General features: G+C 53.7%; 51 protein-coding genes (1 of these 51 running past the window's edge). 14 read left to right on the top strand and 37 right to left on the bottom strand.

Annotation, left to right across the window (positions count from 1 at the left end):
• The 11 genes from EDM57_RS10525 to EDM57_RS10475 form a co-directional block, all read right to left on the bottom strand.
• Positions 1–1,313 carry the 5' portion of a GntP family permease gene (locus EDM57_RS10525; protein WP_122904721.1) on the bottom strand. The gene continues 70 nt to the left of window position 1, outside the view, so 1,313 of the gene's 1,383 nt are visible here — the first part of the coding sequence; it begins with the start codon at positions 1,311–1,313; its stop codon lies off the left edge, out of view.
• Positions 1,314–1,720: 407 nt separating this feature from the next.
• Positions 1,721–3,103, bottom strand: a complete 1,383-nt coding sequence (locus EDM57_RS10520; RefSeq protein WP_122904720.1) for a sigma-54 interaction domain-containing protein — start codon at positions 3,101–3,103, stop codon at positions 1,721–1,723.
• A 128-nt stretch (positions 3,104–3,231) separates the two neighbouring features.
• A complete protein-coding gene (locus EDM57_RS10515; RefSeq protein WP_122904719.1) occupies positions 3,232–3,624 on the bottom strand; it encodes an MmcQ/YjbR family DNA-binding protein in 393 nt (130 codons plus the stop codon).
• Positions 3,625–3,716: 92 nt separating this feature from the next.
• Positions 3,717–4,946 carry an MFS transporter gene (locus tag EDM57_RS10510; RefSeq protein WP_122904718.1) on the bottom strand — a complete coding sequence of 410 codons (1,230 nt, stop codon included), beginning with the start codon at positions 4,944–4,946 and terminating at the stop codon, positions 3,717–3,719.
• Positions 4,947–5,238: 292 nt separating this feature from the next.
• Complete coding sequence (locus EDM57_RS10505; RefSeq protein WP_122904717.1) at positions 5,239–6,261, bottom strand: FecCD family ABC transporter permease; 1,023 nt, start codon at positions 6,259–6,261, stop codon at positions 5,239–5,241.
• A complete protein-coding gene (locus EDM57_RS10500; RefSeq protein ID WP_122904716.1) occupies positions 6,254–7,261 on the bottom strand; it encodes a FecCD family ABC transporter permease in 1,008 nt (335 codons plus the stop codon). The genes EDM57_RS10505 and EDM57_RS10500 overlap by 8 nt, the downstream gene beginning before the upstream one ends.
• A 20-nt stretch (positions 7,262–7,281) precedes the next feature.
• Positions 7,282–8,283 carry an iron-hydroxamate ABC transporter substrate-binding protein gene (locus EDM57_RS10495; RefSeq protein WP_122904715.1) on the bottom strand — a complete coding sequence of 334 codons (1,002 nt, stop codon included), beginning with the start codon at positions 8,281–8,283 and terminating at the stop codon, positions 7,282–7,284.
• 109 nt (positions 8,284–8,392) lie between these two features.
• Complete coding sequence (locus EDM57_RS10490; protein ID WP_122904714.1) at positions 8,393–10,042, bottom strand: AraC family transcriptional regulator; 1,650 nt, start codon at positions 10,040–10,042, stop codon at positions 8,393–8,395.
• Positions 10,043–10,264: 222 nt separating this feature from the next.
• Positions 10,265–11,887: a DUF3880 domain-containing protein gene (locus tag EDM57_RS10485; RefSeq protein ID WP_122904713.1), complete on the bottom strand. Its 1,623-nt coding sequence runs from the start codon at positions 11,885–11,887 to the stop codon at positions 10,265–10,267.
• 28 nt (positions 11,888–11,915) lie between these two features.
• On the bottom strand, positions 11,916–13,112 hold the full coding sequence (locus tag EDM57_RS10480; protein WP_122904712.1) for a DUF3880 domain-containing protein: 1,197 nt from the start codon (positions 13,110–13,112) through the stop codon (positions 11,916–11,918).
• A gap of 38 nt (positions 13,113–13,150) precedes the next feature.
• The gene (locus EDM57_RS10475; RefSeq protein WP_122904711.1) at positions 13,151–14,050 is read right to left on the bottom strand and encodes a phosphotransferase family protein; all 900 of its coding nucleotides are present in this window, start codon (positions 14,048–14,050) and stop codon (positions 13,151–13,153) included.
• Between the two features lie 288 nt (positions 14,051–14,338).
• Here EDM57_RS10475 and EDM57_RS23900 point away from each other — a divergent pair, with 288 nt between their 5' ends.
• On the top strand, positions 14,339–16,342 hold the full coding sequence (locus tag EDM57_RS23900) for an ABC transporter ATP-binding protein (protein ID WP_122904710.1): 2,004 nt from the start codon (positions 14,339–14,341) through the stop codon (positions 16,340–16,342).
• Between the two features lie 72 nt (positions 16,343–16,414).
• Here the strand turns inward: EDM57_RS23900 and EDM57_RS10465 are convergent, their stop codons facing one another.
• Positions 16,415–18,646 (bottom strand): heavy metal translocating P-type ATPase, encoded by a 2,232-nt coding sequence (locus tag EDM57_RS10465; protein ID WP_122904709.1) that lies wholly within the window; start codon positions 18,644–18,646, stop codon positions 16,415–16,417.
• 391 nt (positions 18,647–19,037) lie between these two features.
• Between EDM57_RS10465 and EDM57_RS23715 the strand changes: the two genes are divergently transcribed.
• The 3 genes from EDM57_RS23715 to EDM57_RS10455 all read left to right on the top strand — a co-directional run bounded on the left by EDM57_RS23715 (position 19,038) and on the right by EDM57_RS10455 (position 20,353).
• Complete coding sequence (locus EDM57_RS23715; RefSeq protein ID WP_246005789.1) at positions 19,038–19,448, top strand: hypothetical protein; 411 nt, start codon at positions 19,038–19,040, stop codon at positions 19,446–19,448.
• A 38-nt stretch (positions 19,449–19,486) separates the two neighbouring features.
• A complete protein-coding gene (locus EDM57_RS23710; RefSeq protein WP_246005788.1) occupies positions 19,487–19,738 on the top strand; it encodes a hypothetical protein in 252 nt (83 codons plus the stop codon).
• 69 nt (positions 19,739–19,807) lie between these two features.
• Positions 19,808–20,353 (top strand): hypothetical protein, encoded by a 546-nt coding sequence (locus EDM57_RS10455; RefSeq protein ID WP_122904708.1) that lies wholly within the window; start codon positions 19,808–19,810, stop codon positions 20,351–20,353.
• Positions 20,354–20,474: 121 nt separating this feature from the next.
• Here EDM57_RS10455 and EDM57_RS10450 read toward each other — a convergent pair whose 3' ends face one another.
• The 3 genes from EDM57_RS10450 to EDM57_RS10440 form a co-directional block, all read right to left on the bottom strand.
• Positions 20,475–20,771 carry a hypothetical protein gene (locus EDM57_RS10450; protein WP_122904707.1) on the bottom strand — a complete coding sequence of 99 codons (297 nt, stop codon included), beginning with the start codon at positions 20,769–20,771 and terminating at the stop codon, positions 20,475–20,477.
• A gap of 108 nt (positions 20,772–20,879) precedes the next feature.
• Positions 20,880–22,319 carry an MBL fold metallo-hydrolase gene (locus tag EDM57_RS10445; RefSeq protein ID WP_122904706.1) on the bottom strand — a complete coding sequence of 480 codons (1,440 nt, stop codon included), beginning with the start codon at positions 22,317–22,319 and terminating at the stop codon, positions 20,880–20,882.
• A gap of 41 nt (positions 22,320–22,360) precedes the next feature.
• Positions 22,361–23,572 carry an NAD(P)/FAD-dependent oxidoreductase gene (locus EDM57_RS10440; RefSeq protein ID WP_170163427.1) on the bottom strand — a complete coding sequence of 404 codons (1,212 nt, stop codon included), beginning with the start codon at positions 23,570–23,572 and terminating at the stop codon, positions 22,361–22,363.
• Positions 23,573–23,766: 194 nt separating this feature from the next.
• On the opposite strand from EDM57_RS10440, the gene EDM57_RS10435 reads away from it, so the two are divergent.
• Positions 23,767–24,180 (top strand): ArsR/SmtB family transcription factor, encoded by a 414-nt coding sequence (locus tag EDM57_RS10435; protein WP_170163426.1) that lies wholly within the window; start codon positions 23,767–23,769, stop codon positions 24,178–24,180.
• Between the two features lie 13 nt (positions 24,181–24,193).
• Here the strand turns inward: EDM57_RS10435 and EDM57_RS10430 are convergent, their stop codons facing one another.
• Positions 24,194–26,380, bottom strand: a complete 2,187-nt coding sequence (locus EDM57_RS10430) for a heavy metal translocating P-type ATPase (protein ID WP_122904704.1) — start codon at positions 26,378–26,380, stop codon at positions 24,194–24,196.
• A gap of 138 nt (positions 26,381–26,518) precedes the next feature.
• Between EDM57_RS10430 and EDM57_RS10425 the strand changes: the two genes are divergently transcribed.
• A complete protein-coding gene (locus EDM57_RS10425) occupies positions 26,519–26,962 on the top strand; it encodes a FixH family protein (protein WP_122904703.1) in 444 nt (147 codons plus the stop codon).
• Between the two features lie 14 nt (positions 26,963–26,976).
• Here the strand turns inward: EDM57_RS10425 and EDM57_RS10420 are convergent, their stop codons facing one another.
• The 4 genes from EDM57_RS10420 to EDM57_RS10400 all read right to left on the bottom strand — a co-directional run bounded on the left by EDM57_RS10420 (position 26,977) and on the right by EDM57_RS10400 (position 30,585).
• Positions 26,977–27,663, bottom strand: a complete 687-nt coding sequence (locus EDM57_RS10420) for a sulfite exporter TauE/SafE family protein (protein ID WP_122904702.1) — start codon at positions 27,661–27,663, stop codon at positions 26,977–26,979.
• 206 nt (positions 27,664–27,869) lie between these two features.
• Complete coding sequence (locus EDM57_RS10415) at positions 27,870–28,529, bottom strand: nitroreductase family protein (protein ID WP_122904701.1); 660 nt, start codon at positions 28,527–28,529, stop codon at positions 27,870–27,872.
• A 242-nt stretch (positions 28,530–28,771) separates the two neighbouring features.
• The gene (locus EDM57_RS10405; protein WP_122904699.1) at positions 28,772–29,857 is read right to left on the bottom strand and encodes a saccharopine dehydrogenase family protein; all 1,086 of its coding nucleotides are present in this window, start codon (positions 29,855–29,857) and stop codon (positions 28,772–28,774) included.
• Between the two features lie 17 nt (positions 29,858–29,874).
• Positions 29,875–30,585 (bottom strand): class I SAM-dependent methyltransferase, encoded by a 711-nt coding sequence (locus tag EDM57_RS10400; RefSeq protein ID WP_122904698.1) that lies wholly within the window; start codon positions 30,583–30,585, stop codon positions 29,875–29,877.
• 214 nt (positions 30,586–30,799) lie between these two features.
• Here EDM57_RS10400 and EDM57_RS10395 point away from each other — a divergent pair, with 214 nt between their 5' ends.
• Positions 30,800–31,894: a helix-turn-helix transcriptional regulator gene (locus EDM57_RS10395; RefSeq protein WP_122904697.1), complete on the top strand. Its 1,095-nt coding sequence runs from the start codon at positions 30,800–30,802 to the stop codon at positions 31,892–31,894.
• A 63-nt stretch (positions 31,895–31,957) separates the two neighbouring features.
• Here the strand turns inward: EDM57_RS10395 and EDM57_RS10390 are convergent, their stop codons facing one another.
• The 3 genes from EDM57_RS10390 to EDM57_RS10380 all read right to left on the bottom strand — a co-directional run bounded on the left by EDM57_RS10390 (position 31,958) and on the right by EDM57_RS10380 (position 34,169).
• The gene (locus EDM57_RS10390; RefSeq protein ID WP_122904696.1) at positions 31,958–32,896 is read right to left on the bottom strand and encodes a coiled-coil domain-containing protein; all 939 of its coding nucleotides are present in this window, start codon (positions 32,894–32,896) and stop codon (positions 31,958–31,960) included.
• A 106-nt stretch (positions 32,897–33,002) separates the two neighbouring features.
• Positions 33,003–33,389, bottom strand: coding sequence for a VOC family protein (locus tag EDM57_RS10385; RefSeq protein ID WP_122904695.1), 387 nt, complete (start codon positions 33,387–33,389; stop codon positions 33,003–33,005).
• Between the two features lie 222 nt (positions 33,390–33,611).
• Positions 33,612–34,169 carry a bifunctional transcriptional activator/DNA repair enzyme AdaA gene (locus EDM57_RS10380; protein ID WP_122904694.1) on the bottom strand — a complete coding sequence of 186 codons (558 nt, stop codon included), beginning with the start codon at positions 34,167–34,169 and terminating at the stop codon, positions 33,612–33,614.
• 334 nt (positions 34,170–34,503) lie between these two features.
• On the opposite strand from EDM57_RS10380, the gene EDM57_RS23290 reads away from it, so the two are divergent.
• Both EDM57_RS23290 and EDM57_RS10375 read left to right on the top strand, forming a co-directional pair.
• Positions 34,504–34,647: a hypothetical protein gene (locus tag EDM57_RS23290; RefSeq protein ID WP_170163425.1), complete on the top strand. Its 144-nt coding sequence runs from the start codon at positions 34,504–34,506 to the stop codon at positions 34,645–34,647.
• 37 nt (positions 34,648–34,684) lie between these two features.
• Positions 34,685–35,803, top strand: coding sequence for a deoxyribonuclease IV (locus EDM57_RS10375; protein ID WP_122904693.1), 1,119 nt, complete (start codon positions 34,685–34,687; stop codon positions 35,801–35,803).
• A gap of 113 nt (positions 35,804–35,916) precedes the next feature.
• Here the strand turns inward: EDM57_RS10375 and EDM57_RS10370 are convergent, their stop codons facing one another.
• Complete coding sequence (locus tag EDM57_RS10370; RefSeq protein WP_246005787.1) at positions 35,917–36,315, bottom strand: hypothetical protein; 399 nt, start codon at positions 36,313–36,315, stop codon at positions 35,917–35,919.
• Positions 36,316–37,139: 824 nt separating this feature from the next.
• Entirely contained in the window at positions 37,140–37,982 is an 843-nt protein-coding gene (locus tag EDM57_RS10360; RefSeq protein ID WP_122904690.1) for an aldo/keto reductase, read from the bottom strand.
• Positions 37,983–38,255: 273 nt separating this feature from the next.
• Here EDM57_RS10360 and EDM57_RS10355 point away from each other — a divergent pair, with 273 nt between their 5' ends.
• The 4 genes from EDM57_RS10355 to EDM57_RS10340 all read left to right on the top strand — a co-directional run bounded on the left by EDM57_RS10355 (position 38,256) and on the right by EDM57_RS10340 (position 41,719).
• On the top strand, positions 38,256–38,639 hold the full coding sequence (locus tag EDM57_RS10355; protein WP_035988256.1) for a winged helix-turn-helix transcriptional regulator: 384 nt from the start codon (positions 38,256–38,258) through the stop codon (positions 38,637–38,639).
• 164 nt (positions 38,640–38,803) lie between these two features.
• Entirely contained in the window at positions 38,804–39,466 is a 663-nt protein-coding gene (locus tag EDM57_RS10350) for a type 1 glutamine amidotransferase domain-containing protein (RefSeq protein WP_122904689.1), read from the top strand.
• Positions 39,467–39,553: 87 nt separating this feature from the next.
• Positions 39,554–40,768, top strand: coding sequence for an MFS transporter (locus EDM57_RS10345; protein WP_025848669.1), 1,215 nt, complete (start codon positions 39,554–39,556; stop codon positions 40,766–40,768).
• Between the two features lie 78 nt (positions 40,769–40,846).
• On the top strand, positions 40,847–41,719 hold the full coding sequence (locus EDM57_RS10340; protein ID WP_005832054.1) for a LysR family transcriptional regulator: 873 nt from the start codon (positions 40,847–40,849) through the stop codon (positions 41,717–41,719).
• Between the two features lie 168 nt (positions 41,720–41,887).
• On the opposite strand, the gene EDM57_RS10335 is transcribed toward EDM57_RS10340, so the two are convergent.
• The 11 genes from EDM57_RS10335 to EDM57_RS10290 all read right to left on the bottom strand — a co-directional run bounded on the left by EDM57_RS10335 (position 41,888) and on the right by EDM57_RS10290 (position 55,406).
• Positions 41,888–43,099, bottom strand: coding sequence for an MFS transporter (locus EDM57_RS10335; RefSeq protein WP_122904688.1), 1,212 nt, complete (start codon positions 43,097–43,099; stop codon positions 41,888–41,890).
• Positions 43,100–43,467: 368 nt separating this feature from the next.
• On the bottom strand, positions 43,468–43,914 hold the full coding sequence (locus tag EDM57_RS10330) for a GNAT family N-acetyltransferase (protein ID WP_246005786.1): 447 nt from the start codon (positions 43,912–43,914) through the stop codon (positions 43,468–43,470).
• Positions 43,915–43,928: 14 nt separating this feature from the next.
• Positions 43,929–45,146, bottom strand: coding sequence for a clostripain-related cysteine peptidase (locus EDM57_RS10325; protein ID WP_170163424.1), 1,218 nt, complete (start codon positions 45,144–45,146; stop codon positions 43,929–43,931).
• A complete protein-coding gene (locus EDM57_RS10320; RefSeq protein WP_122904686.1) occupies positions 45,139–46,923 on the bottom strand; it encodes an ABC transporter ATP-binding protein in 1,785 nt (594 codons plus the stop codon). Before EDM57_RS10320 ends, EDM57_RS10325 begins: the two co-directional genes overlap by 8 nt.
• Positions 46,898–48,907 carry an ABC transporter ATP-binding protein gene (locus tag EDM57_RS10315; RefSeq protein ID WP_246005785.1) on the bottom strand — a complete coding sequence of 670 codons (2,010 nt, stop codon included), beginning with the start codon at positions 48,905–48,907 and terminating at the stop codon, positions 46,898–46,900. Before EDM57_RS10315 ends, EDM57_RS10320 begins: the two co-directional genes overlap by 26 nt.
• A gap of 17 nt (positions 48,908–48,924) precedes the next feature.
• On the bottom strand, positions 48,925–50,931 hold the full coding sequence (locus tag EDM57_RS10310) for an asparagine synthase-related protein (protein WP_122904685.1): 2,007 nt from the start codon (positions 50,929–50,931) through the stop codon (positions 48,925–48,927).
• Positions 50,928–51,401 carry a lasso peptide biosynthesis B2 protein gene (locus tag EDM57_RS10305; protein ID WP_122904684.1) on the bottom strand — a complete coding sequence of 158 codons (474 nt, stop codon included), beginning with the start codon at positions 51,399–51,401 and terminating at the stop codon, positions 50,928–50,930. The genes EDM57_RS10310 and EDM57_RS10305 overlap by 4 nt, the downstream gene beginning before the upstream one ends.
• Positions 51,391–51,666 (bottom strand): PqqD family protein, encoded by a 276-nt coding sequence (locus EDM57_RS10300; RefSeq protein WP_122904683.1) that lies wholly within the window; start codon positions 51,664–51,666, stop codon positions 51,391–51,393. Before EDM57_RS10300 ends, EDM57_RS10305 begins: the two co-directional genes overlap by 11 nt.
• Before the next feature lie 64 nt (positions 51,667–51,730).
• Entirely contained in the window at positions 51,731–51,844 is a 114-nt protein-coding gene (locus tag EDM57_RS24045) for a lariocidin family lasso peptide (RefSeq protein WP_425455799.1), read from the bottom strand.
• Between the two features lie 152 nt (positions 51,845–51,996).
• Positions 51,997–52,677, bottom strand: a complete 681-nt coding sequence (locus EDM57_RS10295) for a response regulator (RefSeq protein ID WP_122904682.1) — start codon at positions 52,675–52,677, stop codon at positions 51,997–51,999.
• Positions 52,674–55,406: an ATP-binding protein gene (locus tag EDM57_RS10290; protein WP_122904681.1), complete on the bottom strand. Its 2,733-nt coding sequence runs from the start codon at positions 55,404–55,406 to the stop codon at positions 52,674–52,676. Before EDM57_RS10290 ends, EDM57_RS10295 begins: the two co-directional genes overlap by 4 nt.
• Positions 55,407–55,676: 270 nt before the next feature.
• Between EDM57_RS10290 and glpT the strand changes: the two genes are divergently transcribed.
• Positions 55,677–57,041 carry a glycerol-3-phosphate transporter gene (gene glpT / locus EDM57_RS10285; protein WP_122904680.1) on the top strand — a complete coding sequence of 455 codons (1,365 nt, stop codon included), beginning with the start codon at positions 55,677–55,679 and terminating at the stop codon, positions 57,039–57,041.
• A gap of 73 nt (positions 57,042–57,114) precedes the next feature.
• Here the strand turns inward: glpT and EDM57_RS10280 are convergent, their stop codons facing one another.
• The gene (locus EDM57_RS10280; protein WP_122904679.1) at positions 57,115–57,552 is read right to left on the bottom strand and encodes a hypothetical protein; all 438 of its coding nucleotides are present in this window, start codon (positions 57,550–57,552) and stop codon (positions 57,115–57,117) included.
• Positions 57,553–57,671 lie beyond the last annotated feature (119 nt).

Genomic DNA, 57,671 nt, shown 5'->3' with positions numbered 1-57,671 from the left:
TCCTTGTACGACTGGCGATGCGTCAAGCCGGTGATGGCGAGCAGCGTGATGACCGCTCCGTTGTGCGGCAGCGTATCCATCCCGCCCGAAGCCATGGAAGCAATCCGGTGCAACAGCTCTGGACTGATTCCCGCGGCGTTGGCCATCTCCAGGTATTGCTTGCCCATGACCTCCAAGGCAATCGACATCCCGCCAGAGGCCGATCCGGTCACACCTGCCAGCACGTTTACGGCGACCGCTTCCGAGACAAGCGGATGGTTGCTCGCGCCCAAAATCCAGTCTTGAATCAGCTTGAAGCCAGGCAATGTTTTCACGACGTTTCCAAAGCCAACTTCGGACGCTGTATTGAAGATCGCCAGCAAAGCACCCATGGCTGCTGCGGTCAAACCGCTTGCCAGCTTTGTTTTGACCTGCTTTACGTTGATGAGCAGTGCTGCGATGATTCCCAAGCTAAGGGAAATAATCAGTGCCCAGGACGACACGACGTTTTTCACATTTTCAATTTTGAACGAGTCTTTGAGCATCGCAGCATCATACCAGCTTTCCACTGTCCAGATGCCACGGCTGAACAGGTAGTTGCCGACGAGCACGAGCGCCAGCGGAAGAATCGCTACCCAGATGTTCATGTACGTTTCGTTTTTGGACAATTCCGGCTCGTTCGAATGTCCTTCGCCATAGCCTTCTCCGGCAGCAGCCGCCTGCTTGCGTCTGCGCTCCAGCCACGTCATCCCGCCGACGAAAACGATGATCGCCCCGATCATCCCCACAACTGGAGCCGCGTAGGCGTCGGTACCGAAATACGTCGTCGGAATGATGTTTTGAATTTGCGGCGTTCCCGGTAAAGCATCCATCGTGTAGGTGAATGCCCCGAGCGCTATCGTTCCCGGAATGAGCCGTTTCGGGATGTTTGCTTCACGGAAAATCGCGGCAGCAAACGGGTAAACAGCAAAAGCGACGACGAACAGCGACACCCCGCCGTACGTCAAAATCGAACATGCCAGAACGACCGCCAAGATCGCGCGGTTCGAGCCAAGCGCTTTCACGATCGCATGCGCAATCGACGAAGCGGCACCGCTCAGCTCCATCACTTTTCCAAAAATCGCACCAAGCAGGAAGATAGGAAAAAATGATTTCACATAGTTGGCTGCGTTGGTCATGAATGTTTCCGTGTAGCTGGGCAAAAGCGCAATTCCCGACATCACGACTGCCAGCAGCGTAAAAATCGGGGCAAAGACGATCACAGGGTAGCCCCGGTACGCAAAAAACATCAACAGACCAAGCGCGATCACGATGGACAACACTTCAATAATCATACAATTCTCCTTTCAAATGGCCCTCCGCCTGGAGAGCATAGTGTGTGTACCCACCAAAAGAAATCGCTTACATTTCTTTTTGAGTTGCATGGATCGTGCCAATTTGAGCCAAACTCCGACAAATCGCAATCAGACGCGCTTTTGGCCAAACGGGCCGCAACAGCAAAATGATAGCGCTTGCAAAAACTTCCGGATTTCCGGAAAAACGCGTCCGCATTTATGGAATCTGGCAAAAATCACCGCAAAATTCATCTGATCGAAAAGTCAAAACCTTCTGCTACTACCCGTCTGCTCTCTTTTCGCTTTCCAGAAACGCGGAATCAAGCTAAATGCGCCAGCGCTCTCTCGATCAAAAAAGCCGGGACCACGGCTCGTCCACCGTGTCCCAGCTTCGAAAAGCACTGCCGCTATTTTTTCTGTTGATACTTCTCCCACTTTTCATAAAAGCTGGACTTGCTGATCTGCAAAAGCTTTGCCGCTTCCAGCTTGTTTCCCCCGGTCTGCTGCATCGCAAGCATAAGCGCTTCCCGCTCCGTCTCTTCCAGCAGCTGCCTGAGCGGCCGCAGCTCCCTGCCAGACGGTGAAGCAGCAGCAACTGGCACCACTTCATCAGAAGCCGGCAGCCAAATGTGCTCCTTTCTCAGCACATCGTCTTCCACCAGATGCAGCGCCCGCTCCAGCACATTTCGCAACTCCCGCACATTTCCCGGCCAGGAGTAGCCGCGCAGCACAGGCCACACGTCCTCGTCGATCACCTTGACCGTGACACCTGTAGACTCGCTGAGCTGTTTGAGCAGGTTGGAAACAAGCTCCGGCAAATCTTCCAGCCGCTCTCGCAACGGAGGAATCGACAGAGTGACTACGTTCAGGCGGTAGTACAGGTCGGCGCGAAACTTTCCTTCCTTGATGCGCTGCAGCAAATCCAGGTTGGTAGAGGCGATAACCCGCACGTCAATCGGCGTCGTCCGCACAGCCCCGACCCGCTCCACCTCTTTTTCCTGCAACACCCGCAGCAGCTTGGCTTGCAGCGGCAGCGGCATGTCTCCGATCTCGTCCAGAAGGATCGTCCCGTGATTGGCCAGCTCAAACTTGCCTTTTTTCCCGCGGCGCACCGCTCCGGTAAACGCGCCTTCTTCATAGCCGAACAGCTCGGACTCCAGCAAAGAATCAGGGATAGCCGCACAGTTGACGCGGATGAACGGCCCCATTTTCCGCTTGCTCTGCGCATGAATCGCATGGGCAAACAGTTCCTTGCCTGTGCCGCTCTCTCCGGTAATCAGCACCGTCGAATCGCTTTTCGCTACCTTTTGCGCGAATTTTTTCAGCTCCTGCAGCTTTTGGTTGTAACCGACGATCTGGTCAAAATGATAGGTCGCGCCCATCCTGCGTCGCAGTTCTTTTTTATAGTAAGTCAGCTCGTCCTTCAACTGATCGACCATCGCAGCCAGGGCAGTCAGCTCCTGCACATCCTGAAACAGCACCGTCCCGAGCACGGCAATGACCTTGCCCTCGTCCATGATCGGGATGCGGTGGGCGATCATTTTCTGCCCTTTGATTTGCTGAATATCGGCAATTTCCGCTACGCCCGCCTGGCCGACGATATGCATGCGCGTATTTTCGATGACCTCCGTCACTGGCTTGCCGATGACGTCCTGCACATTCAAAAATTCCCGATAGCTCCGGTTCATCAAAAGGATTTTGCCGTCCCTGTCCGTCACAATCATCGGCTCATGGGCATTCTCGAAGACGACCTCAAGCAGCTTGCTGATTTGCTGGAGATTCCAATCCAACACGGCTCCCCCTTTGCCTGGAATTTCGCTGCGCCGAACGTTCGTTCACAGCTCGTTACTTATGAATTATAGCAGGAGACATCAGGGGAAGCGTGCTTTTTCCATAAAAAAGCACAAACAGAGCCGCTTTACTGCGCCTGCGTTTTCGCCTGCATCTGCTTGACAAGACGCTTGGGCGCTGCGCACAGGTAGCCTTCCAGCAAGTAGTCCGCGAGCATGCTGTAGTCCGCGATATTTTTGGCGTGAATCGACACCCAGCCGTGGTGGCCGATGTAAGGTGTTTTGTAAAAGTGCTTCTGCGCAAGCAAAATTTCCTGTGTCGTCTTGAGCACCTTGAAGGACAAGACTGGTCCGTCAGCACCGCCCTCGCCCATCATGACAAACGGCTTGTCGTTTACCCGAAAAGACGTATGCCCAAAACTGTCCACCTTTTCCGTTACCTCTGGCAGACGGATGGCCAGCTCTCTTACAGCCGCTTCCATCGCCAGACCTTCCCTGGATGAAATTCGCACATGCACCACCTGACAGCACCCCCGCTCTTTTTGGCAAAAGCTCTGACCCGGCTCACTTTCGCTGAGACCGTGGCCAGATCATCCGCCAACATCACGTTATCTCAATATGATCCAACCTGTTCTGCGTCGGATCCGACCTTTCCTTCTTTCATACGATACAGCGGCAAAATAAAGCTCAACCCGATAATGAACAAGGCAGCCGAGAAGGCATAGATGATGACGAGCGGAAGATGTTGCTTCAGCACTCCGGATATACTCATCATGATGACCATGGCGCCTGTAAACAGCGGGGTCAAAATCCCGTTAACCCGCCCGATGAAGGAGCTTTCGGTATATTTGAGCAGCATCGTATTGATCCCGATGTGGATACAGGGCAAAAGCAGTCCGGAAACCAGCTGGGCCAAAAGCGTCAGCCACAGTTGCGTAGACACCCCGCATATGCCAAGGGCAACCGCGTTCCCGAGCATGCCCATGACGAGCAGCCTTTGCGGGGGAACGTTTTTGGCCAGCGACATCGTCAGCGCCCCGCCTACAATCATGCCCATACCTTGCACCATCAATAGCCATTGCAGGCTTTCTTTCGGCAGATGAAGCTGTTCGGTTACGAGAAAAATCGCCAACGGCTGCACCATCCCAATGCCGAAGCCTGCTGCCAGGAAACAGACGCCAAGCAGCGACAGCACCCGGCTGGAGAGCACGTAGCGGATGCCGCTCGCCATTTCCGCAAGCAGGGCAGAGTCTTTTTTCTCCTCTGTCTCCACACGGTCAGGCGGCAGCAGGTACAGTACGCCAGCAGAAGCCAGAAATGCGACAGCCGTAATGACCATGGATACTTCCATTCCCCATTGCTGGAACACAAATGTACCCAAAATCGGGCCAAGCACCATGAAAACAGCGAAGAGCGTCTGGTAGGCAGACATCCCGGCTTGCAGTTGTTCAGCAGGTACGTGCAGCTTGAACAGCTTCATCCCTGACGGCTGGGAAAACTGGGAGAGCACAGCCGAGATCAGTGTAGCGAAAAAAATCGCCTTCCACGTTCCGAGCATAAACGTGATGAGCACTGCGATTACCGACAAGGCACTGAGCAGATCACACCAGACCATCGTCCGCCTCGGTCGCCAGCGATCCGCAAACGTCCCCGCGATAAACGAGAAGAGGAAAATCGGCGCGTACTCCGCTACCGAAATCATGGACACAGCGAACGGATCGCCTCCGGTATGGTCCATGACGTAAAGCAGGATGGCGAAGTTGCGCACCCAGATCCCGATTTGCAAAAACAGACCCGACAACAAAATAGCTCTGACATAGCGGTTTTGCAGCATTTTAGCCATAAAAAAACCTCCTTATCCATTTTGCGATCTGGACAGGAGGCATTACATATCGACACCAAAAAGACATAGAAACCTTCTTCAAGAAAAGACAAAGGCTCTACCATCTATACGCCAATATGCACATACTACTCCCATCCAAAAACGCATCGTCATGATCCGATTGCTTTTGTGGAAATAGGAGTTAGTAGATCATTGGCTTGATGGTCACCCTTCCTTGTAGAATGACCCAAGAATACCACAAAAAGTTATCACAAGGCAAGAAAAAATTTGCCCATCTTGTCCTGTGCTTTGTTTACATAGGTCTCGCTCTGCTGAGCAGGTAGAAAAAATACGGCACGCCGATGATCGCGATGACGATTCCCACCGGCAACTCGACAGGAATAAACACGGTTTTGGCGATAAAGTCTGCGGCCACCACCATCAACATTCCGATCGTGCCAGACAGCGGCAGGACGTATCTGTGCGCAATCCCCGCCAGGCGCTTGGCGATGTGTGGCGCCATCAAGCCGACAAACCCGATGCTGCCGGACACAGAGACGCACGCGCTGACGATCCCGATGCTGGACAGCAGCAAGTAGTTGCGCTCTTTTTCTACCGACACCCCAAGGCTTTTGACGGAATCCTCGCCAAGCTGCATCAAATCGAGCACCTGGGCTTTGCGCAGCAGGACAGGCGATAGCAGGATGAGCCACGGGAGCATTCCCGCAATGTGCGTCCAGTTCGCATTCCAGATGCTTCCCGTCAGCCAGACCGTTGCCATTTCAAAGTCGTTCGCGTCCATTTTCAGCGACAAAAACAGCGACACAGCCCCCAGACCTGAGCCGATGGCGATTCCGACCAGAATCAGCCGTTGCGGGTCAAGCGTTCCTTTGCGCCAGGCGAACAGGTAGATCAGCGCTGCTGCGAGCAAGCCTCCGGTCAAACCGAAAAGCGGCATCGCCATGATCGAAAACCAGCTTGTGCCCGTAAATTTTCCCTGGAAGAAAAACATGAATGCGACAATCGCCGCCCCTGCCCCGGCGTTGATCCCCAAAATTCCAGGGTCCGCCAGGCCGTTGCGCGTAATGCCTTGAATGACTGCTCCGGCAATGCCCAGGCCAAAGCCGACCAAAGCGGCAATGACGATGCGCGGCAAGCGGAAATCGAAAATGACGAGATCGTGATCGGCAGATGGCTCGATCCGCAGCAAGGTGCGTACCACATCCGTCACCGATATGTCGAACACACCATTTGTCAGGCTGATGTATACAGCCGCAACAATCAGCAAAATATTTACGGTCAGCAGCAGGCGAAACCTGCTTTTTTTCTCAGGCATGCTTGCCTCCCCCTCTCTTGTAAATCAGATAGAGGAAGAACGGTACGCCGATAAACGCAGTCACTACTCCGATGGGCGTCTCGAACGGGCTGTTCAAAAAGCGGCTGAGCACATCCGCCAGCCCAAGGAATACGGCACCCAAGACGCCTGCACAGGGAACGATCCAGCGATAGTCAAGCCCGACCAAAAAGCGGGTAATGTGCGGGATAATCAAGCCGACAAAGCCGATCTTTCCAGCCAGTGCGACCGAAATACCTGTGAGAATGACGACGGTTGCCGTAGCCAGCACTTTGACCAGCATCGTCTTTTGTCCCAGACTGAGCGAGATTTCCTCGCCCAGCGACAAGATCGTGATCGACTTGGACAAAAGCAAGGCCATGACAATGCCGACGATTGCAAACGGAATCGAAAGCGAGATCAACGTCGGATCCAATTGGTGAAGCCGGGCGTTGTACCAGAAGCTGACGTTTTGCGAGACTTGAAAATACGAAGCGATTGCCGCCGAGACACTGCTCAAAAATGTTCCCGTGATCGTCCCGATCACAGCCAGGGCAACAGGCGAAAAACCGTTTGGCAGCAACCTGGACAACGCGAGTACCACCATGACCGCTGCTGCCGATCCGGCGAGCGACATAAAGATCATCGTCGTGTTCGAGGCAGCAGGCAACAGCACCATGCAAAGCGTAATGGCAAAAGCCGATCCATCGGATACGCCCATAATAGAGGGGGACGCGAGGTAATTCCTCGTCATCCCCTGCATGAGTGCCCCCGATATAGCCAAAAACGCTCCGATCAAAAGTGCTCCCAACACTCGCGGCAGGCGGGAGTGCATGATGATCTGGTGGTCCACATTCCCCTCGTCAAACCGGAAGAGAGCCTGATAGATCGTGTACGCATCGATCTGCTTGGCCCCGTACAAAATGGACAGCACGATCACTAGCACAATCGCTATGGGCGAAACCGCAAGTAGGAGGATAGGTACTGCTTTTTTCGATTGCATGCGATTCCCCTCGCCTACTCCTACTTGGCAGACAATTTTTCAACAGCGGCCTTCAGGAAGTTTACTTTACTCCAGGCTGTTCCGCCTTGTGCGAGCGGATCTACCACGTTTACGAATACGTTGCCGTTTTTCACAGCGTTGATGCTCTTCCAGATCGGATTGTTTTGCAAGTCTTCCAAAGCTTTCGGGTTGTCTTTGTTCTCGTCCGTAGAGAATTGAACGAAAATGTAATCCGGGTTGATTTCGCTGAATTTTTCCAGGGATACGACTTCTTGCGCCTTCGCTGCTTTTACTTCCGCCGGAGCTGTCAGGCCCAGGTCAGCATACAGGGACGGGTTGAAGAATACTTTTTCCGGATAAATGTTGATGTTGCCGCTGCGCAGGCGAATCACGACGACTTTTTTGTCTTTCAGGCTGTCGCCCAGCTTTGCTTTGGCTGCTTCTACGTCTTTTTTGTAGTCGTCGATCACTTTTTGCGCTTCTGCCTGTTTGCCCGTCAGCTCACCCATCAAGAGCAGGTTGGCTTCCCAGTTGGTCGAAATGTGCGATACCGGGAAAGTCGTTTTGATTTTGTCCAACTTCTCCAACGTTTCTGGCGGGAATTTGCTGCTGCCCAAAATGACGTCCGGCTTCAAGGACAGGATCGTTTCCAGGTTTGGCTGGGTTTTCTCCCCGATGGATTGCGCTTCCCCGGTGATTGGCGCAAACATGTCCGGGAACTTGCCGCCGACGGAGATCGCCCCTACCGGTTTTACACCGAGCACGAGCGCATCTTCCATGGACTCCATGCTGCCTGTGATGACGATGCGCTCCGTTTTGCCTGGAACGGTGTATTCTTTATCGAGATAGTTGAGCGTGCGAGTTTCCTGCTGGGTTGCCTCTGCCGCAGGTTTTTCTGTTGTAGTTGCAGCAGGTGCTGTGTTGTTGTTTGCCGCGTTGGAGTCCGCTGCCTGCTGTCCGCCGCACGCAGTCAGTGCGATGGCCAGCATCGCGATGCTAAAGCCAAGGTATATCTTTTTCATCCTTTGAAAAGCCCCTCTCACCTATTTGTGTAACATTTGTTATTGATAACGATTATCATTCGTGATTATAGAGCATCTGCCTCGCCGGGACCATAGACGATATCCAGATTCAACATGGACGATCTCCTGAAAGCAGCTTCACGCATTGCTGGATAATCCGTTCATGGGCCATCGCCGAATATTCTCGCCACGGGTCTGCCGTAATCAGATGTGTCCGGTTGTTGCGGACGGCCTTCAAGTCTTGCCAATGCACCGATTGCTTGAGCAGCCGGAAACGCTCCAACGTCTCTGTTTCCTGGCAGACGAGCAGCAAAATCCTGTCCGGGTCGAGCGCCGCTACCTCCTGCAGCGTCACGGACTGGTCGTACACCTCCGCCTGCGTGACGTAGGCGGGATTCATTTGCAGGCCGTTGTAAAAAACGTCGTGCATGCTGCGGTTGCAGTGGAGGGCCAGCTCGTGCTTGAACACGCGCAAGATGAGGAGCTTTTCGTCGCCCAGCTTTTGCCGCAGCCCTTCCCGCGCTCGGCCCAGCTTTTCCTCGTACGCGGCAAGCCAATGCTCTGCTTCTGCCGACTCGCCCAAAAAATCGCCAATCATCCGCAACTGCTCTTGCCATCCCAGCTCTTCAAAAGGCACGAACAGCGTCGGCGCGATCCTGCCGAGCTGTTCCCTCTCCTGCTCATTGGCCTTGTCCAAAGACAGGATAACGTCCGGCCTGACTTCCTGCAGCATCTCGATGTTCGCCTTCCAGTTTTCATTTTGCCGAAACGCGCTCAAGTGGACGGGAATGTCGTGGCGGTAGTGTTGGTGGTAGTAGGCCGTCCATTTCGGGTGGAGTGGAGCCGCATACGGAATCATCTTCAACGCGAGCATCTGCCCGATGAGCGGCGCCCTGTAGGCAGCGATTTTGCGGTGGCGGCTTTTCATATAAACCGTAGGAGAAACGCCCACTTCTTTTTTGAATTTGCGGCTGAAGTAAAACTCGTCGTTGTAGCCTACCTGGTGCGCGATTTCCCGCAGCTTGGCGTGGGACTGGGCCATCAGTTGCTTCGCCCGGCTGATGCGCAACTGTGTGACATAGTCCATCGCCGATACGCCGTACGTCTTTTTATACAAGTCCACAAAATACTTCGGACTTACTTCCGCAATGCGCGCCAGCTGCTCGATTGTGATGTTTTGCGAGTAATGCTCTTCCATGTAGGCGCGCGCCCGCTCCAGCGCCGTAGCAGAGTCTTGGGCGGAAAAATCGACAGCCTTCACGATGTGGTGCCACAGCTCCTGAAACAAAATCTGGCTGCGAAAACGGGCGACTCCCCCCTCCTGCTGCCATTGCTCCGCGATTGAATCACACTGCATGACAAGCTGCCCGCCGGAGTTGACGGAAACTTCGCCCACCAGGGGAAATTCATGCTCCTCGCGCAATACGCGCAATTGTCTTTTCCGCTTTTGCGACTCCCTAAAAACATCGAAACGCAGCACGTACATTCGCAGGTCGTCTGCGGAGTCCATGTCGATTCCGAAGGTGCTCATCGGCGGGCAGACGTAGATCGCATCCTGGCGCAGCTGATGCTCCACGCTTTCCAGGCGCAGCCGGCCGCGTCCTCCGGTTACTACCAGCAAGATGTGCGCGTTCGTAAACTGCTGGCGGAGGCGTTCATGCTCATCTCCTTTCACCCAGGCAATATCGCGAAGCTTGAAAATGACATCCGCCATCACATGCTCAGTAAACTCCCGAAACAAGGCTTGTCTATCGCTCATCATTCGTCACACCTTTTGCCTTCCTGAATATTTCACACGGAACTGTTCTATGTACCTGGATGTTTATTTTGAAAATAATTCTCATTATCATGATAAAAGTATACCAAAACAGGCTCTCGCTTCCTATCTCCTGTCAGCAGTACGGAAAAAATGAAAAAGCTCCGCCTCAAAAAAGCCGAGCTTTCTGTCGCTTGTCGCGGTATCTGTTTTCTTGCAAGCGGCTCAAATTCTCCCCGCCTCGCTCATGTACTTCATGATCTTGATGACGTAGTGTTGGGTTTCCTCCGGCGCGAGCGTCAGCCACTGCTTGCCCCCCTGGCGAACAGCCTGCCAGACGTGGTTCAGCCCCCAGTTGTACGCTGCCAACGCCATCGGCAGGTCGCCGTCAAATTCATACAGCATCTCTTTAATGTACATGGCGCCGCCTAAAATGTTTTGCCACGGATCGGTTCGATCCACACCCAATCCTTTTGCTGTCTTTTCCTTGAGCTGCATGATGCCAAACGCGCCTGCCGTGCTCATGCCCGCATTTTGGCCAAAATCCGACTCGGCATAGGCGATCCCGTAAAGCAGCAGCGGATCGAGCTGAAACAGACGCGCCGCCTGATCCAGCCACTTTTTGATTTGGGGGAACTGCTCCCCGTCCTCTGCTGTTTTTGGCGGAATGCGTAAAAGCTGCCCGACATGGAGCAGGTCGGAAACGAGCCGGTTTGCCTGCTGGAGCTTTCCGCTAGTCGTGCCGTACGCTTGGGCAATTTGCCACAGACTTTCTCCCGGCTGGACGGTGTGCAAGCTGTCTGTGATGCACACCGGCTGCGGCGGACAGCCAGGTTCCTTTTTGCCATGCAAGCAATCTGCCGCATCCGCAGCCAGAATCCCTTCTTCTATTAGCGTGCGAAGCATAAATCGGGTGCGTTGCCCGTAAGTATGAGAACGAACGGTCCGAAGCCCGTTCGCTTGCAGCGTCCTTCGCTCTTCCGGCCTTTCCAGATAGTGCCGGAGCAAATTGGCCGTCTGTATCGGCGAGGATGACGCCAGCATATCATAGCCTGGGGTAAAAATACGCCGCAGCCCGGGAGTGTCGCGTGTGAGCAGCAGACCGCCGCTTCCCGCTGCTGCCAGCATCCGCTCCGAGATTGACTTTTCTGCCGACTGCACCTCGATGACGAGATCGGCGTGCTGATAGACCTGTCGCGCCTCCATCTGGCCTGTCTGCTCCACAATCCAGTCATGCGGAATGTTCAAGCCAAAAAACGGCTTCATTTGCGCCCATTCCTTGCCGTAAAAACGGGCGGGAACGCCAAGCGAAAGCAGCGGCCAGATGAGCGTATGCAGTGCACCCGCGAGATCGTGCTCAAGCTGATGCCGGTACATATACGGGCTGGCAGGAGAGACAACGGCCACGGGGATGCGTGGCCCGTTTGCACGCTCGTCTGGCCGATACAGTTCTTCGTCGTAGCCAACATCCATGTGCGCCGCGCGGATTCCAGCCTCCCTGTAGACAAAAACTGTTTCCGGGGAGACGGTAAAAACAAAATCAGCCTGCATGCGCAAAGCGACAGGCAGTGACCAGATGTGCACAAAAGCAGGGTCTTCCTCCGCCCAGTAAACCAAAGGCACCTTGGCCTGTTTGATTTGCTTGCAAATGTACGCTTGCTGTGTCAACGTCAGCTCCGGCCCCCAGCCTGTCATGACGATGAGGGATGGCTGAAACGATTGAAGCAAAGCAGGTAGATGCAGCCCGGTCAACAGCCCGGAAATCAGCACGTGATGACCGGCATCGTGGAACCCGTACGTTAATCCGTGAAGGAGCGCCTGGCTTTTTTCCAAAAACAAAATTCGCATGTGCTCCCTCCGACACTTCAAAATTGCTTTATGGCTGTCGCTCCCTGATTTTCAAATACTGATCCACATAAATATCGTAGGAAGTCAGCCCGTTCTCCTTCATGATGTGCTCGATGGTCACACCGTACGTCTGGGCAATTTTCCACAGTGTATCGCCGGGGCGTACATCGTGCACCTCGTACCGCTCGCGAATCCGATCCATGTAGGAAATCCACTGGCCTTGCCCTGCCGCCGTCGCGATTGATTGGGGCAACAGCCCTTGCGCTTGCAGCACCTCGACCATGTACTCGGCGCGATGCTGGTAGCTGGCATGGCGAACAGCCAGTCTTCCCTGCTCCCGTATTTCTTTTCGCTCCTTGGGATGCTGCAGGTAATGCTCGATGATTTGCAGCGTATCTGTAGCCGAAGCAGCCGCGACCAGGTCTTTTCCCGACGTAAACATGCTGCGGACGGCCTCTGTATCCTGAGTAACGAGAAATCCTCCCGACCCCAATATCTCATACGTCCGCTGTGTCAGCTGTGTCTCGTAGTTTTGCAGGCCGATCATGATCTCTGCCGAGCTGTAGACCTTGTGGGCATCCGGGTAGGACAAATACCCGTGAATCCACTCCTTGGGAATATCCAGCCCCAAATACGGCTTCATTTTATCCCAGTCCCGCCCGTAAAAATCAATGCGTATCCCCTCGTGAAGCAGGGGGCGAATCAGTGTGAACAGCGACACCAGCCGATAGTGCCCGGTGTACTGCTCGAATACATGCGGATAAGCGTTGGCGACAACGGCGATAGAGGTTCTATACCTCTCCTCGATTGGAACGGGACAATGGATACTGGAGTGGAATCCGAAATCCATGTGCGCCGCCTTGATCCCTCGCTGCGCGTAATAGTCCAGGCGCTGTGAACAGATGGTAAAGACGAAATCGGGCTGTACCCTCTGAATCAGCGGCATTGTAAAGCTCTCGGTAAACGTAGGGTCTTCTGTCGCCCAGTACACGAGCGGCACATCTGTTTGATGGACATGCCGATGAATCCAGTCCAGCTTGACAGGGGTTTGCTCCGGCCCCCAGCCGATCATGACAATCAAGTCCGGCTGAAACTCTTGCAGCATTTCCGGAATGTTTTGTTCCGTCAGCGGTCCCGAGATCATCACATCGTGTCCTGAGTCGCGAAACCCGTTTGGCAGTCCGTGAATCCACATCGGATGACTTTCCAAAAACAATACGCGCATTTCCTCACCTCGCCGTCCTTCCTACTGTTTCCGCTCGATTACGTCCCTCTTGGCTGGGCAAACCTCTCCAGCTTTCCAAGCGCATACTGGATGAGCTTTGGATTCTCGCTGTCAATCCCGTAAAAGAGCGTCCAGAAGCTGATCGTCTTGACGTAAAACGTTGTGATCCGGTCCAAAAACGTGGCGTCGATCTCCCGGTTGTAATAGCTCAATACTTTATGGGCAAATGCCGCGCCATACGCCCGGTATATCCCGACAAAATCATAGGCAGGGTCGCCTGCCCCCATCGCTCCAAAATCAATAATTCCGTTCAGTCGTCTGTTTTCAAAGTCGTAGAGCAGATGCTCCGGCTTCAAGTCGTTGTGCAGCAGTGCCGGCTTGAACCGGAAGTAATCCGGGTTCGCCAAAAACGACTGGAAGGTTTGCCGGGTCCACTGCTGCAGCTTGACAGGCATGTAGGAAAAAGCCTTCCGCTCAATCCGGGCGAGCAAGTTTTCATAAAAAACGCGGGTCAATCCCGGATCAATCGCCTTGTCGAACGACTTTTCCAACGGGTAGGCATGCAAGCCGCTCAAAAATCCGCCAATCGCCTCCGCCACCTTCTCCTGCTCCTGCTCAGACAGCCCGCTCATCTCTTCCCGATAAAGCGGCTTGCCGACAATCATCGGATAGCCGACGTACTTGATGTCGTCGGTCGGCGCAGAAGAATAGACAAACTGCGGAATCGCCACAGGCACCATCGATCTGAGCTGTGGCAAGATTTGCATCTCCCGGCTGATAATCGCCTTGGCTTCTTCGGTCTTGGGGAAGCGAAAAATCATTTTCTCTCCCACGATGACGACAAAATTGCTCCAGCCTGTATCGTCCACCCGGAATGATTCGTTACGTAGCTCTGGATAACGCTCTTGCAGCAGCTTGCGCAAAGGGTCAAGTTGCACACGAAATACGCCCCTTTCCAGACCGCGTTCTTACTCAGTTGTTGTATTGTATGACTTGGCTTACGAAAGGCAACGATAAAAAAGCCCCTAATGTGGCCTTTCCGGCAACATTTGGGGCTTTGCCGCTATAGATGTGCTAATGGAAAAAATTTTTTTACCAATGCTCAGCAAATATAGTATAATTGATGATAATGATTTTCATTTTCGCAAAAATTCATATTAGAGAGATTGTTGCACATAAATGGCGGGTTGTTTACTCACAGAATCAGCTGAGGAAGGAACGATTCTATGGAAAAAGTTTTGGAAGTAAAGGACTTGCATGTGTCCTTTGACACGTATGCAGGTGAGGTAAAAGCGGTGCGCGGAGTGTCCTTCGATTTGTACAAGGGAGAGACTTTGGCCATCGTGGGGGAATCCGGCTCCGGGAAATCCGTTACCTCGCAATCACTCATGCGGCTCATCCCTTCTCCGCCGGGACGTATTCCGAAAGGACAAGTCCTGTTTGAAGGAAGAGACCTGGTCACCCTGTCGGAAAAAGAGATGCAGGAGATTCGCGGCCGCGATATTTCGATGATTTTCCAGGACCCGATGACCTCGCTCAACCCGACCATGACGATTGGGAACCAGATTATGGAGAGCTTTATCAAGCACCAAAAGCTGGGACGCTCCGAAGCGCGCGCTCGCGCCATTGAACTGCTGGAGCTGGTTGGGATTCCGTTTGCAAAAGAACGCGTCGATCAATACCCGCACCAGTTCTCCGGCGGGATGCGCCAGCGGATTGTCATCGCGATCGCACTCGCCTGCAATCCGAAAGTCATCATTGCCGACGAGCCGACGACCGCGCTCGACGTGTCCATACAGGCGCAAATTTTGGAGTTGCTCAAGGACATCCAGAAAAAGATGGGCACGTCCATCATTTTCATTACGCACGACCTTGGCGTCGTAGCCAACATGGCTGACCGTGTGGCTGTCATGTACGCGGGAAAAATTGTCGAAATCGGCAAAGTCGATGAGATTTTCTACGATCCGAAGCATCCGTACACATGGGGCCTGCTCGGCTCGATGCCTAGCCTCGATACAGACGACGAAGAGCTGATGTCGATTCCCGGCTCGCCTCCGGACATGTTCAAGCCGCCTGTCGGTGATGCGTTTGCGGCCCGCAACCCGTATGCGCTGAAAGTCGATCTGGAGTACGAGCCACCGATGTTCAAAATCTCCGACACGCACTACGCGGCAACCTGGCTGCTGCATGAAATGGCTCCACGGATCGACCCGCCCGCTTCTGCTGTGCGCCGCAGAACTGCTTCTGCGGAGAAGAAAGCCGAGAGTCCGCGCCCGCAAAAAGCGCTCTCGTACGACCAGCGCGAGAAGCTCATCGAAGTCAAAAACCTGAAGCAGCATTTCGACCTTGGCGGCGGACAAGTCCTGAAGGCGGTCGACGGCATTACTTTTGACATCTACAAAGGCGAGATTTTCGGACTCGTAGGCGAATCCGGGTGCGGAAAATCCACTACCGGCCGGACGATTCTGCGCCTGTATGACGCTACAGACGGCGAAGTGCTGTTCAAAGGCAAAAGCGTCCACGGCAAAAAATCGAGCGAAGAGAAAAAATGGCTAAACCGCAAAATCCAGATGATTTTTCAGGACCCGTATTCGTCCCTGAATCCTCGTCTGACTGTATCCGATATTATTGCGGAAGGCTTGGATATTCACAAGCTGGCTACCAAAGAGCAGCGCATGGCGAAAGTGCACGAGCTTTTGGAAACAGTCGGTCTCAACCGCGAGCACGCCAACCGTTACCCGCATGAATTTAGCGGCGGGCAGCGCCAGCGCATCGGGATTGCCCGCGCTCTTGCAGTCGATCCTGAGTTTATCATTGCCGACGAGCCGATCTCCGCGCTGGACGTGTCGATCCAGGCGCAGGTCATCAACCTGCTCAAACGTCTGCAAAAAGAAAAAGGGCTGACCTATCTGTTCATTGCCCATGACCTGTCGATGGTCAAATACATCAGCGACCGCATCGGCGTCATGTACCGCGGCCGCATCGTCGAGCTGGCGGAAAGCAACCGCCTGTACGAAAATCCGATTCACCCGTACACCAAGTCCCTGCTCTCTGCCATTCCGCTGCCAGACCCGGACTACGAGCGCAACCGCAAGCGGATCGTGTTCGACGATCAGGCGTATCTGCAAAACCAGGACGAGGAAAGAGTGCTGCGGGAAATCGAGCCAGGCCACTATGTCGCCTGCACCAGAAAAGAATTTGAACGCTACGGCGGCGGTGTGCTGGTGTGACACCTTTACACGCATGACAAATATAAAAAGGGAGAAAGCCTCGGCTCTTCTCCCTTCTTTTTATCTTATCTGTCAAGACTTCACCCTGAGCAGGCGCATGCTGTTCAGGATAACCAGCAAGGCAGCACCTGTGTCGCTCAAAACGGCCAGCCACAGGGTCAGCCAGCCCGGAAAAATCAGCACGAGTGCGGCCAGCTTTACCACGATGGAAAACCAGATATTTTGCTTGATAATCACCAGTGCTTTGCGGCTGATCCTGACCGTGTGCGGCAGCTTTTCCAGATTGTCGGCCATCAGGACGATATCGGCTGTTTCCATCGCGGTATCTGTCCCTGCTCCGCCCATCGCAATACCCAGGTCGGCAGTTGCCAGCGCAGGCGCGTCGTTGATGCCGTCCCCGACCATGGCAACGACTTTGCCCTCCTGTTGCAGCTTTTTCACCGCATCTACCTTGTCCTGCGGCAACAACTCGGCAAAATAACGGTCTACGCCGGTCTGGGCCGCTACCTTTTGCGCCGTTCCCGCATTGTCGCCTGTCAGCATGATGATCTCGCTGATTCCCGCCGCCTTCAGTTTACTGATCGCGCCGACGGTAATCTCGCGGATCGTATCGGCTACTGCGATCATGCCAAGCAGCTTTTTGCGAGTACCAATCACGATCAGTGTATTGCCTTCCGCTTGCAAGGCCGCGATCTGCTCCTGCCAGGCGCTCATGTCTGCGCCCAGCTCGGCAAACAGCGCAGGCTTTCCGGCGTAGTACACTTCGCCATGGATCGTCGCCTGCACGCCTTTTCCCACCAGCGTCTGGAAGTCCTCACCCGCGAGCGCCGCCACCTGCTTTTCCCTGGCGTATGCGACAATCGCCTGGGCAATCGGATGGCTGGAACGCTCCTCCATCGTCCTGGCAATCGCCAGAATGGCTTCCTCCGTCTCGCCTGCGGCCACTACCTGCGTGACACGCGGCTTGCCTTCTGTCAGCGTGCCTGTCTTGTCAAAGGCAATCGCCTCAATCGCTCCGGCCCGCTCGAGAAATGTCCCGCCTTTTATCAGCACGCCGTTTCGCGCTGCGTTCCCAATCGCCGAGACGATGGCAACAGGCGTCGAGATAACCAAAGCGCACGGGCAGGCGACCACAAGCAGCTCCAGCGCCTTGTAAAACCATTCTCCCCACGTGCCCATGCCGAGCAAAGGAGGGAACACGATCACAAGCAAAGCGAGAACCAGCACGATTGGCGTGTACATGGCGGCGAACCTGTCGACGAACGCCTGGGTCGGAGCCTTTTTCTCCTGAGCCTCCTCCACCAGATGAATGATGCGCGCAATCGCCGTATCCTCAACGAGCTTTGTCACCTTGATTTCCAGAGCGCCGCTTTCGTTCACACTGCCCGCAAACACTGCGTCGCCCGCTTGCTTGTCGACGGGAATGGACTCCCCGGTGATCGGGGCCTGGTTCACGCTGGAATGTCCGAACAAAATCTCTCCGTCCAGCGGAATCTTCTCTCCCGGCTTGACTACGATCACGTCGCCTACGCCAATTTCCTCCACGGACATTCGGGTCAGCGAATCGCCTTTTTTCACCCACGCTTCGGGCGGGGCCAAATCCATCAGGTTGCGAATCGAATCGCGCGTCTTCTCAATTGACTTGGTCTGCAGAAAATTGCCAATGGAAAACAGCCAGACAACGGTCGCTCCCTCCAGCCACTCCCCGATCAGCGCTGCGCCAAGCGCCGCAACGGACATCAAGACGTTCATGTCCAGCGACTTGCTTTTGATCGCGTAAACAGCGCTGCGCGCCGGACGCAAGCCGCCGCTGATAATGGACAGGGCGTACAAGATCGTGCTGACCCACACAGGGACGCTGGTCAGCGACACCAAAAAGCCAAGCGCCAGAAATGCGCCGGACAGTGAGGTGAGCACCGTGCCTGCGCGATCTTTTTGAACCGCCTCGCGGGCTGTTCGCCGCTCAAGCCGCTTGGCGCTGTAGCCTGCCTTGGCGACTTCCCTGATAACGGCTTCGTCCGGCAGTCCATCGGAGACGAGCTGCATTTTTCCGGTGGAAAAGTTGACGCTCACTTCCTTTACCGCAGGAAGCGACCTCATGTGCCGCTCCAATGACTTCGCGCACGAGCTGCAGTCCATGCCATGCACGCGATACACAATCGCCTGCGCAGACAAAACGCCCGCGCCGTCCGCAGTGCTCGCGGCGGCTGGCTCCAGCACCGTGAGAATTTTTGCCGCATGGGTATGCTCTGAGCTGCAATGGTGCCCGCTGCAGCACCCGTCTTGCTTTGGTTGATTTGACATTCGCTCTCACCTGTTTCCCAAGCATCTATTTTCCCCAACTGCTTCCGAATGAATCCAGCAAACATTCAAATAAATATTTAATTATTATATTATCGGATGCCAGTTCCTGGTTCAAGAGTAGAGTTTTTTGTTTTGCGCCTATTTATTTTTCCATGAAAAAAGGCCAACCAGGGAATGTTGGTTGAAGCAAGCTGAATTATGTTATTTTTTTGTATCTATTACAAAATACGACAACAATTTCGATCATCTTCTGATAATTTCAATATTGTGAAAGGTCTTTCCCGGCCTAGTAAATTAAATGATTACTTGCACAGTCCTTCTAGCCTCTATTTTAGTGGTGCCAGCAGCGAATGCTGCAAAAGTGGATTATTCGAGTTTTAGCAGTAAAGAGTTGGCAAAAAAGGTTCTTTCATTAAACGACACTCAAACAAAATCGCAACAGCATTCGTTAAAGTCGGCGATTGCCAACCTTTCTGACGAAGAGTTTGATTCTTTTGTCCACAACTTAGTCATGCAAAATAACGGAACTGACGAAGAATTGTCGGATAAACTAAAGCCGCTCGGAGTAGAGTTGGAAACAAAGAAAAACAGTAAAATTGGTCCTACCGCAATGCAGGCTGGAGACATCAACCTCGAACTGTCAACCGCCAAACGAGCTGGTCAATCTTACTATCGTCTAATTGCTTCTTGGAATCCAAAAGATAACGAGTTTTACCCTGCGACTTATGACTTACTCTCTATTGAATGGGATTCTACTGTGGGGAATATTACGACAGTAACGTGGGAGATACAAAGTATGTAACAGCTCGGGATGGATCAGAACGGAAAAAGGGAATTTACTTGTTTAATGTACATGACACTGAATTAGACTTCGGTTCTTATGCTGCAGTCTATGTAACCAAAAAGAAAAACTCAACATTAGATTTTGGTGCAAGATATGTTCACACTTTTGACACTAGAACATGGGGAACCGCCTTCGAAGCAAACTTTGCTTATGAAATGAGGCCAAGTGGTGGCATAACTTTTAGACTTACGCCAACCAAGACAGAAAAAAGTTGGCAGATTTGGGCTGATGGCACTTTGAAGTGGTAGTTTAAAATATTGTAAGAAGAGCATTCGGACAACCGAATGCTTTTTTATCATGAAAGGATGGAACGAAAAATGAAAAAGATGTTAATATTCCTTTGGCTTGTTACTTTGTCTCTCCTGACAACCTCATGCACCACAGCTTCACCGGAACCTTTACATAATCAATATCAAATTACGTTAACGAATGTATTTGAACATCAACACTCTCATTCACTCTATCAGTTTAAAAAAATTACCGAAGAATTATCTACCGTACAAGACAAAGAAAAACTAGCGTATATTTCAGGAATGATTGATAGTAATCTAATAGATAATCCCGCCTTCCTTCCAGCGATTATCCTAACCAATGATGAAACAAGACAAATCATAGCCGATGAACAATTGCAATCTGGGGTTTTAACATTATATCAGTATAAAAGAGATTATCTGAAAAAATTACAATCGCTAATTGAACAGAATGATCTTACGGAAATTCAAAATAAGCGAGATGAACTAAAGAAACTGAGCACTCTTATGCCGAAAATAAATGATGATCGGCTTTTCAGTAATGACAAGACAAAAATCGAATCCTATAAAAAAGACCTGGAATTCGTTCTCCAACAATTTCCGAAGAATTAACCTCACTTCCGCTCCACGATGGCAGCCTCCAGCCCTAACGCAAACTGGCGATCGCTCTGCGGTATACAACCGGGAACGATCGCCAGTTTGTTGAAACAGGCGGGAGCGAGAGTCTCTCTCGTTACTTCGTCTGCTTTTGTTTCGCGTTGGCAGCCGTTTGCCAGCGCTCGCCGCAATCCAGACAGACGCATTTGACAATTTTATTTCTTTCCAGATGCGTGCGGAAGGCAAAGAGCACGAATGCGCCGATCAGACCGAGAAACAGGAAAATGACAGGCGTTCCTTGCACGGCTACGCCGATCGTACCCAGCACGACCAGCACAGCGGCGTAGATCGAAATATATAAAGGGCGGTTGATCGCTTCTGTATAGTCGATTTTCCTGGAACGGCACTTTGCGCACTTTTGTTGGTAATTCATTGCATTCTCTCCCTGTTTTCACTATCACGTACATAGGCAATCATGTTCATCTTACACGAAAACAGAAAGAGACTCTACTGCTATCCCCCAATCGTTGCGAAAAAACGCTCACCGTCCTGGCGCAGCTTCCGGCTCCCTTTTGACCGGGAAGCCTTGCCGCACCCATTCGTCAAAGCCGCCGTCCAGATTTTGCACGCGGGAAAAACCGTTTGCTCGCAGCAAGCTGACAGCTATGGCCGACCTCCGCCCGCTCTTGCATTGGACCAGGATGGGACGATCACGCGGCAGCTCCTGCATGCGCTGCGGCAAGTAGCCGAGCATGACGTGCCTGGCTCCGGGAATCGCACCTGCCTTCCACTCTTTTTGGTAGCGGACATCGAGCACGAACAGATCGCCCGCCTGCACCTGCTCTCTCGCCTGGGAAGGGGTGATTTCTGCATACGATGTATACTGCGACTCGCCAGGAAGGTCGTAGACAGCAAGATCCATCACAGCCGCGACCTGATCCAGACCAATCGACCGCAAATCCTTCAATACGGCAGGGACGGACTGTGGATCGGCCAGCAAGTAGATCGGACGTTCATAGTCCAGCAGCCATCCGGCCCAGGTTGAAAACGATTTGTCGTGCGGAAGATTGAGGACGCCCGGCAAATGCTTCTGCGCGAACTGGCTGGCCGGACGGGTATCCACGACAACGCCCTGCCTCGTCCACGCTTCCACTGTATGGATGGAGGCTGCTTCCTGCACGACAGGCGCAATTTGCTGCACCAGATGCGGCCCGACTTTGTTCAAATGCTTCATCATTGCAAAATAAGTCGGCGGCTCCGGCTGGCCGGCAAGCAAGCTTTGCACAAATGTCTGTTCATCCTCGTGCTGCAACGCCCAATTCGTGCGCTTTTCATATCCAACCGTCGACGACTGGACAGCCCCGATTGCCTTGCCGCACGCACTGCCTGCCCCGTGCCCCGGCCAGACCTGCAAATAGTCGGGGAGCTGCTTGAAGCGCGCAAGCGAACGAAACATTTGACGCGCCAGCTCTTCGGCGGAGCCGCTCACATTCGCCGCTTTTTCCAGCAAGTCCGGGCGGCCGACGTCACCGACAAACACGAAGTCTCCTGTAAAAATGCCAATCGGTTCATTCGCAGGCGAGCCGCCGTCCGTCAAAAGCAGCGCAATATGCTCCGGCGTATGCCCCGGCGTGTGGAGCACCTCGAAGGTCAGCTTGCCAATCTGAAATGTATCGCCGTCTTTTAGCAAGCGGTGATTGTACTCGGCGGCGTATTCGTAACACCACTCCGGACCTCCTTCGTCTGACAAATACAGGACAGCGCCGAGCCTGGCCGCGAGTTCCCGCGCACCGGAGAGGAAATCGGCATGGATATGTGTTTCTGTCACGCCGACGATCTTCACGCCGTTTGCTTTTGCGGTCTGGACATACGGCTCGATGTCGCGCGCCGGATCGATCACAATCGCTTCGCCTGCCGCCTGGCAGCCTACCAGATAGGAAGCCTGGGCCAATTTTTCGTCGTAAAAATATTTGAGCAGCATACCGTCGCCCTCCTTTATTTCTTATCTGCGTTTTGTCTGTCCTACATCCTGCCTTTAAGCATCCCGTGCCAATACATGACGGGAAGCACCTCTTTTTTCAACCAGTACATGCTGCGCCGTTCACGGGATTGATCGAACGGAAACGTCTCCCGCGGAATCTGCTCGTAATCAAATTCAGCCAAAATCAGTTTGCCGTAGCCCGTGACGAGCGGGCAGGACGTATAGCCGTTGTAATGCCGATAGTCCCGTTTGCCGTTGATTTGCGCCAGCAGATTGTGCACGACGACCGGAGCCTGCTTGCGAATGGCCGCACCTGTTTTGGAGGTGGGCAAATTGGCGCAATCGCCAAGCCCAAACACGTTGGCAAAGCGCGTATGCTGCAACGTGTGCTTATCCACGTCCAGCCAGCCGTCAGCATCAGCGAGCGGACTTTTTTTGATAACATCAGGGGCGCTCATCGGCGGCACGACGTGAATCATGTCGTAGGCCATCGTCACCTGCTCACGGGTATTTACGTTTTCGAAAACCGCTTGCTTTTGATCGGCGCGAATCTCGACGAGGTTGTGCTGAAAGGTTGTGTAAATTTGTTTTCGTTCGACGACCTTCTGCAAGGCATCGGCATACTTTTTCACGCCAAAAATGGTCGGTGCTCCCGAAACAAACCGGATAATGGATTGCTGGCGCACACCTGACTGGCGAAAGTAATCGTCCGCCAGGTACATGATTTTTTGCGGTGCGCCGCCGCATTTCACCGGAGTGTTGGGCTGGGTGAAGATCGCTGTCCCCCCCTGAAACTGGCGGATGCTGTCCCACGTGCTTTCCACGTAGTCGTACGAGTAATTGCTGCATACCCCCTCTTTGCCGATGCTCTCCTTTAGCCCTTTTACTTTGTCCCAATCGATCTGGATTCCGGCTGCCACAACGAGGTAGTCGTAGTGCAGCTTGTTTCCGGACGCAGTCACGACGGCATTTTCTTTTGGCAAAAATGCTGTGACAGCCTCTCTGACCCAGATCGCGCCTTTCGGGATGACCGCCGCTTCGTCGCGTTCGGTCACTTCCCTGCTGACCACTCCGGCACCTGCAAGCGTCCACAACGGCTGATAGTAGTGCTTGGCCGCATCATCGACAATGGCAATCTGCCCCGAAAGCTCCCGTGCTTTGCGCAGGAGCTGCGCTGCAACCGTGATCCCTGCACTCCCGCCCCCGACAATTACAAGCTTGTAACGCGTCTGTTGACCCGCCTCCGCGATCATCCTCCACCTCATCTCCCTGACCATGTTCTAATAGGGGCGCATAGCCACTTGCCCTGTCACACGGACAGATTGGCTGCTTCGAGATTAACTGGAATCATCAGGAAAACCCCATACAAAAGAGCTATGACGCTCTCCCTCCGAACATGAGCCTGATTGTTGGAGAACTGCAAAATGCCTTTGCTCTTTTCGTGCGAATGTCTATAATAGTAGGACATGGACGTAAGCGAGAGGTGATTTTTACGGTGGACGACATCTGTGAGATTCAATGTTATGATGAAGAAAAAGTCCGTCGCTTGAAGCCGTACGCGTCTGAATCAGAAGGCGCAGCCAAAATTTTCAAGGCGCTCGCCGACGACACCCGGGCGAAAATCATTCATATTTTGTCCCTGGAAGACGAGTTGTGCGTCTGTGACGTGGCAGCCATCATCGGCAGCTCCATCGCCAACACCTCGCATCATTTGCGGCTTCTGCGCAACATGGGACTGGCCAAATACCGCAAAGAGGGCAAGCTCGTCTTTTATTCGCTGGACGATGACCATGTGCGCCACCTGATCTCAGCGGGAATCGAGCATGCCAAAGAACAGAAATCGACTGTCCGAGCTACGTAACTGCTCGGTTTTTTTATTGTTTCATGCGTCCTTTTCGCAAGCGCAAGGAATTCAGCACGACCGACAGCGAGCTGAACGCCATGGCGATTCCCGCCAGCCACGGTGCCAGGAAGCCGAGCATCGTCGCCGGGATCGCAATCGCGTTGTAAAAAAAGGCCCAGAACAAGTTTTGCCGGATGTTTTTCATCGCCATTTGGCTGAGCCGGATAGCATGGACCACCCCTGTTACCTCGCCGTGCATGATGACGACATCGGCCGAATCCTTGGAAATGTCCGCTCCCGTGCCCAGCGCAATACCGACGCTTGCTGCCGTCAGGGCTGGCGCATCGTTGAGCCCGTCGCCGACCATGGCGATTTTTCTCCCTTTTTCTTGCAGGCGCAAGATCAGCTCCGCTTTTTGGGCTGGCAGCACGCCCGCGTACACCTGCCCGATTCCCGCCTGTCGCGCCACGCTTTTTGCCGTATACGGGTTGTCTCCTGTAATCATGATGACGTCCTTGCCCAGTTTGCGCAGTTGGGCGACCGCTTTTTTCGCGTCTCTTTTCAATCGGTCGGACAGCACCACATACCCGGCCAGCCGCCCGTCGATGGCTGCGAGCAGCACCATTTTTCCTTCCGCTCCGTGCCGCTCCACCTGATCGAGAACCGTACCGATGTCCACGTTTTTGCGGGCCAGGAGCCTGGGCGAACCGACGACAACCGCATGTCCTTCCACTGTCGCCTCGATTCCGTAGCCGGGCAGCGAGGAAAAGGACGTGGCTTCCGGGATGGACAGCCCCTGCTTTTTCGCATGGGCCACAATCGTTGCGGCCAACGGGTGCTCCGAAGTCATTTCCGCCCCGGCCACCAGCCGCCAAAACGCCGCCTCGCTCCAGCCCCGCGTGTTGACGCCGACGACCTCGTGCGCCCCTCTGGTCAACGTGCCGGTTTTGTCAAACACAATCGTGTCGATCTTTTGCAACGCCTCCAAATACTTTCCCTGCTTGAACAAAATGCCCATCTGCGCCGCTCTGCCTGACACGACCAGGATCGACATCGGCGTAGCCAGCCCGAGTGCGCACGGGCAAGCGATAATGAGGACGGCAATCGCCTTTTCCAGCGCTCCGCCGAAGTCTTGTGGAGTGAAGACGTAATGCCAGGCAAAAAAAGTAATGGCCGCAATCGCGATGATGATCGGCACAAACACATCGGTAATTTCATCCGCCACCCGCTGGATTGGCGCCTTCGACAACTGCGCTTCCTCCACCGTGCGAATGACCTGCGTCAGCGCCGTGTCTTCCCCGACCTTCGTTGCCTTGACCTTGAGCCAGCCGCTCTGGTTCAGCGTCGCCCCGATGACGGCATGCCCGCTCCACTTTTCTACAGGCAAGCTTTCCCCGGTGAACATCGACTGATCGACGCTCGCGTGCCCTTCCAGCACCATCCCGTCCGTCGGTATCCGCTCGCCTGGCTTGACGAGAAAAATATCGCCCACCGCAAGCTGCTCCACAGGAACCGTACACACCTCATCCCCGCGCACCACATGCGCCAGCGCCGGCTGCAGTTCGTGCAGTTGTCCGATGGCATGCTTCGTCCGGTCCTTGGCCGTCGCCTCCAAATATTTGCCGAGCAGTAAAAACGTGAAGATTACGGCGCACGACTCGTAGTAGACCGTCAACCCGTGACTCGCCTTCCCGATGGTCGTAAAGGTCAGGTAATGGCTGTACAAAAAAGCGGCCGTGGTGCTCAGCACGACCAGTACGTCCATGTTGGCGGAACGGTTTTTCAAGGCGTTCCACGCTCCGAGGTAAAACGATTGCCCGATGAACAACTGAATCGGCAGCGTCAGCGCGAACTGGAACAAAGGCGTCTGAAACAAAGGCGGCACCCATAAAAACGACGTCAGCGAAAAATGCGCCGCCATCGCCCACAACAGCGGAATCGTCAAAATGGCCGAGAAAATGAACCGCCAGAGCAGCGCTCTTTTTTCCCCGAGCGTCTCTTCCTGCTTCAAGCTCGCGGAAAAACCGAGCTGTTCGATTTTCGTCATGATCTCCTGATCGTTGGTCAGCGAAGGGTCAAAGGCAACCCGCGCCTTGTTGGTCGTCAGATTGACGTGTACCTCCTGCACACCCTGGACCTTGCGCAGCCGCTTCTCAATCCGATTGGCACAGGCGGCGCAGGTCATGCCTGTAACCTGATACGTTTGGTGGATGGTCATGAAAAACTCCCCTTCAGCTTCCGAACATGTCCTCATGTCCAACCTATGCGCAAGGACCATCTCGTAGAAGATGAAGTATGAACGGCCGCGGCTGTGAATACGATAGGGAAGCTTGTAACTTATGGGAAAGTGGTGAACATGATGCGCAAATTTGTCGCCCTTCGGCTGTCGTGCCTGCTGCTGGCTCCATTTACCCTCTTTGGCTGTGCCCCCCAGGACCATGTCGGGCACGCCAGTACCGCTGCCGCACAGCAAACGAACACGCCGATGCTTGAGGAACTGTCCATTCCCTTGCAAGTAACGCTCGAACCGTCTCCGGCCAGAAATGTGCAGGAAAACGCGCTGCACATAACCGTTCCGGCCGAACATGCAGCCAAGCTGGAAACGGCTACCGTATCCGTCTCCCTGAGCATGCCGAACATGGACCACGGGGCAATCGTCTTCGAAGCCGTGAAGGAAAAGGAAGGTGAATACGTCGCGCAAATCATACCGACCATGCTGGGCGATTGGCTGGCTACGATTACATTTGAGCTTGACGGCAAAGCCATGAGCACCACCTATCCTTTTCGCGTCGAGCCATGAGCCCGCCGCCTCACCTACCACAGCCACGGGTTGACGGTAGGAATCCAGCCGTTGATCGCCAGGCCGCGCAACACAGACAAGATTCCGATACATAGCGCGAGCGCATTGCCGACGAAGAGCACCTTGGCACGCAGTGTTTTGGTCAGGACAAAAGAAAACAGGCCAATCGCCGCGAGCGCGGGCAACGTGCCAAGGCCGAACACGCCCAAAGTCGCCATCCCTTGCGCCATGCTTCCGGTCGCGGCTGCTTTCATATGCATCGTATAGGTCAGTCCGCACGGTAAAAAGCCGAGCAAAAGCCCGCTGACCAGCACTGGCGCGATACCTTGCCGCGATTTGAGCAGGTGAAGCAGCTTTTGCGCGGATGAAAGCTGGAGCGGGCTGTATTTGTCCAGGGGCAGCGCCACCTTTTTGACAACCCAGAGAATGATGAGCAGCCCTCCGGCGATATTGGCAATGCCCTGCAATCCGACGACCACCCCTGCCGCATTGACAAACGATCCGGCAAAGCCCATGAATGCACCTGCTGCCATATACGTCACAATCCGGCCCGTATTGTACACCAGGATCGTTTGCAACAGAGACGCTTTGGACTGAAGCGTCATGGCCGACATGATCCCGCCGCACATCCCCAGGCAGTGGGGGGCGCTGAACAAGCCAGCCAGAAAGACGAGCCAGTAATCGTAGAGTTCCGTATTCATCGTGCAGCCCCTCTTTGCCGGAAAAAGTATAGACTTGCTCCGTTCGCCTTTACTGCACTTTTTTAGTTAAATTGAAATTGCAGCTGCGGCGAAAAGGCAACATCCTTTTCCTAGCGTAATGGGCAGTGGGTGCATTTATGACTTTCACAGCAAGCGAAGCGCACGCAATAAAGCAGCAGAACATTACGGCTCTGCTGCTTGCTGTGTCATTTACCTGTACCTGCCGTGGCGGCTTCGGAGCGGAACGTGTTGTAGCTGACGAACTCGCCGACCGGCTTGCGGTAGCCGCGCACACGTTGACTGGACGTGTCTTCTTTTCCAATCGTAATCATCATCGCCGGGACGTAGCGGTCAGGGATTTGCAATATCTCGCAAACCGCTTCCGGGTCGAAGCCGATCATCGGGCAAGTATCCCAGCCTTTGTCTTTGGCCGCGAGCATGAACAGCATGGCGGACAGGCTGGCGTTGCGAATCGCTTCGTCCCGTTTGAACGGCTCTCCCCCTGCTTCGTAGAAGGAGTGGACAGACGAGACAGTATGATCGTATTCGCGCTGGTCCATGACGCCCAGATGCAGCAGCCCTTCGTTGATGCGGCCTGCGTCTTTGTAGGCTTCCAGGTCGCCCAGGACGATGATGACTGCCGAGGCTGTTTTCACCTTGTATTGTCTCTGTGCCGCTTCATATACCCGCTCTTTTGTCTGTGGATCAGTGACGACGACATAGTGTGCGTGCTGCAAATTGAAAGCAGATGGGGCAAATTTAACGAGGGACATGATGTCCTCGATGTCGGCCGTAGAGATCGGAACGGACGGGATAAATTTATTGGCAGACCGCCGATTTTTCACCAATGTAGAAAACTCGCTCATAAAAAGCTCCTCCTCATCGTCAGGGGTGGTTTTTTTCTTGATTTTTAACATCTTAATTTAGAGATTTTAGGAGAAAAAGTTCGATTGCGATTGCGCCAGGTACTGACTGCACAAAAAGAAGTCTGGCGACAAGCAAGCGAATATGTACAGCAAATATCTCTAATTTGAGATAATCATAAAGCAGGAATAACTCTTTGTCAACAGCCCGGGCCGGAAGAACTGTACTCCCGGCCCTGTACATTCTAGCGGCTTTTCTTGACCGTGATGCAGAGCGAAGCCTCCTGCTCCAGCCAATCCTGCATTTGTTCCAGTTTAAACAACTGTTCAATATGGTGCACGCCGTGCGGAAAAGCTTGTGAATACAGCGCTTTTGCGACTTCGGCAGCCACTTTGGCGGTCATTTTCGACTGATCGCGCCCGTGCAAAAGACACTCCGCAATGGCCGCGTACTTTCCCGCTTTTCCCCGTGCCTTAACCTTGACGGCGAAGCGGTCGTCGCCCATTTTCAGCCCTGAAAACGCTGCTACGACTGCCTCGCGCACCCGCGGCTTGCAGAGCAATCGGCACAATCCCATGCTGCACAGGCCTGCCGCAAGCCGCGCTGCCCAATCCTGGTCGAAGCACAGTCGCGTCGATACCGATGGGACTCCGAGCGTCCGGGCCAATGTCTGTTGATCGGAAAAAGGAAAGCGGTACGCCTGCCTTTTCCCCAGATTGCCCCCGAAGTCGACCCGCTTGCCGTCCGTCATGCTTCGGACGGTCACACGGCGGTGCTGCAGTGTCACGTCATAGCTGGCGCACAGATTGTCGACCGTCCATTCAACCGCCGCCTTCCCGTGCCGATCCCCCAAGCCAAGCATGATGAAAATCTCGACCTCCGTAACGTCTTCGAGCAATCTGTACGCCTCGCCGGCAAGCAAGTTCGTCAGACCCGGCGCAAGCCCGACGCTGAGTACGGCGGTCCCCGCTCCTTCTGTCGCGTGGCGGCTCCCCCATTGTTCGAGCCGCTCCAAAAACGCGCCGTTGGCCGACACATCCACATAATGCGTGCCGTTTTGCAAACAATGCGCAGCAAACACCGTATCGGTCTGGTCCAGGCACATGACGACCAGGCGCGCCTGCTCCAGCAAGTCTTTTCCCGGCGGCTGGCGCAAGTCGAACCGGAGCGGACGCACTTTCCCCGCCGTTTCCCGGCAAAACGCCTCCGCTTTTTCCAGGCTGCGCCCTGCGGCATACACGCGGCCGGGGTATCGGTTCCCCAGTTCTTTGCATATCGTCGCGCCCACGTGACCGTAGCCACCCACTACGACAATTTTGTCTTTAGCCATACGCTTTCGTTCCCCCGCTACCTTTTCACAGCGAACCAGGCGTGGATCAGATAAGAGCCGAAGTAACGGGTCGCGTGCTCGAATCCAGCCTCCGCCAGCAGCTCTTGCACGTTTGCGGCCGGGATTGGATCGGACTCGTTGCCAAGCGAAGCCGCAAACCGCTCCCACTCTGCCAGCGCAATGCCGTTGTCGAGCATATGTGTCTGCCAGGCTTGCATCTGCATGCGAAACGACTGCGACTGCGGATCGCCCGCAATCGTTGCGAGACAAAACGGGGCACCTGGCTGCAAGCGAGCCGCGATTTGCTGCAGCAGTTCCCTCTTGGCCGCAAGTCCTCTGACAAAATGAAGCACGAGCAGGCAGGTCGCCGCTGCGTAAGTCGGCTGATCGGGCAGCGCGTCCACCGTTCCCTCCAGCAACGTAGCACGCGCCGCAACTCCCGCCTCGGCCGTCCTGCGCTGCGCCTGCGCAAGCATTTGCGCCGAAGGATCGACACCCGTAAACAGCCAATCCTCGTGCCCTGCGCCCAGCGTTACCAGCTCCTGGCCGCCGCCAGCACCTACGACCAGCACGCGCTTTTCTCCATCCACCTGTCGAAGCTGCGCCCCCAGCAAGCAATCTGTCATCTCGTACAAATGGGCGTAGCCGGGAATTTTCAGCGAGATCGTCTTTTCATACCGCGCTGCATCCGGGTGGTTCCAGCTAAGCGGTTCTCTTTTTTCCTTCATCCGTATCTCTCCCCATCTATCCTGTCTTCTTTTGCTGCGGTCAGTTGTGCGAGCCGCCGCCTGTGCGCTTCGGAAACGCGGAAAATCGGCGGCAAGCGTTGACTTTTGGCTCACCATCATCAAGAATTATTCTCAATTATAAAGAGCAGCCAGGGGAGTTCCATCCCACAAATATGGGATTTCCTTCGCTCGCTCCACACAGGAGAACGCGCAGATGAATGCAAAATGGGAAACAAGCAAACGAAAACTGCTCGCGCTCGCCCGACGCCACCCCTCTTCCTCCCAGGATTACCGGACGGCACTCTTGCAGCTGCTGCGGGAGTTCCTGCCTTTTGACGGGGCTTGCTGCACGGCGGTCGACCCGCAGACGCTGCTGTCGACAGGCGCGATCACGGAAGACGGCGTGGAGGCGATCCACCACGGCATATTCGAGCAAGAATATTTGCGTGATGACTTCATCCGTTACGAAGAGCTGAGCCGGGCGGCAGAGCCTGTCGCCACGCTGTACCAAGCGACAGGGGGAGAGCGTATGAAAAGCGAGCGCTACCGCAACGTCCTGCTCCCGGCAGGCTTTGCTGACGAGCTTCGGGCAGCGCTCAAGTACGACGGGGCTTGCTGGGGGTTTTTGACGCTGTTTCGCTTGCAGGGGCGTCCTGTTTTCAGCGAGGAGGAGCGCGAGTGGATGGCAGAGCTGGTACCACTGATCGCCTGCCAGTTGCGAAAAACAGCCCTCCTTCTGCCAGCCGAGGACACCTCCTGGATGGAGGAAGAGACGGGCATCGTCGTGATGTCTGAGCAGTTGACGATTCACTCCGCCAACGCCACCGCAGACAGGTGGCTGTCGCTGTTGCGCAGGTGGGAGTCGATTGATCGCCACACGTTGCCCCGGCCAGTGCGCGCTGTCTGCTTCCGGGCGCTCTCGCAGATGAACGAGCCTGCTCCGAAAGCCTCCTTGGCCAAAGTGTGCATCCGCATGCCCGACGGCCCGTATGTCACGATCCAGGCAAACCCGATGCACGGCACAGACGGCGCTGTCTACCTCGCCGTTTTGTTTGGTCCGGCCAAGCCTGCCGATATTCTCCCGCTGGTCTGCGAAGCGTACGGATTGTCGGAACGGGAAAAGCAGATTCTCGATCAGCTCGTCCGCGGATCGTCCACGAAGGAGCTGGCCCGCGCGCTGCACATCTCCGCTTATACGGTACAGGATCATTTGAAGTCGATTTTCGCAAAAACGGGAGTATCCAGCAGACGCGAGTTGATCTGGCAGTTGTTTTCACGCTTCGGGGTGGAGGCGGGCAGCCGCGAATAGCGGTGGTTATAGCAAAAAGCCTGATCGCATCCCGTCTGATTGGGGACGATCAGGCTTTTTGCCTCACGCATTTTCAATTAAAGCAAGCGACTTTTGCCGAAGCTCGGCTATCTCGGCTTCCACCGCCTTCAACTCACGCTGGAGGTTGTTCAGCAGACTTTCGACCTTCGCACGCTTTTCCTTCGCCTGGCGCAGCGACGTCGAGATGCGATCCTGGACGATCCAGTCGGTAATGATGTTGTCGAAGAAAAAGTCTGCAAAGGTCAGCATTTCGCCAATCTCGATCCGGATGTGGCTTTGGCGCTGCACGTCTTGCAGCTCCCGCTCGAAGCGCCGCAAGCTTCTTTGCGCCTGATGGATTGACTCGCGGGCCTCGTTGATGCGGCTGTGCTTCATCGCGGTGGATAACGTGCCGCCGCCAAGCATGTCCCAAGCCCCCCAGGAGCTGGCGGAGTCGAGCTTGTCGATCGCCTTGCGGAGTTGCAAAACCGCGGCATTCCCCGCGCTGATCGCCTCTTTCAGCTCTTTTTCGTGCGCTTCCAGCTCGGCCTCCCGCTCGCTATGTACACGAAGCTGCTCCGCCAGCTCAGGCCGCTGCTTGCGAATCAGCCGCTCCTTCTCGACGAGCAGAGCGGCGAGGCGCGCTTCCAGATCCGACATCTGCTGCAGCCTGCTCTTTACCTCTGCCAGCTCTTCTTCCAGCTCTTTGACGGTATCGGCCGCTTCCTCGTACTTTATTTTCGCTTGCAAAAGCTCTTCCGTTTCCTTGGACAGCTTCTCTTCTTTTTTTCCAATCAGACTGTAAAAAAACGCGCCAAAAGACATGCCCGTCAATTTATCCACATCGCGCTGCTCCCGCTGCAATTGCTTGTGCAGCGAATCGCGCTTTTGCACCGCAGCTTTGTACTGCTCCTGCAAAAGCTTTACGTTGTGCTCCGCGTGCAGCTTTTGGCGCAATTGGGCTTTGACTTGTGCAACCTGGCTGTTCAATTCCTGAAACACTCGCTACCCCTCCCCTGCAACCTCTTTTTTCATACGGGAACAACGTGCAAATGTTTCAGTTTTTGGAAAATAGCCGTTCCTGCCCCTTATCGTCACCCTGCCCTGCTCAAGACATTTGATAAATTTGAATCAAATTCCCGCACGTATCGTTCAAGACAGCCAGCGTCACATCTCCGGCTTTTGTCGGGGCCTGCGTAAAGGCGACGCCGAGCTTGGTCAGCCGTTCGTACTCTTGGTGGACGTCGCTCACTTCAAACGCCGTCGCCGGGATGTTTTGTTCAAAAATCGCTTTTTGGTAGGCCAAAGCCGCAGGATTCATATTTGGCTCCAAAACGAGCTGCACACCATCCGGGTCTTCTGGCGACACCACCGTCAGCCATCTGGCCCCGCCCATCGGGATGTCCATTTTGGTCACGAACCCGAGAATGTCCGTATAAAATTTTTGCGCTTTGTCCTGATCGTCGACAAAAATACTTGCCAAGCTGATTCGCATCGTGCTCCTCCTGTTCTTTTTCAGGTGTATGTTTTGCTAGTGTGCCCCACTGACGCCGTTTACCTACCCTTTTGCTGTGCCCCGCTACCTGATAGGTCGTTTGCTCGAATGCTTTCAGCAGCGTTTTTTGCGCGTCCACGTTGACAGGCCCCCTTTTTTGATCGCGCGTGCACAATCTTCTCTCTCCAAGATAACACATCTTTTCCGCAGCCTGCCCCTCGATTATTGATGCTTGTGCAGTTGGCGGTACTCGCTGGGCGTCGTTCCCGTCGTTTTTTTGAACAGCGTGATAAAATACGGCGTATTCGGCATGCCTACCTCCGCCGAAATCGCGGCAATCGTTTTGCCTGAGTGAACGAGCAGTTGCTTTGCCTTGTTGATCCGCTTTTGCTGCATGTATTCCACAGGAGTCATGTCCTTGATCCGCTTGAATGTCCGCTGCAAATGGTAAGGGCTGCCGTGACACATGTCGGCCAGGTGGGCCAGTGTCAGCTTTTCGCTGTAGTGAGCATCGATATAGTCGGTAATCTGCGCGACCCATTCCCGATCAGGCAAACGCTGCCCAGTGGGCTTGCACCTTTTGCACGGACGAAACCCTTCGCGAATCGCCTCGTTTGCCTGTTGAAAAATCCGGACATTGTCCCATTTTGGCGGCTTCGACTTGCACGAGGGCCGACAAAAAATCTTTGTCGTCTTCACCGCGTAAAAAAACTGGTCGTCATAAGACGCATCGTTGGTGATGATCGCCTGCCATCTCTCTTCGGTGACACAAAGTTCCATTTTGCCCACCTCCACCGTCAGTATACCCTTGGTCGCCTCCACAAGTCCCGTTATCCCGATAAAACAGCAAGATAACGAAATGACAATAGTCTACCCGCCGAAGCTTGCGTCGATAATAAAAAGAAAATGACCCTGCCCACACCAAACCTTTTTCCTGCGCCCGAAACCGTTGCAGAGCGGACCGGACAAGAGCTCGCTGTGCTTCGGCTGGCAGTATTTGATTGGCGCAGCAACAACTCATCGTTGAAGGGGAACTGTCGAAAGAGCTATGATGGGACGGAGGAGATTGGCAACATGCGGGACAAAACACTGGCCACATTCGCGGGATTGGTTCGTGAACAGCCAACTGCGTCCTGATACGCTCACTGCAGATGCCGTCTGCTTTTCCCGTCACGATGTCGTCTTGCACAATGGCAGCCGAATGGATCGCGCTGTCCCGCCATTGGACAAGCCGGGAGCATACGCTGCCTTTTCTTGACGGCGTTTTTTGATTAACAAAAGGAGGTTCCACCTGAATGCTGAAAATAGGCTCGCACGTCTCATTCTCCGGCAAAGGACTGCTCAATGCCGCAGAAGAAGCCGCTTCCTACGGCTCAAGCACGTTCATGATCTACACGGGTGCACCGCAAAACACGCGGCGCAAACCGATTGAGGACCAATACATCAGCGAAGGCAAGGAGGTCATGGCCAAGCATGGCGTCGAGGAAATCGTCGTCCACGCTCCCTACATCATCAACCTGGGGTCCTACAAGGAAGACACCTTCGATCTGGCCGTCCGCTTCCTGCAAGAAGAAATTCGCCGGACAGACTACATCGGCGTCAAAAACATCGTGCTCCATCCGGGCGCGTATACGGACAAGGACCCAGAGTACGGCATTGCGCGCATTGCGGAAGGCTTGAATCAAGTGCTCGCCGGGGTCAAAGACACCGATGTAAAAATCGCGCTGGAAACGATGGCCGGCAAAGGAACGGAGATCGGGCGCAGCTTCGAGGAAATCGCCGCGATCATCGAAAAGGTGGAGGACAACAGCAAGCTCGCCGTCTGCATGGACACTTGCCACATGCACGATGCCGGCTATGATATTGTCAACGATTTTGACGGCGTCCTGGAGCAGTTTGACCGGATCATCGGCCTGGATCGCCTCACCGTCGTCCATCTAAACGACAGCAAAAACTTCCGCGGTGCGAAAAAAGACCGTCACGCGCCTATCGGTGCCGGACTGATCGGCTTCGACGCCATGAGCTATATCGTCAATCACGAAAAAATTCGCCACCTGCCGCTTGTGCTGGAAACGCCGTGGATCGGCAAAGAAAAAGGCAAGGAACGCCCGATGTACGAAGCGGAAATCGCGCTGTTGCGCGGCGAGGTGGAAAAACGGTTCGGAGACGAGTTCATGGACCATGTGGAGCGCTTGGACCACTTTTTCCGCAAACAGGATGTGACCAGACGCGAATACGTCGTCGGCATCTGGGAACTGTTGAAAAACGACGCCAAAGCCAAAAAAGCGGACGGCCGCGAGCCAATGGAGCGTCTGTACGACATGGCAGTGGAAGCACGGCTGTTCCCGGAGCTGTCTGAGGAGCAGCTCAACCACCGCCTGACCGCCTGGTTCGCAATCCCGAAATTCTCCTAAATACTCCCGCTCGAAACACAAACCTGGCTGCACGGCTTCCTTTTGTTGGCGATGAAATGACGATCATCGAAAACAGGAGGAAGCCGTTTGTCTGCCAGCGAAAAGCTCACGCCCTACAGCGTGTTGGACGGAATCCGAAACAACACGTACCGCCCCGTCCACATCTGTGACGTGATAACGATCTTCTCCGCGCCCCGCTCAAAAAAGTACCCTGCGCCTTCCTGCTGAACAAAACGCCAGCCAGCGGCCGCCACTTCCCGCTTCATCGCTTCTGCTCCCGCGTCTTGTCCGGAGGGTGCGCCGTACCAGTCGACGCCGTCCACGGTTGCCAGCTTGATGAGTTTGCCGTTGTAGCCGTCCAGAAGCGTCTTGACCTCGCTTGCCGAACTTCCGGAAAAAGGCAGCGCAGGCCCCGCTTGCAAGTAGACGAAGCGAGCCGCCACAGCCAGCAGGCAGAAGACAAGCAGCGATAGCAGCACACGCGCCCTCGTTCCTCGCCAAATCTTTGACACTTTTCACACATCCCTTTTAAAAAAGTGGAAGAATACTCAGGTTGGGTCATTCTCCATCGTTGTCGCCACCTCTACAATTCTTTGCAGAAGGCGGTACCCCTGCCGCAGAATCCCCTTTTGACGCAAAACGCTCAAAAGAAGGATCGCCCATGTTGCCTTTTCGGGTTTTAAATGAGGCAACCCTACTTAGTTAGGACTTCACCTCATTGATTGTTTGCCCGATAGCAACATGTTCGATTTCCCAATGGAAGAATGTGCTTTTCTGCAGGGTAAAGAGAAGATTTCCAGCGTATATTTTGCTTACGGAATGATCCTCCTTGTAATCCACCACGGGAAAGTCTGCTATTACTTGACGCTGGTTATTTGCTATTTCTACTTCCCTAAAATTCACCTCAAGTTTACCAAGGAGATTGTCATTTACCGATGAAAAAAATGACTGGATCGTTGCAACATCCTCAGGCTTCAAGCTCACATTTTGTTTAGTTTTCGATGGCTGTTTCCACTACTTCTTTTGGAGACTGGTAAATAGAGAAAAAAATCATTAGAACACCAAGCAGAATGGCAGTACCGATATACCCAGTTCGTTTTCTCATAAGTCGCACCTCTCCATCTTTTAAAAGTACAGAGAGTAAAGCCACGTCTTGAATTCCTGATTTTCTGGGTAGTACCGGACCGTACTCGCACTTTTAACTGTATTAGCATCGTAACTTAACTTGAAACATTTTCCAACCACACTCTGTTTCGTACGTTTCAGCCACCGTTTTTACAGCCAAAAGAAAAAGAGAGACAGACACAGCTTCTATCTCCCTTTTTCAAACCCGACATTAAAAATCAAAATTGTCCGGGTCTGGGCCGACGCGATGGTTTTCATTCAAACTATCGATCAGCTCCATCTCTTCTTTTGTCAGTTCAAAATCAAACAGCGACGCATTTTCCACGATGCGATGCTCTTTCGTCGATTTGGGAATAGTCACGACGCCATGCTGCAGGTCCCAGCGCAAAATGATTTGCGCAATCGATTTTTGATGCTTGTCGGCAATCCCTTTCAGGACAGGATTGTCCAGCAGCTGGCCTTGCATGAGCGGCGACCACGCTTCGAACTGGATGCCCTGCTCTTTGCAGTATGCGCGCAGCTCGGTTTGCGACAGGCGCGGGTGGAATTCCACCTGGTTGACCATCGGCTTGATTTCCGCGTCCTTGAGCAGCTCTTCCAGATGGTGAATGTGGAAGTTGCTCACCCCGATCGCTTTGACCCGCCCGGCCTTGTACAATGTCTCCAGCGCTCTCCACGCCTCTTTGAACTTCCCTTCCACCGGCCAGTGGATCAGGTACAGGTCCAGGTAGTCCAGCCCCAGCTTGTTCAGGCTCGTCTCGAAAGCAGCCAGCGTCGATTCGTAGCCAAGCTCTGAATTCCACACTTTCGAGGTTACAAACACATCTTCTCTGGCAATTCCGGCCGCTTCCACTCCGGCGCGAATCCCGCGTCCGACCCCTTCCTCGTTTCCGTAGATCGCTGCGGTGTCAATGCTGCGATACCCGTGCTTGATCGCGAACTGCACGGCATGTTCCAGCTCCGGACCTTCCTCTACTTTAAAAACGCCCAGTCCCAGCCAAGGCATTTTCACTCCGTTGTACAGCGTGGTTGTATCTTGCAAATGGTTTGCCATTGTTCGTTTCTTCCATCCTTTTTGTTTTATGAAATAGCTCTTTTCGCAAATCAGATTTGCTCTTGTTATCTTGGCCAAAGCCATGTAAATTGAAGTCAGTTTCTTTTTGACGAAAACATTCATTGCCAGAGACGCGCGCGACGCCATGCCTTGCGAAAAGAGCTGACAGCAGTCAAATTAAGTGGCAAGCGGTTTGACAAGTGCTATTATGAGAGACAATAGCCAAAAGGAAAAGTACGTACTTTTTTGTGCGATAGGCACTAAAAAGTTCCTATGCAAGCAGGAGGGAATCGACCGTTGAAAAAGAAGTACAACATTTCAGTCGAAGCCACGCTCGAAGTCATCGGCGGCAAATGGAAGTGCGTCATTTTGTGCCATCTGACGCACGGAAAAAAGCGCACCAGCGAATTGAAGCGCCTCATGCCGGGCATCACGCAAAAAATGCTGACGCAACAGCTTCGCGAGCTGGAAGACGACGGCATTATCAACCGGATCACGTACAACCAGGTTCCGCCCAAGGTCGAATACGAGCTGAGCGAGTACGGCTGGAGCCTGAAAAGCATTCTGGACGCGCTATGCGCCTGGGGCGAGCAGCATATTATCCGCGAGTACGGAGACAAATATGCGGTGCTGGAAGACAGCATTCTCAACCAATAACACGACGTCGCCACCTCTTTTGCAAACAGCAGGGGTGGCTTCTTTTTTCTCTATCTATAAATTTATTTATGAATACATCACGAAAACATAATTTGTTTTATCGAAAAAACGGACGTAGAATAACGACTGTCACCACAATCCCACATTCACAGGAGGCAATATAGATGGCAAAACAAATTTTGATGGTCGTCACCAATCACACAGACATGCACGAGGGCAAACAGACAGGCATCTGGCTGTCCGAATTTGCCGAAGCTTACCTCGCCTTCGAGCGGCACGGCTATGATGTCACAGTAGCAAGCCCTCTGGGCGGAGCAGGCCCGATCGACCCGGGCAGCGTGGACGAGAACACCCCGCAGGAATTTCTCGATGCCGCCAAGCTGCTCGCCAACACGAAAAAGCTGGAGGATGTGACGGCAGACAGCTTCGCTGCGATCTTTTTGCCAGGCGGGCACGGCACGATGTTCGACCTGCCGGAAAACACCAGGCTCCAACAGTTGCTGCGCGACTTTTACGAAGCGGGCAAAATCGTCGCGGCAGTCTGCCACGGTCCGGCCGGGCTTGTAGGCGCGACATTGTCGGACGGTCAGCCGCTCGTCGCAGGCAAGCGCGTCAATGCTTTTACAGACAGCGAGGAAGCGGCGACAGGGCTGGGCGCCTACCTGCCGTTCCTGTTGGAAAGCAAACTTCGCGAGCTTGGTGCCGTTTTTGTGGCCGCCCCAGACTGGAGCGCACACGTCGAGGTGGACGGCAACCTGATTACCGGACAAAATCCGCAATCTACACTGGCAGTCACAGAAGCAGTCTTGAACAAACTGGGTGAATAATAAACGGGAGGCTGGTAGGCAAACGAGATCAGCCTCCCCTCGTTTATCTTTTTACATTTGAATGGGCAAAAAGGAGGAACCATCATCATGCAATTCGACCACGCTGCCCGTCATTCCGACCTGTCGGCATCTTCACGCAAAGGCTCGACGCTCGCCTTGTACGCGCTGACGCTCGGAGCTTTTGCCATCGGCATGACGGAGTTTATCATCATGGGCTTGCTCCCGGAAGTGGCGGCCGACCTGCACGTCTCGATTCCGCTTGCCGGGTTGCTGATTACAGGGTATGCTCTGGGAGTTGCCGCAGGCGCTCCCGTCATCACAATCGCGACGCACAAAATGCCGCGCAAAGCACTCTTGCTGTTTTTAATGATTTTGTTTATCGTCGGCAACGCCCTGGCCGCACTGGCCCCCAACTACACCGTTTTGATGCTGGCGCGCATTCTCGCCGCCCTCACGCACGGCTCGTTCTTCGGCGTCGGCTCTGTCATCGCCGCCGAGCTGGTTCCGAAAGAAAAGCGCGCAGGTGCGATCGCCATCATGTTTACCGGGTTAACTTTGGCGAACATTTTGGGCGTCCCAATCGGAACGTTTTTGGGGCAAGCTTATGGCTGGCGTTCGACTTTTTGGGCGATCACGGTCATCGGCGCGATTGCGTTCGTCGGGATCGTCCTGCTCGTGCCCAAGGTCGCAAGCGCCGCGTCCAGTCTGCGCCAGGAATTGGGCGTGCTGAAACGTCCGGCGGTGCACGTCGCGCTGTTGATGACTGTATTCGGCTTCGGGGGCGTCTTCACCGCATTTACGTACATTGCGCCGATTCTCGTGGACATCACCGGCTTTTCTCCCGGCTCGGTTTCTTATATTCTGGTCTTGTTTGGTGTAGGTATCACGATCGGAAACATTTACGGAGGAAAGCTGGCAGACCGCAAGCTGTTTCCTTCCTTGCTCGGCATCCTCGCTCTGCTGACAGTGGTTCTCGCCCTGTTCAGCCTGACAGCTTTGAGCAAGCCGCTCACGCTGGTAACGGTATTCGTCCTGGGGATTGCCGCATTCGGCACCGTCCCCGGCCTGCAGCTCCACATGCTGAACACGGCTAAGGAAGCCCCTACGCTGGCCTCCACGCTGAACATCGCCGCATTCAACCTGGGCAATGCGCTGGGGGCGTATATCGGCGGCGTGGTCATCGAGCTGGGATTTGCCGGCGGACTTCCTGCCGTTCCTTGGGTCGCTTCGCTTACGACCTTGATCGGGATTTTGTTTACGCTCTGGGGAGCGAGACAGCAAAAGCAGGCAGCGCGCTCCTGACGGGACAAACGCCTCGAACGGACGCAGCCGTTTAACACGAACATGCCGCACGAAAGGAAAGGAGGGCTACCAAACATCATGGTAGATTTTGAATGGTATCGCAGCTTTGTCAGCATCTACAAGCACGGCTCCGTGTCCGAAGCTGCCCGGACACGGATGATGACCCAGCCTGCCATGAGCCAACATCTGGCGTCGCTGGAGGCCGAGGTGGGCGAGCCTTTGTTCACGCGGGCACCGCGCAAAATGATTCCTACAGAGCGGGGCAAAACCCTCTACACCCAAGTGGTCCCGCTCATTGAAGCGCTGGAAGAAACCACGCAAACGTTAAAAACGAGCACCGCCTCCTCCCTGCCGATCATCCGGATCGGGGCGAACCACGAGTTTTTTCGGGAAAAGCTGGCCCCGCACATCGGCAGCTACCAGCTTCGCGTCGTCGCCTATTTGGGAGTCGCATCCAGACTGCTCGACTTGCTGCTGGAGGAAAAGGCAGACATCATCGTCATGCCGCAAAAGCTTTCTGTGCCTGGCGTGGAGTACATCCCCTACATGCAGGAGGAATTTGTGCTGGTCGCGTCACCCGATTACAGCGAGCCTGCCTTTGCGGAGCGTGACGCTTTTGAAGCGTGGCTGTGCTCCCAGCCGTGGATCAGCTACGACCTCGACTTGCCGATCATCCGCCGCTTTTGGCGGGAGCATTTTCAAAAACGTCCGCAGACGCAGCCGACGCATGTCGTCCCCGATCTGCACAGCGTTTTGGCCGCCATTGAGCACGGCGCAGGCATCAGCCTGTTGCCCACGTTCATGCTGAATCACCACTTGTCGAGCGGAAAGGTAAAAGTCTTGTACCCGTCCTGCACCGTTACGAACGACTTGTATTTGGCCTACCAGATGAAAAACCGGAGCCTACCCCACCTGAAAGCGTTGATCGAAACGCTGAAAAGGACGGTTTGATTACACCCGTTGGCCGAAGCAAGCAAGAAAAAGGCTGTCATCCTTGGAATGGATCACAGCCTTTTTCTGATGGAATCTACTATTGGGTGACGGGCTTCCAAGCCTTTCTGCCACTTTTCCGTGAGCTGAAACTTGCTGCACAGATTACGCGCACAGACGGCGAATCGCTCAGCGGCGCGCTCGCTCCAGCTTCCCGCTCGCTGCGGTGAGCAGCGCAGCGCCAACCACCATCACTCCCCCGATCCACGGTGTATGAATCAAGCCCATTGTATCCACGACGATTCCGCCGACGAAAGCACCGATGGCAATGCCGAGATTAAACGCGGCAATATTGATCGCAGACGCTACATCGACGGCACCCGGAACGTATTTTTCGGCAAGCTGTACGACATAGACTTGCAGTCCCGGCACGTTCATGAAGGCCAGCAGCCCCATCAGAATGATCGTTATCGTGCCCGCGACTTTGAATGGAGCCGTAAACGTGAGAATGACGAGAATAACAGCCTGAATCACAAACATCCAAAAGAGCGCCCGGAGCGGATTTTTGTCGGCAGCTCTCCCCCCGATCGTGTTCCCGATGGCGATTGCCAGGCCGTACACGAGCAGGATCAGACTGACGATGCCTGCAGGATAGCCCGTGATCTGTTCCAGAATCGGGCCGAGAAACGTGAAGGCGACAAACGTGCCGCCGTAACCAAGCGCTGTAATGGCAAAGGCCAGCAGCAGTCGGCCGTTTGTGATAATTTTCACTTGGTCCTTCAACGAGGCAGGTTTGCCCTTTTTCAAAGTGCCCGGAACGAGCACAGCCGTCGCCACGAGAGCAATCAGGCCAAGGATGGCTACGCCCCAAAAAGTCGCTCTCCACCCGAACATTTGCCCGATAAACGTTCCCAAAGGCACTCCGGTCACAGTTGCGACCGTCAATCCGGTAAACATCGTGGCAATCGCGCTCGCCCGCTTGTTTTCCGGCACCAGATCAGCCGCAATCGTCGAGCCGATGGAAAAGAAAACCCCGTGCGAAAACGCGGTGATAAAGCGGGCCACCAGCAACAGCGCAAAGTTGCCGGACATTGCCGCCACACTGTTTCCGACAATGAACACAATCATCAGCAAAAGAAGCAATGTCTTGCGCGGGATTCTGCTCGTCAGTGCCGTAATGATCGGCGCTCCCACAGCCACCCCCAGCGCATAGCCGGAAATCAACAGCCCGGCGAGCGTAATGGTCACATGCAAATCTTGCGCGACAGTAGATAACAGACCGACAATGACAAATTCCGTCGTGCCAATGCCAAATGCACTGATTGCGAGCGCAAGCAAAGCAAGCGTGGAGTTTTTCGCGCCTTTTTCTTGCTGCTGCACTCTATCTATAGCTGTACTCATGCGTAAAAAATATCCTCCTTCAGTTTTACTTGCCAGCCATACGGTAGGGCCCTTCCGCATCATGATTGGCGAATGTGGTATTGCTGATTGCCATTATCGAGCATGTGAGCTTGCAGCGGAAGTACGTACTTTTTAGTAGCATAGGCACCAAAAAGTGCCTGTCGTCTTTGCTGCCTTCGCAAAAGCCGCAGACCTGGCGTATGGCGGCCTAGCCAAAAGGAGGGGAGTCCCGTATCTGGTCTGTCTGTGCAACTTGTGAAGAAAACAAAAAAGCTGGCCCTTCCGCTCTCTTCGGCTGACCAGCTTTTCAATCTATTTTATCGTGCGGGTGAGAAAGCGCCGATTATAGGCTGTTTCCAACCACCCATTCACTGCCGAACCAACAGGAAAAATCCGTCTTCATCCGGCTCTGGCGCTTCCTTTTCAAACCCGACCGCCTCGAAGCACCGCAGGCACGCGACATTGTCCTCTTCAATCCCCGCGATCCATCTTTTGACACCGGACAGTTCCTCATGCTCCAGCACTTCCCGCAGCAACGTCTTTCCGTATCCGCGATGGCGCAGGGAAGGGTTGACGATCAAGCCGATGCTTCCCTCCATTCCTTCCTCGATCTCGACCATCGCTACTCCGACAGGCTGTTCTCCCATAAAGGCAATCCAGACGAAATACGAGTCGTTCTCCTTCACAAACCCGTACCATTCCTCAAGCGGCTCCATCCCTTCCATTCGCTTCTGCACTTCCGCATCCTGAAACCACGTCTTCAGGATGGCAAGGTGCTCCTCCTGCAAACGTTCCATCCGATCCATCATCTTCATCGAAATCCTCCTTGTCATTCGTTTGTTGTGACGCTGCCTTCCGTGGCTGCATGCTGAATCAATTCCCGGGTATACAGCGAGATGAGCTGTTTGTAATTGGAAGAAAAGTCAATTTGCTGATAAAGGTCTGCTTTCTCCTGAAACCGGGTTTTGTCCTCGGCGGGAAAATAAATGGAAATCCCCTTGCCTATGGGGTGCTCAGGCGTTTTGATGTTGCTCACCACGGCCTGCTCGACGGCGCGGGCAATTTTCTTCGCGCCTTCCTCGTTGCCGATGGCTTGTCCCATATACGCAGTGAAATCGGCAAGATCGACCATGTCTGCCTCGTCCGCATAGTTTTCGGCCCGGTTCCGCGCATCGGCGAGCTTGGAAAACGTCTGCGGCTGCGGCAGGAGCTCCACCAGCTGTTTGCTGAACAGGTCCACCTCTTTTACCACTTCCTCCACTTTGGAGAGGCGGATTACCGATTGCTGCAAATCTTCTTCCTCCTCGTTTTCCAGCGAATGGTTGTGGTAGCTCAAGGCGATTGCATTTGCCAAATCGACAGGACTGATGTCGGGACGCTGGTGCAAGGTTTGGAAGACCGTCTGGTAATCCCATCCGTTTTTGTTGGTATAATCGACCGCCGCCACCATGTACTCCCCGTACTGTCTGAGGGCATAGGCGATTTCCAGTCCGGCCATTTTGCAGGCATCAAAACCGATGAGATCAAACTTCACGCCGGTTTTTTGATAAGCGTCATGCAAAGCGGATTGTATGACAGGCAGCTTCATTTTTTTATTGCCGTATGCCTCATCACCGCCGTACCCATCGACTGCCCCGAGTCCATGTCCCCAAAAGACCAGGACGTAGTTTTTCGCAGGAAAGGCTTCCACTCCCCACTGGATAAAATCTTGCAGCGTATCCTTGCTGTCCATATTGCGGCGGCCTACGTCCTGAATCAGTTCCAGTCTGTTTTTCTGCACGAGCCAGCGTTGGTTGCGATCCGCCGCAATCGTGTCCAGCCACCATTTCCTGGCTCCCCCTGTCTCCAGCACAATGCGCACATCGGAGGAAGAGCCTACCTGCATCATTTCCTTGAGATCGTCAGAAGCCAGGTGAAAATCGCTTTCCAGATCGGAGCCCGGCATGTAAATCAGGATCGTATAGGCAGCCTTGTCCGGGCGCTCCGGGGCAGCGCATCCCACCAGCAAAAGTGCCGCCAAAACGGTCATCATCAACGCTTTACACATACTTCGAAGCCTGCATCTGGTATAGTTCCGCATAAATACCTCCCTGCTTCAGTAATGTGTGATGATCTCCGACCTCCTTCACCCTGCCCTTGTGCAGCAGCACGACCTGGTCGGCCAATTTTGCTGTGCTCAACCGATGGGAGACGACAATTACGGTCTTGTTTTTCGCCATCGCCTTCAAGCGGCTGAATATCTCGTGCTCGATATAGGGATCAAGGGCAGAAGTAGGCTCGTCAAAAATCAAAATTTCTGCCGAGCTGTTGCGCATGCAGGCTCTGGCCATGGCAATGCGCTGCCACTCGCCGCCCGACAGATTGACTCCGCCAAACAGCCGGCCGATCTCCGTTTCGTATCGGTCGCGCAACCGGGAAGCCACTTCATCAGCCCCGCCCAATGCTGCCGCCTTCTCGATCTCGCTCTGCTCGTGAAGTGCCGGGAGGTTCCCTACCCCGATATTCGATTTCATGCTCATCTCATAGCGGACAAAATCCTGGAACACCGCCGTGGAATGAGCGCGAAACGCGCTGATGTCATAGTCGCCAAGCGCCCTGCCATTAAACCGGATCGTTCCGCTGGCAGGCTCATAGAAACGAAGCAGCAGCTTGACCAGCGTGCTTTTTCCGCTGCCGTTTTCCCCAACCAGCACCGTAACCTTCCCTTCCGGCAGGACGAGATGGTCGATTTGCAGCACATCCCGCCCATCCTGGTAGGAAAATTTTACATTTTCCAGCACATATCCTGTCTGATACCCGCTTGGAAACGGCGCAGTACCTGACGGAGCCGACCCGTTCGCCCCGAGAAATTGCGCGATCCTGCTCACATTGACCATTTCCCGCGCTCCGATGGCAAACACGCCGAACAGCTCCGTAACGCCCTCCCGCAACTGAAACAGCGCTCCGATAAAGACCAGCAGCTCTCCCACCGGAAGGACGCCAGCCATCGCCTTTTGCACGATCAGGATCAGGACGACGCCGTTCGCAACAGCTTCCAGCACGCCCCACCCAAGATTGTGCGAAATCCACTTTTTCTGGTCGCGCGACAGTTGGTGAATCAATTGCCGCGCCATCTCCTTGTACTTGGCGGTAAAGTACGGTGTGAGACGGTACAGCTTGATTTCGTTCGCCAGCTCGTGCTGCAAAGGCAGGCCCATAAAATACTCGGCTCGCCGCCGCAGCTCCTGAACCTCTTCCCTTCCTTCGAACGTAGCGTTATTCAGCTTGGCCTCCACAAAAAGCCGCGGCAACGCCAGCAGCAAAAAAAGGAGCGGTACATACGCAATGACGTTCCAGAGCAAAATCGAGCTGGCGACAATTTGAACGATTCCGCCAAACGTGCTTGCCGTCATTTCCAGCCATAGCGTAATAAAATACTCGTTGTACCTGACTACCTTCACCTTTGTATGAAAACCCGTCTCGTCAAACGGCGCAATGTCTTCAAAGCTGTTCGCCTTGTCCATGAGCTGTTCATCGATATGCTTCTGAATTTGCGCCGTCAACAGCTTCTTGTTCATTTCCACATACGGGTTCAGGACATCGACGAGAATCGTCAGCAAAACAAACAGAATGGCCATCCAAAAGACCGGCCCAAACGACAAAAACACCTGATGGTCTTGCAGCAGCCCCTCTATCACCTTGGCACTGATCCACACAAGCACAGGGCCCAGGATGGAATCGATCATCTTTATGAAAAAGACAAAGGTCGTTCTCGCGGGACTGGCCGCATAGATCAGCCGCAGCCCCCACCAGGCGTATCTAACCGTTTGCCACTTTTCCTTCATCTTCCTCAAAAGATTCGGCTTGCAATCGGTACATGTTTGCATATTCCCCACCTAATTCCATCAACTGAGAATGTGTTCCTTCCTCGACAATCCGGCCGTTTTTCAGAACGAGAATCCGGTTGGCCATCTTCACGGTACTGAACCGATGCGAGATCAGCAGCACGGTCTTGCCTTTCATCAGCTCGCGGAAGCTGTTGTACAGCTCGTATTCCGCACGTATATCAAGGGACGCAGTCGGTTCATCCATAATGATGAAATCGGCATCCCGATAAAGGGCGCGGGCAATCGCCAGCTTCTGCCACTGGCCACCTGACAAGTCTACTCCGCCCCACTCTGGCCCAAGCATCGTTTCATAGGCGTGCGGGAGCCCGCTTGCCACCTCATCGAAGCCGGCCAAAGCAGCCGTCTTTCGCAGCTTGTCTTGTTCGCCCATCTCCCAGCTGGCAAGGGCGATATTTTCCTCAACCGTTACGCCATATCTCCCCAGATCCTGGAAAACAGCCGCGATTCGCTTTCGCACATCCTCAATGACCAGCTTCCCGATTTCTTGTCCATCAATCAAAATCTGGCCACTTGTCTGCTCGTAAAAACGGCAGAGCAGCTTCACCAACGTCGTTTTTCCCGACCCGTTTGCACCGACAATCGCCACGCATTCTCCGGGTGAAATCGAAAAAGAGACGCCTTGCAGCACATATTCTCTACCCGCGGCCTCTTCCGTTTCCGGCGGTTCGCTGTCCGCTTCCTCGGCCTCTTCAAAGTAAGTCATGTCGGCCAAGTCCGAATCGTCGTCGCCGTCGTACTCTTCCGGCTCAGCCTCGCTCTCTTCCACTTCCTCTTCATCATCGGCGTCGTCTGCATACTCATAGCGGAAATAAACGTCGCGAAACTCAATCGCCATCGGAGAGCCAGCCACGCTTTTTTGCGGCTGCGCCGCCTGCTTGATGTCCGGCTCCGCTTCGATAAACAGCCGGAAGTCATCGGCCATTCGCCACAGTTCCCATGTATCTGCCCCGTCATTCGCAACTTCCCTCGCCTCTTTGGAGAGCTGGAAGACGGCAAGCAAATAGAGGGCAATGTCACCCGGCGTAATCGCCTGGGCATCAATCTGGTAAATAATCCACAGATACCCCAACCCCGCTACTGCTCCGGAAAAAAAGCCCGTCAGTGCCGAATCGCGGGCAAATCGGTTTTGCAAACGTTCAAACCGCGCGTACAGCTTGCCAAACGTCACCAGATACATCTCGCGGAAGAAGTTGCCCAGTCCAAACAGCCGCACCTCCTTGGCAGCCCGCCGCCCCAGAAGCAAATCCCGCGCATAGTTCATCCTCCGCCGCTCTTCCGCGGCATCCTTCTCGTACTCCCAATCCAGTTCCGCGTAGCGATTCTGCTTGATCGCATAAGGAATGGTGCTTGCCACCAGGAGGATCGCCAAAAGCGGCGACAGGTTTGCGATCAGACCGATGATGCTCAATAAGGAAATGAGACCGGTAAAAAAGCTGGTGCTGATCGTCATGATTTGCGCGGGCAGCCAGCCAGTGGCTTCCCGAAGCGCCTCCAGGCGATTGCGATACTTTTTCTGGTCAAAAAACTTCATGCCCGGAACGTTTTCCCACGCCTGTAACAGCAGCAGGTTGATCGACAGCATGGATCGCTCCGACAGTATTTTCACTACCCACTTTTTCAGGGAGGAGAGAATGACGAAGGCAACCATGCTGCCCGCATACATCCAGGCCCAGTGGAGGCTTTGCTGACCGGAAGCCCCCCCGTCGACTGCGGACAAGCCGTCGATGATTTGCTTGGACGCATACAGTTGAAAGGCAGGCAGGATGCCCTCGAAAAACATGAACAAAAACAGCGCAAGAATCAAAAAGGGTCCCGATTTCCATATCATGTTGCCGATCAGTTTTACCGTTTTAACCTGATCTTTGGCCTGCTGCCCTTTCTCTTGAAGTATGCTCCGGTAATCCGCCCACTTTTGCATCATTCATCGTGTTCCCCTTTTTATCTGGCCAGATGTTGCGGCCGCCGCGATTCCCCGATCAGTTCCACGTCTGCCAACCAGCGAGGATTGCATGGCTTGGCTCGCTCCAGCACATGGTGTCTCCCCCTGCTCATCTCCTGCAGCCAGATTTCCATGTCGATCACCGCACGCAAAAATTGGTACGACATGCCCAAATCATTATTGACATCCGTTGATCGGATCAGCGTCCCGACCAGATGATCCCAAAATTTCTCCTTGTCGATCACGCCAAGTGTATGTAACTGCACCTCTCCTGACCGGTCAAACAACTGCAGCAGGTTCCGCTTTTCGTTCTGCAGGCTTTTTCGCGCCATGTGCGCGTAGCTTGTCTTCGTCACCCGGTCGTACAGGTAAGGCGGCAGAATATCGGTAAATGCTTTGCGAATCAACATTTTCGTCCCGTAGTAGTTTTCGACTTTCCCGCGCTTGAGATCGTAATGCTGCTCGGTCGGCACCGAAAAAGACAGCTCCATGATCCTCCTGTCGTAGAAAGGATGCATATTTTGCATCGACACGCCGACAGCGTCCAGATAGCTCGCCCGCGGCCATGTGTAATCGTAATGGTACCGTCTTCCCCAATACTTCAACGGCTGGCTTTTCGCGTACCGCTGATAGTCCTCCTGCTTCGACCGGGACTCTCTGTTCAGATGGGTTTGCGTGAAGTAGTCCGGCATCTCGCACACCGTATCTGCCCAAGCCAGCTTGTAATACAGGTAGTTGTTCAACCCGGGGAGAAAAGGAGCGATCCCGTAGGCAAAGCCCAGCTTCACCGCCCGGCTGAGGCTCTTGTCCGCCCATTCCCACAAGGCCTGGCCAAAAGCTTTGAATTTCTTCTGGCGAAGGAGTGAATCCAGCACATAGTGTTCGCCGGAAAACAAAAAGTCCCCGCCCTCTCCCGTCAGCCCCAGATCGGTCTGGAACTCATTGGCAAGCGCATTGTACATCTCGTTTACCAGCACATTGGCGCGCGGATCAGGGCCATCCAGGTACCACAGCGGGTCCCTGCCCAGCTCGGCATTCGCAATCCGCAGCGTATTGTCTCCGAGAATGATGATCCCCGGCAGCTGCAAATCCTGAAACAGCTTCCGGACGACATCCCTGTCGTGGCTCTGAATCATGTCGTCGCCAGCAAACGAGATGTTGACGCCGAGAATCCGTTCGCGATTTCCGCCCGCCAAGGCTGCTGCCAGCACGCCTGCGGAGTCAAGCCCGCCGCTTACCTCCAGAATCGTCTTCTCGTGGTACAACCGCTCGTTCACAACCTCGATCAACCGCTCCCGAAACAAAGGAACGGCATCTGTTTGCAGCATCGGCAACTGCGCCAGGTCCTCGATTCCCCAATAGGAACGGTGCGCAAGCCGGTTGTCTTTCCAGACGGAGAGGGTGGCGTCAGGAACTTTTTTGATCTCCTGAAAAAACGTGTTTTCGTCAAAGCTGTTTTCGCCTACGGCATATTGCGAGCTGAGATACATCGCGCAGCGCTCGTAATCAATGGCAAACGGAACAGCCTCCGCATGCAGCAAGGCTCGCAGATCATTGGACACGTACAATTCGTTGGAAGGTCCCTTCCAGTAGTAAATCGGCCTGGTTCCATATCCGTCACTTCCGATATACAGCGTCTGACTGCTCTCTTCCCAGACAGCGACCGTAAAATCTCCGTGGCTTGCGCGCAGCATTTCTTGCGGACGGTTGCTCAACAAGCTGTGCAACTCGGCCCGTTGCGGACCGGACAGCTTGTCCGCCCGCTGAAACCCGCTGTTCGGATGGGTCAGCCAGCCGTCCATGACAAAGGGAGAACGCAATCTCTCTTTTCTCGGCGGCTCTTTGCTGTTCGTTTGATAGCGATAGCAAAATTCGGCCATTTTTATCGCGCCGCCCTCGTATGTAGCGACGGCAGTCACGGTATCCTGCAACCAGACAGACAGGCTTCGCGTCCAATTGTTCCAGGCGTGGTCGCTTCCGCCATGCAAGGCTATCCACATCTTCATCCCAATGACACGGCCCACCTTTCCGCTTGTTCTTTCAGTCTGAGAATTTTCGTCACTTGCAAGTCGCCATACTTGTTTTGCGGGTCAATCATCTCGCCGTCAGGCATTCTCACCCACGCATGGGCAAACAGCTTCTCGTCCAGTTTCTTGACGCCGATCAGCAAATCAGCTTCCACCCCTGTGCAAAACAACAGCACCTGCATCGTCACCGCCACCGATACACACGTCGCCACCAACTGGTCATCCTCATCCAACTGAATCAGATGCTCCCCCAGCTTTTGCAACTGCTTCCGGTCGATTGGCGACACTTTTCGCCTTGCCGCGCTTTCGTAGAGCGGAAACATCTGCACGGCAAGCTGCCGATACGCTTCGATAAACTCGTCCTTCAGCAACAGGTTGCGGATCATCGCATGGATAATCAGCGCATAGGCGTTACTGTCCTGGGTTGCGCCAAACCTTCTAAACATCATGGCCCGACACCACAATCAACTTTTTGCTGATGAGCTCCTGAATCGATTGATCCAACATGCTCGTCAATTCTTCTTCCGATTGCTGATAGAGTTGCGTCCATTTGGCTAAAATTTGGGCGGAATCTACCGGGCCGTCCGCCAATTCCTTCCACAACTCCATGGTCGCACCTTCCAGGCCGTAATACGCGCCATGCTTCATATCCAACAGGACGATCTCGTCTCCCATCTCGGTCGTATAAATTTCTTCTCTTTGGCTCACGATCATCGTTCATCCCACCTATCATCAGGAAATGAGAGAGTGGGAACGCCACTCTCTCATGCCTAGGCTATTAGCCTTTTTTCACGCCACGGCCATGTTTGCCGTCGCCTGGTTTGCTTTTTTTGGCAAGCGTTACATTCATGAACGTGCCATACTCTTTTACAACCCCAGCTTTCAGTTGCATATCTCTCACCCTCTCCCTCTATTATTGATAGGCATGCCTTACATTTACTAGATTACCTATAACTGGAATATTTTGTTATCCATTATTTTAAATCAGGTTGTTTTGTCCAATCACTTGCTTGCAGGCTGAGAAAATGGCGAAAACCCCCTATGTCAAATATGGGGAGTTTCCCCCGTTTCCCCCGACAGGATTTCATCCAGCAGCAGGCCCTTTTTCTTGGCGATCTGAGCAGCCTCCTTCCGGTTTTTGACCTGCATCTTTCGGTTGATGCTCGTGATGTGATTGTCAATCGTCTTCTCTTCGATATTCAGAATCGTCCGGATTTCCGAGGTTGTTTTGCCCAGGTAGACGTATGTGAGGATTCGGCGCTCCTGCGGGGTCAAGAGCTTGCGAAAATGCTCCTCTTTCAACCGATGAAACGCCTTGCGAATGGCCTTGGCCGACGAGGCATGGATTCCCGCTTCGTTGGCATAGGCTTCCCGAATGGCCTGCGGTATCGTGTTGTAATCGGTCGATTTGACAATGTAGTTTACCGCCCCGTACAAGTAGGCATCCCAAATCACCTTCTCGTCCTCCAGGGAAGACAGCATGATGATTTTGACGTCTTTTTTTATGTCCAAAAGCTCATTGATCGCTTGCACGCCATCCCGCTCCTGCTGAAACATGACATCGAGCAGGATGACATCCACTTCCAGGTGCTTGACGAGCTCCAGGCCCGTCTCCAAAGAGGGAATTGCAGCTACCAGAATCAGATCGCTTGTTTTTTGAAAAATCCATTTGATCCCTTCAATCCAGTCTGGATCGTCTTCAATCAGCATTACGCGGATGCTCACTCCACTTCACCTCTCCTGTCGGTAAAAAAGTGCAAGGAGACGGTTGTTCCCATCCCTTCGACACTTTCGATTCGCAAAGCTCCCCCATGCTTGGACATAACCCGTTCGCAGTAATACAAACCTAGCCCGAAATTGGCTTCCTTTCGTTTGGTCGTAAAGTACATTTGCGTAAGATGCGGCAAATGCTCCTTGGCGACCCCATATCCGGTGTCTCTGATCGCGACGGTCACTTTGCCGTCCTCTTCTCTCACCTCCAGATCCAGTCTCCCTCCCGTCCCCGCCATCGCTTCGCAAGCGTTTTGCAGCACATTTTGCAGCACTTCCTCCATGTGAATCGCATCGTACTCAACCCACACCGGATGATCGTACGCTTTGCGGACCACGATGGACTCCAGCTTCTTTTCCAGCGACAACAGGACGTAATCAATCGTTTCGCAAATGTTTCCCTTCTGCTTCTTAAGCTCAATATCGGACGTCAGGTGGTTGACCCGCTGCATCATCGCGAACAAATGGTTGTTCTTCCTGATGATGACACTGGCGTCCTGGATAATGGCAGCGAGCTGCTTCTGCTCTGCGTACTCTTTGATCTTTTCCGAAAAGAGCGTGATGACGCCCAAATCGTTTTTCACCGCGTGGCGCAAAGAGGAAGTGCCTGCCTGGACCGCTTCCTTCAACAGAGTCAATTCCCTGGTCGCTTTTACAATCGTAAGCTGCGCCTCGATCCGGACGAACAATTCCTCTCGGGTCACCGGCTTGGTGAGATAATCATTGGCTCCCGAGCGGAAGCCTTCGATCACATCATTCACCCCGCTTTTGGCCGTCAGCAGGATGATCGGCAGTTCGACGGCCGAGAATGTTTCCCTGATCGCGCGGCATATGGCAAAACCGTTGCGATCCGGGAGCATTACGTCCAGCAAGACCACATGAAACGGGAGGCTTTCTACTTTTTCCAGCGCGTCTTTTCCGTTTTGGACAACTGTCACCTTCCAGCCTTTCAGCGAAAAGTGGTTGCAAATGACCTGAACGTTGACCGGATCATCCTCCACCAGCAAAATATGGACGCTTTTTTCGTAAATGTTCTCGCTCACCTGGTTCTCTTGCTGTTCGGAACCGCTTTCAACCACAGCCGCTGCCAGTTCCTCGACCCCGTTGGAGAAATCTGCTTCCATGGCGGCGCTGGGCAGCGTAAAGGAAAAAAGGGAGCCTGTTCCTGGCTGCGACTCTGCCGTAATCGTACCGCCATGCAGTTCGACCAAATATTTGGTGATGTACAAGCCAAGGCCGGTTCCTGCGATTCCCTCCTGCTCCGGCGAAGCGGCCTGCTCATACGGTTGAAAAATCGCATCGATCCGATCCGGCGGCACTCCTTTTCCCGTATCCTTTACGGAAATTTTGACCTCCTGCCCCGTACGTCGCGCGGAAATCTCGACGTATCCTTTTGCCGTAAACTTGATTGCATTGCCCACGAGGTTGTACAAAATTTGCTCGATCCTGGCCTCATCCCCTGTGACCCACAGCGGCTCGCGAATCCGGTTGCGGATCTCCACTTTTTTGTCTACGAGCGACTGGCATACAGCGACCACTTCCTCCACCAGGCGGGAAACGTCCACCGCCTTTGCATGCAGCTCAATTTTCCGGTTTTTCACTTTGGAGTAATCCAGCAAATCGTTGATCCGGTTGCTTAAACGCTTGGCCACCGCCAGAATCATCAGCAGGTTTTTTCTCGTCGTCCCCGAAACCGGGCCCCCGATTCCGTCCAAAATGGATTCACTGATCCCGATAATCCCGTTCAACGGAGTGCGCAGCTCATGGGACGTCCGCGCCAAAAATTCATCTTTCAGTTGATTGATACACAGCAACGCCTCATTTCTTTTTTGCAATTCATCTGACTTCTTTTTCAATTGGTTAAAATAAAAGACAGACACCATTTCGTTAAAGGCAGATGCCAGCTGGCCGATTTCATCGTGGCGCTCGTAGTCCAGTCTTGTGCGCAAATCTCCATCCTTTACCCGGTGGATTTTTTGAATGAGCTGTTGCAAAGGCGCAAGCAAATACCGGGTCATGAGATAGACCAACAGCAATCCGGCTATGGTGGAAATGATCGTGATGATGATGATTTTCCGTCTGTGTTCTGTCATAAGCTGATGAATCTCGGTGCCGTCGACATCGACTCCCAGGACCCCGATAAAATGATTCTGCGAATCAAACAGGGGGGCAAAGGTAGAGACAGCCGCCCCCCACTTGTCGCTGTAGGTTAAGTCGCTCACCTTGATCGTTTTTTCCGCAAAAGCTTCCACCAGGTCCTGATAGTGATTCGTCTCAATCTCTGTCGGCAAGGACAATCCCTTGCCCCGATAATCCAATGGAAATCCGTCGATGACATACATGTACTGCCCTGGGCGATATTCGACCATCGTAAACAAGTATTTGATCCCGTGCTGATTTTTCAGTTGCCAGAGCTGCTGCCGCAGTTCTTTATATTCGGGCATCGCTAAAACCGTGGATTTGTCTAGCTTCCTGGCCTTTGCCTCCATCGTCTTTTCCGCCACTTTCTTGAATTTTTTCACATCAAGATTATGGACGATGGACAAAGCCATGTGCCTCGTTTGCATCCCGAAGGAATCCTGCACCAGCTTGCAGGAAGAGGTGTACAGGAAGTAGAACAAAAGAGAGTTGGACAAAAGCATGACTGAAGAGAACAGCAACAGCATCTTGACTTGGAATCTCATAAAATGGTCACTCTCCCTTATTCTTCCTAGACTATGATATATCAATTTACGGCATATCACTAGCGTTGTATGTCTCGCATGGTCTTCCAATCCCTCGTTGACATCGTTTTCACGAGATAATAGAATACACTTGTTGACAAGTTAACGATGATGGAGACGCGGAGACTCATACTTTGTGGCACTTTCGTTTTTGAAAGCGCCATCGAAGTATGGGTTTTTTTTGCGTATGTCGCCATCTTTGTCAGACATTACTTATTGGGGAGGAATACGATGCTCAGCTTGTTCAGGCCTGCACCGCCCATTGACAGATTGCCTGCTGAACAAATTGATTCGGAGTATAAAAAGCTCAGGCTTCAAGTGTTTCTCGGCATCTTCATTGGTTATGCAGCGTACTATCTCATCCGCAAAAACTTCTCGCTCGCCATGCCGTATTTGACCGCTGAAGGATTTACAAAGGCAGAGCTTGGTTTTGCGTTATCCGCCATTTCGATTTCCTACGGGATCAGCAAGTTTGTCATGGCTGTTTTTTCAGACCGCAGCAACCCGCGAATGTTCCTGCCAGCCGGTTTGATTCTTTCTGCCCTTATCAGTTTGCTGATGGGCGTTGTCCCTTTCTTCACTTCGTCCGTCACGATCATGTTTGTGATGCTGTTTTTGAACGGCTGGTTCCAGGGAATGGGCTGGCCGCCATCCGGGCGCGTCCTCGTCCACTGGTTTAGCGTAAGTGAAAGAGGAAGCAAAACAGCGCTCTGGAATGTAGCCCATAACGTCGGCGGAGGCTTGATGGCCCCTCTCGCTGTTGCAGGTGCAGCGATCTTTGCCGGACTTTCCGGGAATTCCGCTTCCGGCTATGAAGGCGTCTTTATCCTGCCTGCTGTCGTTGCGATTGTCCTGGCATTCCTTACGTATTTCCTGATTCGCGATACTCCGCAGTCAGTCGGCCTGCCGCCGATTGAAGAATATCGCAATGACTACCCAACCAAGACGAAGAAAACATTTGAAACGGAATTGTCCACAAAAGAAATTCTTTTCAAATACGTGCTGAACAACAAATGGGTCTGGGCCATCGCGATTGCCAACATCTTCGTCTACTTCGTCCGTTACGGCGTTCTGGACTGGGCGCCGACCTATTTGAGCGAGGAAAAGGGCTTTGACATGAACAAGTCGAGCGTCGCCTACTTCCTGTACGAATGGGCAGGTATCCCGGGAACGCTCCTGTGCGGCTGGCTGTCCGACAAATTGTTCAAGGGCCGGCGTGGACCCGCAGGGTTTGTCTTTATGCTCGGCGTATTGATCGCAGTTCTGGTCTACTGGTTCAACCCGGCGGGCAATTCCGTCGTCGATATGATTTGCCTGATCGCAATCGGCTTCCTGATTTACGGTCCCGTCATGCTGATCGGTTTGCAAGCTCTTGATTTTGTGCCGAAAAAAGCTGCCGGAACCGCTGCAGGGCTGACTGGCCTGTTTGGTTATCTGGGCGGTACCGTCACAGCGAATGCACTGATGGGGGTTATCGTTGACGCCGCCGGCTGGGATGCAGGGTTTATGCTGCTGACAGCATCATGCGTAGCGGCTGCTCTTGTTTTTGCCCTGACGTGGAATGTGCGGGGGCAGGAAGTTGTGAAGAATCATTAAAAAAGAAGGGGCTGTCCGGAAAGTCAGTTGTCATTGACTTTCTGGGCAGCCTTCTTTTTGAAAATACTTGTCTTTAAAAGGTGTCTCTTGTGAGCGATGGTTGAATTCCTTGACTTTCTTGAAAACAATCTTCCATTGTTTCCCCTTTTTCTCGATTGGTAATGTCACTTGCTGAGTACCTACTACTCTTGTAGTGAACAACATCTACCTCGACTTTTTTATCGTTTTTTACATCCACTGAAACAATTTGAAAGCCCTCCAGTTTTTCGTCAGAATGCTCATTTTCCCTGTAGGCCTGAATTTGTTCTTCTTCCGTTGCAAACCTGGGATCATCTACGAGAGCTGCAGCCTTTTCGTATTCCTCGTTAGCCAATAAGTCCACGAAGTTTTGCACGACTCTCTCTGCTTCTTTTTGGGGATCTGCTTCGGCGCTGGAGATGTTAGAGAGAGTCAAGCAACCTGTGAGGAGGGTAAATGCAAGGGTGGAGAGATATACTAGCTTTTTATTCATTGTAAATTACTCCCTGGAATGTTTTTTGTTGATTCATCACCATAACCCGTGCTAGACATTGAAAAAACGTAGATGTTCCTCTATCGTGAAAGTTGTCCTGACCATCACAAGATAGGAGG

Source organism: Brevibacillus gelatini, assembly GCF_003710935.1.
GTDB classification, from domain to species: Bacteria; Bacillota; Bacilli; order Brevibacillales; family Brevibacillaceae; genus Brevibacillus; species Brevibacillus gelatini.
Note: the sequence above shows the minus strand (reverse complement) of the source record. Positions and strands in the feature narration are given on the sequence as shown.

Coding starts and splice junctions, on each gene's coding strand:
- EDM57_RS10510 (WP_122904718.1), bottom strand. CDS start 4,946: ATGGCTAAAATGCTGCAAAACCGCTATGTCAGAGCTATTTTGTTGTCG.
- EDM57_RS10505 (WP_122904717.1), bottom strand. CDS start 6,261: ATGCCTGAGAAAAAAAGCAGGTTTCGCCTGCTGCTGACCGTAAATATT.
- EDM57_RS10500 (WP_122904716.1), bottom strand. CDS start 7,261: ATGCAATCGAAAAAAGCAGTACCTATCCTCCTACTTGCGGTTTCGCCC.
- EDM57_RS10495 (WP_122904715.1), bottom strand. CDS start 8,283: ATGAAAAAGATATACCTTGGCTTTAGCATCGCGATGCTGGCCATCGCA.
- EDM57_RS10490 (WP_122904714.1), bottom strand. CDS start 10,042: ATGAGCGATAGACAAGCCTTGTTTCGGGAGTTTACTGAGCATGTGATG.
- EDM57_RS10485 (WP_122904713.1), bottom strand. CDS start 11,887: ATGCGAATTTTGTTTTTGGAAAAAAGCCAGGCGCTCCTTCACGGATTA.
- EDM57_RS10480 (WP_122904712.1), bottom strand. CDS start 13,112: ATGCGCGTATTGTTTTTGGAAAGTCATCCGATGTGGATTCACGGACTG.
- EDM57_RS23900 (WP_122904710.1), top strand. CDS start 14,339: ATGGAAAAAGTTTTGGAAGTAAAGGACTTGCATGTGTCCTTTGACACG.
- EDM57_RS10465 (WP_122904709.1), bottom strand. CDS start 18,646: ATGTCAAATCAACCAAAGCAAGACGGGTGCTGCAGCGGGCACCATTGC.
- EDM57_RS10455 (WP_122904708.1), top strand. CDS start 19,808: ATGAAAAAGATGTTAATATTCCTTTGGCTTGTTACTTTGTCTCTCCTG.
- EDM57_RS10450 (WP_122904707.1), bottom strand. CDS start 20,771: ATGAATTACCAACAAAAGTGCGCAAAGTGCCGTTCCAGGAAAATCGAC.
- EDM57_RS10445 (WP_122904706.1), bottom strand. CDS start 22,319: ATGCTGCTCAAATATTTTTACGACGAAAAATTGGCCCAGGCTTCCTAT.
- EDM57_RS10440 (WP_170163427.1), bottom strand. CDS start 23,572: ATGATCGCGGAGGCGGGTCAACAGACGCGTTACAAGCTTGTAATTGTC.
- EDM57_RS10435 (WP_170163426.1), top strand. CDS start 23,767: ATGTCTATAATAGTAGGACATGGACGTAAGCGAGAGGTGATTTTTACG.
- EDM57_RS10430 (WP_122904704.1), bottom strand. CDS start 26,380: ATGACCATCCACCAAACGTATCAGGTTACAGGCATGACCTGCGCCGCC.
- EDM57_RS10425 (WP_122904703.1), top strand. CDS start 26,519: ATGATGCGCAAATTTGTCGCCCTTCGGCTGTCGTGCCTGCTGCTGGCT.
- EDM57_RS10420 (WP_122904702.1), bottom strand. CDS start 27,663: ATGAATACGGAACTCTACGATTACTGGCTCGTCTTTCTGGCTGGCTTG.
- EDM57_RS10415 (WP_122904701.1), bottom strand. CDS start 28,529: ATGAGCGAGTTTTCTACATTGGTGAAAAATCGGCGGTCTGCCAATAAA.
- EDM57_RS10405 (WP_122904699.1), bottom strand. CDS start 29,857: ATGGCTAAAGACAAAATTGTCGTAGTGGGTGGCTACGGTCACGTGGGC.
- EDM57_RS10400 (WP_122904698.1), bottom strand. CDS start 30,585: ATGAAGGAAAAAAGAGAACCGCTTAGCTGGAACCACCCGGATGCAGCG.
- EDM57_RS10395 (WP_122904697.1), top strand. CDS start 30,800: ATGAATGCAAAATGGGAAACAAGCAAACGAAAACTGCTCGCGCTCGCC.
- EDM57_RS10385 (WP_122904695.1), bottom strand. CDS start 33,389: ATGCGAATCAGCTTGGCAAGTATTTTTGTCGACGATCAGGACAAAGCG.
- EDM57_RS10380 (WP_122904694.1), bottom strand. CDS start 34,169: ATGGAACTTTGTGTCACCGAAGAGAGATGGCAGGCGATCATCACCAAC.
- EDM57_RS10375 (WP_122904693.1), top strand. CDS start 34,685: ATGCTGAAAATAGGCTCGCACGTCTCATTCTCCGGCAAAGGACTGCTC.
- EDM57_RS10360 (WP_122904690.1), bottom strand. CDS start 37,982: ATGGCAAACCATTTGCAAGATACAACCACGCTGTACAACGGAGTGAAA.
- EDM57_RS10355 (WP_035988256.1), top strand. CDS start 38,256: ATGCAAGCAGGAGGGAATCGACCGTTGAAAAAGAAGTACAACATTTCA.
- EDM57_RS10350 (WP_122904689.1), top strand. CDS start 38,804: ATGGCAAAACAAATTTTGATGGTCGTCACCAATCACACAGACATGCAC.
- EDM57_RS10345 (WP_025848669.1), top strand. CDS start 39,554: ATGCAATTCGACCACGCTGCCCGTCATTCCGACCTGTCGGCATCTTCA.
- EDM57_RS10340 (WP_005832054.1), top strand. CDS start 40,847: ATGGTAGATTTTGAATGGTATCGCAGCTTTGTCAGCATCTACAAGCAC.
- EDM57_RS10335 (WP_122904688.1), bottom strand. CDS start 43,099: ATGAGTACAGCTATAGATAGAGTGCAGCAGCAAGAAAAAGGCGCGAAA.
- EDM57_RS10330 (WP_246005786.1), bottom strand. CDS start 43,914: ATGAAGATGATGGATCGGATGGAACGTTTGCAGGAGGAGCACCTTGCC.
- EDM57_RS10325 (WP_170163424.1), bottom strand. CDS start 45,146: ATGTGTAAAGCGTTGATGATGACCGTTTTGGCGGCACTTTTGCTGGTG.
- EDM57_RS10320 (WP_122904686.1), bottom strand. CDS start 46,923: ATGAAGGAAAAGTGGCAAACGGTTAGATACGCCTGGTGGGGGCTGCGG.
- EDM57_RS10315 (WP_246005785.1), bottom strand. CDS start 48,907: ATGATGCAAAAGTGGGCGGATTACCGGAGCATACTTCAAGAGAAAGGG.
- EDM57_RS10310 (WP_122904685.1), bottom strand. CDS start 50,931: ATGAAGATGTGGATAGCCTTGCATGGCGGAAGCGACCACGCCTGGAAC.
- EDM57_RS10305 (WP_122904684.1), bottom strand. CDS start 51,401: ATGATGTTTAGAAGGTTTGGCGCAACCCAGGACAGTAACGCCTATGCG.
- EDM57_RS10300 (WP_122904683.1), bottom strand. CDS start 51,666: ATGATCGTGAGCCAAAGAGAAGAAATTTATACGACCGAGATGGGAGAC.
- EDM57_RS24045 (WP_425455799.1), bottom strand. CDS start 51,844: ATGCAACTGAAAGCTGGGGTTGTAAAAGAGTATGGCACGTTCATGAAT.
- EDM57_RS10290 (WP_122904681.1), bottom strand. CDS start 55,406: ATGAGATTCCAAGTCAAGATGCTGTTGCTGTTCTCTTCAGTCATGCTT.
- glpT (WP_122904680.1), top strand. CDS start 55,677: ATGCTCAGCTTGTTCAGGCCTGCACCGCCCATTGACAGATTGCCTGCT.
- EDM57_RS10280 (WP_122904679.1), bottom strand. CDS start 57,552: ATGAATAAAAAGCTAGTATATCTCTCCACCCTTGCATTTACCCTCCTC.